This window comes from Comamonas sp. (assembly GCF_036666375.1).
Taxonomy (GTDB): Bacteria; Pseudomonadota; Gammaproteobacteria; order Burkholderiales; family Burkholderiaceae_C; genus Comamonas.
The window spans coordinates 39,285-92,410 of the sequence record NZ_JAVWWA010000003.1 but is presented as its reverse complement, the minus strand read 5'-3'; the positions used below and the strand labels follow the sequence as shown (position 1 = coordinate 92,410).

Annotated in this window: 51 protein-coding genes and 2 tRNA genes; 34 read left to right on the top strand and 19 right to left on the bottom strand. The window is 66.6% G+C overall.

The features are described 5' to 3' along the window. The 10 genes from RR928_RS01455 to RR928_RS01410 all read left to right on the top strand — a co-directional run. The coding region (locus tag RR928_RS01455; RefSeq protein WP_332681257.1) for an AarF/UbiB family protein at positions 1–773 on the top strand (773 nt) is incomplete at its 5' end. A gap of 162 nt (positions 774–935) precedes the next feature. Then, positions 936–2,390, top strand: a complete 1,455-nt coding sequence (locus tag RR928_RS01450; protein ID WP_332681255.1) for a sodium:solute symporter family protein — start codon at positions 936–938, stop codon at positions 2,388–2,390. A gap of 96 nt (positions 2,391–2,486) precedes the next feature. Then, the gene (locus RR928_RS01445; RefSeq protein WP_332535225.1) at positions 2,487–2,804 is read left to right on the top strand and encodes an FmdB family zinc ribbon protein; all 318 of its coding nucleotides are present in this window, start codon (positions 2,487–2,489) and stop codon (positions 2,802–2,804) included. 8 nt (positions 2,805–2,812) lie between these two features. After that, positions 2,813–3,433: a DUF502 domain-containing protein gene (locus tag RR928_RS01440; RefSeq protein WP_332535223.1), complete on the top strand. Its 621-nt coding sequence runs from the start codon at positions 2,813–2,815 to the stop codon at positions 3,431–3,433. Between the two features lie 41 nt (positions 3,434–3,474). After that, a complete protein-coding gene (gene aspS / locus RR928_RS01435; protein WP_332681254.1) occupies positions 3,475–5,274 on the top strand; it encodes an aspartate--tRNA ligase in 1,800 nt (599 codons plus the stop codon). A gap of 95 nt (positions 5,275–5,369) precedes the next feature. After that, on the top strand, positions 5,370–5,828 hold the full coding sequence (gene nudB / locus RR928_RS01430) for a dihydroneopterin triphosphate diphosphatase (RefSeq protein ID WP_332535221.1): 459 nt from the start codon (positions 5,370–5,372) through the stop codon (positions 5,826–5,828). A 10-nt stretch (positions 5,829–5,838) separates the two neighbouring features. Continuing rightward, positions 5,839–6,594: an endonuclease/exonuclease/phosphatase family protein gene (locus RR928_RS01425; protein WP_332535220.1), complete on the top strand. Its 756-nt coding sequence runs from the start codon at positions 5,839–5,841 to the stop codon at positions 6,592–6,594. A gap of 89 nt (positions 6,595–6,683) precedes the next feature. Continuing rightward, a complete protein-coding gene (gene folE / locus RR928_RS01420) occupies positions 6,684–7,412 on the top strand; it encodes a GTP cyclohydrolase I (RefSeq protein WP_249729166.1) in 729 nt (242 codons plus the stop codon). Between the two features lie 3 nt (positions 7,413–7,415). After that, positions 7,416–7,838, top strand: a complete 423-nt coding sequence (locus RR928_RS01415) for a BLUF domain-containing protein (RefSeq protein ID WP_332535218.1) — start codon at positions 7,416–7,418, stop codon at positions 7,836–7,838. A gap of 220 nt (positions 7,839–8,058) precedes the next feature. Beyond that, positions 8,059–8,703, top strand: a complete 645-nt coding sequence (locus RR928_RS01410; protein ID WP_332535217.1) for a LysE family translocator — start codon at positions 8,059–8,061, stop codon at positions 8,701–8,703. Positions 8,704–8,709: 6 nt separating this feature from the next. On the opposite strand, the gene RR928_RS01405 is transcribed toward RR928_RS01410, so the two are convergent. The 5 genes from RR928_RS01405 to RR928_RS01385 form a co-directional block, all read right to left on the bottom strand. Then, positions 8,710–10,200: an ABC transporter substrate-binding protein gene (locus RR928_RS01405; protein ID WP_332548136.1), complete on the bottom strand. Its 1,491-nt coding sequence runs from the start codon at positions 10,198–10,200 to the stop codon at positions 8,710–8,712. A 67-nt stretch (positions 10,201–10,267) separates the two neighbouring features. After that, a complete protein-coding gene (locus RR928_RS01400) occupies positions 10,268–11,134 on the bottom strand; it encodes an ATP-binding cassette domain-containing protein (protein ID WP_442881442.1) in 867 nt (288 codons plus the stop codon). Beyond that, positions 11,134–12,132, bottom strand: a complete 999-nt coding sequence (locus tag RR928_RS01395) for an ABC transporter ATP-binding protein (protein WP_332535212.1) — start codon at positions 12,130–12,132, stop codon at positions 11,134–11,136. Before RR928_RS01395 ends, RR928_RS01400 begins: the two co-directional genes overlap by 1 nt. 21 nt (positions 12,133–12,153) lie before the next feature. After that, positions 12,154–13,002: an ABC transporter permease gene (locus RR928_RS01390; protein ID WP_332535210.1), complete on the bottom strand. Its 849-nt coding sequence runs from the start codon at positions 13,000–13,002 to the stop codon at positions 12,154–12,156. Further along, entirely contained in the window at positions 12,999–13,961 is a 963-nt protein-coding gene (locus tag RR928_RS01385; protein WP_332535209.1) for an ABC transporter permease, read from the bottom strand. The genes RR928_RS01390 and RR928_RS01385 overlap by 4 nt, the downstream gene beginning before the upstream one ends. A gap of 190 nt (positions 13,962–14,151) precedes the next feature. Here RR928_RS01385 and RR928_RS01380 point away from each other — a divergent pair, with 190 nt between their 5' ends. Continuing rightward, positions 14,152–14,415 (top strand): YfhL family 4Fe-4S dicluster ferredoxin, encoded by a 264-nt coding sequence (locus RR928_RS01380; RefSeq protein WP_332535207.1) that lies wholly within the window; start codon positions 14,152–14,154, stop codon positions 14,413–14,415. A 124-nt stretch (positions 14,416–14,539) separates the two neighbouring features. Here RR928_RS01380 and pth read toward each other — a convergent pair whose 3' ends face one another. The 7 genes from pth to RR928_RS01345 form a co-directional block, all read right to left on the bottom strand. Next, the gene (pth, locus tag RR928_RS01375; RefSeq protein ID WP_332535206.1) at positions 14,540–15,148 is read right to left on the bottom strand and encodes an aminoacyl-tRNA hydrolase; all 609 of its coding nucleotides are present in this window, start codon (positions 15,146–15,148) and stop codon (positions 14,540–14,542) included. Between the two features lie 125 nt (positions 15,149–15,273). Further along, positions 15,274–15,900, bottom strand: a complete 627-nt coding sequence (locus tag RR928_RS01370) for a 50S ribosomal protein L25/general stress protein Ctc (protein WP_332535205.1) — start codon at positions 15,898–15,900, stop codon at positions 15,274–15,276. 159 nt (positions 15,901–16,059) lie between these two features. Then, the gene (locus RR928_RS01365) at positions 16,060–17,019 is read right to left on the bottom strand and encodes a ribose-phosphate pyrophosphokinase (RefSeq protein ID WP_332535204.1); all 960 of its coding nucleotides are present in this window, start codon (positions 17,017–17,019) and stop codon (positions 16,060–16,062) included. A gap of 45 nt (positions 17,020–17,064) precedes the next feature. After that, a tRNA-Gln gene (locus tag RR928_RS01360) sits at positions 17,065–17,141 on the bottom strand. Positions 17,142–17,178: 37 nt separating this feature from the next. After that, positions 17,179–18,027, bottom strand: coding sequence for a 4-(cytidine 5'-diphospho)-2-C-methyl-D-erythritol kinase (ispE, locus tag RR928_RS01355; protein WP_332535202.1), 849 nt, complete (start codon positions 18,025–18,027; stop codon positions 17,179–17,181). Between the two features lie 41 nt (positions 18,028–18,068). Further along, a complete protein-coding gene (locus tag RR928_RS01350) occupies positions 18,069–18,587 on the bottom strand; it encodes a lipoprotein insertase outer membrane protein LolB (RefSeq protein WP_332535201.1) in 519 nt (172 codons plus the stop codon). Then, complete coding sequence (locus tag RR928_RS01345; protein WP_332535199.1) at positions 18,584–20,356, bottom strand: tetratricopeptide repeat protein; 1,773 nt, start codon at positions 20,354–20,356, stop codon at positions 18,584–18,586. Before RR928_RS01345 ends, RR928_RS01350 begins: the two co-directional genes overlap by 4 nt. Before the next feature lie 143 nt (positions 20,357–20,499). Between RR928_RS01345 and mutM the strand changes: the two genes are divergently transcribed. The 3 genes from mutM (at position 20,500) to mutY (ending at position 24,499) form a co-directional block, all read left to right on the top strand. Beyond that, complete coding sequence (gene mutM, locus RR928_RS01340; RefSeq protein ID WP_332535198.1) at positions 20,500–21,321, top strand: bifunctional DNA-formamidopyrimidine glycosylase/DNA-(apurinic or apyrimidinic site) lyase; 822 nt, start codon at positions 20,500–20,502, stop codon at positions 21,319–21,321. A gap of 146 nt (positions 21,322–21,467) precedes the next feature. Then, on the top strand, positions 21,468–23,444 hold the full coding sequence (locus tag RR928_RS01335) for a dynamin family protein (RefSeq protein WP_332535196.1): 1,977 nt from the start codon (positions 21,468–21,470) through the stop codon (positions 23,442–23,444). A gap of 2 nt (positions 23,445–23,446) precedes the next feature. Beyond that, entirely contained in the window at positions 23,447–24,499 is a 1,053-nt protein-coding gene (gene mutY / locus RR928_RS01330; RefSeq protein WP_332548525.1) for an A/G-specific adenine glycosylase, read from the top strand. Here the strand turns inward: mutY and rapZ are convergent. From rapZ to RR928_RS01315, 3 genes are read right to left on the bottom strand one after another with little or no spacing between them, the layout of a single operon-like run. Beyond that, entirely contained in the window at positions 24,496–25,377 is an 882-nt protein-coding gene (rapZ, locus tag RR928_RS01325; protein WP_332535192.1) for an RNase adapter RapZ, read from the bottom strand. The two genes, mutY and rapZ, sit on opposite strands and share 4 nt — an antisense overlap. Before the next feature lie 3 nt (positions 25,378–25,380). Then, on the bottom strand, positions 25,381–27,048 hold the full coding sequence (recN, locus tag RR928_RS01320; RefSeq protein ID WP_332535191.1) for a DNA repair protein RecN: 1,668 nt from the start codon (positions 27,046–27,048) through the stop codon (positions 25,381–25,383). A 1-nt stretch (position 27,049) separates the two neighbouring features. Further along, positions 27,050–27,949, bottom strand: a complete 900-nt coding sequence (locus RR928_RS01315) for an NAD kinase (protein WP_332535190.1) — start codon at positions 27,947–27,949, stop codon at positions 27,050–27,052. A gap of 28 nt (positions 27,950–27,977) precedes the next feature. On the opposite strand from RR928_RS01315, the gene hrcA reads away from it, so the two are divergent. The 6 genes from hrcA (at position 27,978) to RR928_RS01285 (ending at position 35,634) form a co-directional block, all read left to right on the top strand. Further along, positions 27,978–28,979 carry a heat-inducible transcriptional repressor HrcA gene (gene hrcA / locus RR928_RS01310; RefSeq protein ID WP_332535189.1) on the top strand — a complete coding sequence of 334 codons (1,002 nt, stop codon included), beginning with the start codon at positions 27,978–27,980 and terminating at the stop codon, positions 28,977–28,979. A gap of 56 nt (positions 28,980–29,035) precedes the next feature. After that, positions 29,036–29,114 (top strand) — tRNA-Ile (locus RR928_RS01305). A gap of 324 nt (positions 29,115–29,438) precedes the next feature. Continuing rightward, positions 29,439–29,960: a sigma-70 family RNA polymerase sigma factor gene (locus tag RR928_RS01300; protein ID WP_332681252.1), complete on the top strand. Its 522-nt coding sequence runs from the start codon at positions 29,439–29,441 to the stop codon at positions 29,958–29,960. Next, entirely contained in the window at positions 29,957–30,952 is a 996-nt protein-coding gene (locus RR928_RS01295) for a FecR domain-containing protein (RefSeq protein WP_332681251.1), read from the top strand. Before RR928_RS01300 ends, RR928_RS01295 begins: the two co-directional genes overlap by 4 nt. 110 nt (positions 30,953–31,062) lie before the next feature. Further along, positions 31,063–33,474 carry a TonB-dependent siderophore receptor gene (locus RR928_RS01290; RefSeq protein ID WP_332535184.1) on the top strand — a complete coding sequence of 804 codons (2,412 nt, stop codon included), beginning with the start codon at positions 31,063–31,065 and terminating at the stop codon, positions 33,472–33,474. 285 nt (positions 33,475–33,759) lie between these two features. After that, positions 33,760–35,634: a sensor domain-containing diguanylate cyclase gene (locus RR928_RS01285; RefSeq protein WP_332681250.1), complete on the top strand. Its 1,875-nt coding sequence runs from the start codon at positions 33,760–33,762 to the stop codon at positions 35,632–35,634. Positions 35,635–35,645: 11 nt separating this feature from the next. Here RR928_RS01285 and RR928_RS01280 read toward each other — a convergent pair whose 3' ends face one another. Further along, positions 35,646–36,410 carry an SDR family oxidoreductase gene (locus RR928_RS01280; protein WP_332681249.1) on the bottom strand — a complete coding sequence of 255 codons (765 nt, stop codon included), beginning with the start codon at positions 36,408–36,410 and terminating at the stop codon, positions 35,646–35,648. Positions 36,411–36,532: 122 nt separating this feature from the next. Here RR928_RS01280 and RR928_RS01275 point away from each other — a divergent pair, with 122 nt between their 5' ends. Further along, positions 36,533–37,096: a peroxiredoxin gene (locus tag RR928_RS01275; protein WP_332535180.1), complete on the top strand. Its 564-nt coding sequence runs from the start codon at positions 36,533–36,535 to the stop codon at positions 37,094–37,096. Between the two features lie 132 nt (positions 37,097–37,228). Next, positions 37,229–38,533, top strand: a complete 1,305-nt coding sequence (locus RR928_RS01270) for an HD-GYP domain-containing protein (RefSeq protein WP_332681248.1) — start codon at positions 37,229–37,231, stop codon at positions 38,531–38,533. Positions 38,534–38,623: 90 nt separating this feature from the next. Here the strand turns inward: RR928_RS01270 and RR928_RS01265 are convergent, their stop codons facing one another. The 3 genes from RR928_RS01265 to RR928_RS01255 all read right to left on the bottom strand — a co-directional run bounded on the left by RR928_RS01265 (position 38,624) and on the right by RR928_RS01255 (position 43,202). After that, positions 38,624–40,780: an outer membrane protein assembly factor BamB family protein gene (locus tag RR928_RS01265; RefSeq protein WP_332535176.1), complete on the bottom strand. Its 2,157-nt coding sequence runs from the start codon at positions 40,778–40,780 to the stop codon at positions 38,624–38,626. Between the two features lie 27 nt (positions 40,781–40,807). Next, complete coding sequence (locus tag RR928_RS01260; RefSeq protein WP_332535174.1) at positions 40,808–41,806, bottom strand: ThuA domain-containing protein; 999 nt, start codon at positions 41,804–41,806, stop codon at positions 40,808–40,810. Positions 41,807–41,987: 181 nt separating this feature from the next. Next, entirely contained in the window at positions 41,988–43,202 is a 1,215-nt protein-coding gene (locus RR928_RS01255; RefSeq protein ID WP_332535173.1) for an MFS transporter, read from the bottom strand. A gap of 97 nt (positions 43,203–43,299) precedes the next feature. On the opposite strand from RR928_RS01255, the gene RR928_RS01250 reads away from it, so the two are divergent. The 12 genes from RR928_RS01250 to RR928_RS01195 all read left to right on the top strand — a co-directional run bounded on the left by RR928_RS01250 (position 43,300) and on the right by RR928_RS01195 (position 53,049). Beyond that, on the top strand, positions 43,300–43,746 hold the full coding sequence (locus RR928_RS01250; protein ID WP_332535171.1) for a winged helix-turn-helix transcriptional regulator: 447 nt from the start codon (positions 43,300–43,302) through the stop codon (positions 43,744–43,746). Between the two features lie 206 nt (positions 43,747–43,952). Continuing rightward, positions 43,953–44,588: an RNA polymerase sigma factor gene (locus RR928_RS01245; protein WP_332681247.1), complete on the top strand. Its 636-nt coding sequence runs from the start codon at positions 43,953–43,955 to the stop codon at positions 44,586–44,588. Beyond that, the gene (locus RR928_RS01240; protein WP_332535168.1) at positions 44,585–45,619 is read left to right on the top strand and encodes a FecR family protein; all 1,035 of its coding nucleotides are present in this window, start codon (positions 44,585–44,587) and stop codon (positions 45,617–45,619) included. The genes RR928_RS01245 and RR928_RS01240 overlap by 4 nt, the downstream gene beginning before the upstream one ends. 600 nt (positions 45,620–46,219) lie before the next feature. After that, the gene (locus RR928_RS01235; protein WP_332535167.1) at positions 46,220–46,606 is read left to right on the top strand and encodes an STN domain-containing protein; all 387 of its coding nucleotides are present in this window, start codon (positions 46,220–46,222) and stop codon (positions 46,604–46,606) included. Positions 46,607–46,620: 14 nt separating this feature from the next. After that, the gene (locus tag RR928_RS01230; RefSeq protein WP_332681246.1) at positions 46,621–48,270 is read left to right on the top strand and encodes a PepSY-associated TM helix domain-containing protein; all 1,650 of its coding nucleotides are present in this window, start codon (positions 46,621–46,623) and stop codon (positions 48,268–48,270) included. Then, complete coding sequence (locus tag RR928_RS01225) at positions 48,267–48,569, top strand: DUF3649 domain-containing protein (RefSeq protein WP_332535163.1); 303 nt, start codon at positions 48,267–48,269, stop codon at positions 48,567–48,569. The genes RR928_RS01230 and RR928_RS01225 overlap by 4 nt, the downstream gene beginning before the upstream one ends. Then, a complete protein-coding gene (locus tag RR928_RS01220) occupies positions 48,566–49,420 on the top strand; it encodes a DUF3325 domain-containing protein (protein ID WP_332535161.1) in 855 nt (284 codons plus the stop codon). The genes RR928_RS01225 and RR928_RS01220 overlap by 4 nt, the downstream gene beginning before the upstream one ends. Positions 49,421–49,433: 13 nt before the next feature. Then, the gene (locus RR928_RS01215) at positions 49,434–49,778 is read left to right on the top strand and encodes a hypothetical protein (RefSeq protein ID WP_332549272.1); all 345 of its coding nucleotides are present in this window, start codon (positions 49,434–49,436) and stop codon (positions 49,776–49,778) included. Beyond that, on the top strand, positions 49,775–50,380 hold the full coding sequence (locus tag RR928_RS01210; protein WP_332681245.1) for a DUF6162 family protein: 606 nt from the start codon (positions 49,775–49,777) through the stop codon (positions 50,378–50,380). The genes RR928_RS01215 and RR928_RS01210 overlap by 4 nt, the downstream gene beginning before the upstream one ends. A gap of 88 nt (positions 50,381–50,468) precedes the next feature. After that, entirely contained in the window at positions 50,469–51,413 is a 945-nt protein-coding gene (locus RR928_RS01205; protein ID WP_332540115.1) for a metal ABC transporter solute-binding protein, Zn/Mn family, read from the top strand. Continuing rightward, positions 51,410–52,150 (top strand): metal ABC transporter ATP-binding protein, encoded by a 741-nt coding sequence (locus RR928_RS01200; RefSeq protein WP_332540116.1) that lies wholly within the window; start codon positions 51,410–51,412, stop codon positions 52,148–52,150. Before RR928_RS01205 ends, RR928_RS01200 begins: the two co-directional genes overlap by 4 nt. Further along, complete coding sequence (locus RR928_RS01195) at positions 52,147–53,049, top strand: metal ABC transporter permease (protein ID WP_332540117.1); 903 nt, start codon at positions 52,147–52,149, stop codon at positions 53,047–53,049. Before RR928_RS01200 ends, RR928_RS01195 begins: the two co-directional genes overlap by 4 nt. The last annotated feature ends 77 nt before the right edge of the window (positions 53,050–53,126 follow it).

Here is a 53,126-nt window from a genome sequence, read left to right as displayed (position 1 = left end):
TGGCGCGCGACGGCGTGACGCTGTTCTTCACCCAGGTGTTCCGCGACGGCTTCTTCCACGGCGACATGCACCCGGGCAATATCCAGGTCAGCCTCGATCCCCAGACCTTCGGGCGCTACATCTCGATCGACTTCGGCATCGTCGGCACGCTCACCGAGTTCGACAAGGAATACCTCGCGCAAAACTTCACGGCGTTCTTCCGCCGCGACTACAAGCGCGTGGCACAGCTGCACATAGAAAGCGGCTGGGTGCCGGCGACGACGCGCGTCGAGGAGCTGGAGTCGGCGATACGCTCGGTCTGCGAGCCGTATTTCGACCGTCCGCTCAAGGAAATCTCGCTGGGCATGGTGCTGATGCGGCTGTTCCAGACCTCGCGCCGCTTCCAGGTCGAGATCCAGCCGCAGCTGGTGCTGCTGCAGAAGACGCTGCTCAACATCGAAGGCCTGGGCCGCCAGCTCGATCCCAACCTCGATCTGTGGAGCACGGCCAAGCCTTTCCTCGAGAAGTGGATGCTCGAGCAGATGGGGCCGCAGCGCCTGTGGCGTGAACTGCGCAACGAGGCGCCGACCTATGCCAAGCTGCTGCCCGAGCTGCCGCGCCTGCTGTACCGCGCGCTGCAGAACAACAACGACGACCAGAGCAAGGCGCTGCAGGAACTGGTCAAGGCCCAGCACCGCACCAACAGCCTGCTGCAGGCGCTGGTCTATGGCGGCGTGGGCTTTTTGCTGGGGCTGCTGGTGATGCAGGTGCTGGCGCGCGTGCGATTCTACTGATCGCTGCCTGGCGGCCCGGCCGTCAGGCGCGCCCGCGCGGCAACACGCCCGCATGGTTTTTCAGTCGGCGCATCATTTGCACCACAGCACTGGATGGAGGACGCCTATTGCCTCGATAATCCGCAGCGGTTTTGACAATACCCGGGGTTGGGGAGAGGTGCCATGCTGATCACGTTCATCGTTCTGTACTTGCTTGCGTCCATAGGCATAGGCCTGTATGCGGCCACGCGCGTCAAGAACACGGCCGACTATGCGGTGGCCGGCCGCAGTCTGCCGCTGGCGGTGGTGATCGCCACCACGTTCGCCACCTGGTTCGGCTCGGAAACGGTGCTCGGCGTGTCGGCGCAGTTCGTCAAGCAAGGGCTGGGCGGTGTCGTCGAGGATCCGTTCGGCGCGGGCATGTGCCTGGTGCTGGTGGGCCTGTTCTTTGCCTACAAGCTCTACCAGAAGAACCTGATCACCATCGGCGACTACTATCGCCTGCGCTTCGGTCGCACCATAGAGATGCTGTGCTCGGCCATCATCATCTTCAGCTACCTCGGCTGGGTGGGCGCGCAGATCACCGCCCTGGGCCTGGTGTTCAATCTGCTGACGCAAGGCGCGATGTCCATCACGGCAGGCATGATCGTGGGCACGCTGATCGTGCTGATCTACACGCTTTACGGCGGCATGTGGTCGGTGGCGATGACGGATTTCGTGCAGATGATCGTGATTTCGATAGGCTTGCTGCTGATAGGCTGGTATGCGGCCGATCTCGCCGGCGGCGCGGGCCGCGTGATCGACTTCGCGGCGCGTGAAGGCAAGTTCCGCTTCTTTCCCGAAAACGCCGGCACGCGCGAATGGCTGTTCTTCGTCGCTTCGGCCATCACCATGATGCTGGGCTCGATTCCGCAGCAGGACGTGTTCCAGCGCGTGATGTCGTCGAAGAACGCTTCGGTGGCGCAGCGCGGCCCCATCATCGGCGGCATCCTGTACATCCTGTTCGCATTCGTGCCCATGTTCGTGGTCACGGCCGCAGTGCTGGTGATGCCCGAGACCGCCAAGGCACTGCTTGCCGACGATCCGCAGAAGCTGCTGCCCACGCTGGTGATGGAACGCATGCCGCTGGCGCTGCAGATCGCGTTCTTCGGCGCGCTGCTGTCGGCCATCATGTCGACGGCATCGGCGACGCTGCTCGCGCCCTCGACGGCCTTTGTGGAGAACATCCTGCGCAACCTGCGGCCCGACATGACGGATGCTGCGACGCTCAAGGCCATGCGCCTGTCGGTGCTGGGCTTCACGCTGTGCGTGCTGGCCTATTCGATCACCATGCAGGGCAGCTCGATCTATGAAATGGTTTCGGGCGCCTACCAGGTGCCGCTGGTCGGCGCACTGGTGCCGCTGGCCGCAGGCCTGTACTGGAAACGCGCCACGACCCAGGGTGCGCTCGCTGCGGTGGTCATGGGCCTGGGCGGCTGGCTGCTCGTCATCTGCGTGCCCGGATGGGCCGAAGTGTTTCCGCAGCAGCTCGCGGGCCTGCTGTGCGCGGCCAGTGGGATGTGGGCCGGATCGCTGCTGCCGCAGTGGCTGGGCAACCACCGTGAAGCCGGTCATCACTTCGCGCAGACTGCGGTCTGAACATTCCGCCAGCGTCTCGCACACCCCTGCAAGCCCGGGGTTCGAGGCGCACGCCTATAATTGAGGGTTTTGCACTTTCCCTCGATTCAAAGCGCTATGCCCATTTACGCCTACAAGTGTGGTTCCTGTGGTCACGCCAAGGATGTGCTGCAGAAAATGTCCGATGCTCCGCTGACGGAGTGTCCGGCCTGCAATGCCCAGGCGTTCTCTAAGCAGCTGACGGCCCCGGGCTTTCAGCTCAAGGGCACGGGCTGGTATGCCACCGATTTCAAGAACGGCGGCAGCAAGCCTGCGGCCGCTGCAGCAGCTGCGCCTGCGGCAGATGCCGCCCCCGCGGCGCCGAGCGCAGCCCCGGCGCCAGCGCCTGCCGCAGCCCCGGCCGCCGCAGCTGCGACCGCCGGCGCAGCCCACTGAGCCCGCCCATGTCTGCACTGCGCAAATGGCTGTTCACCGGCTTGCTGGTCATTGTTCCCGGCGTCATCACCGTTTGGGTGCTGAACTGGATCGTGGGCATGCTCGACCAGACGCTGACCATACTGCCCGAAGCCTGGCAGCCTGACCGCCTGCTGGGCCTGCATATTCCCGGCTTCGGCGTGCTGCTGACGCTGGCCATTCTCCTGGTGGTGGGCGCGGCGGCCAGCAATTTCGCCGGCCGCACGCTGGTATCCTGGGGCGACGCCGTGGTCAGCCGCATCCCTGTGGTGCGCTCGATCTATTCCAGCGTCAAACAGGTGTCCGACACGCTGTTCTCCGAAAGCGGCAATGCATTTCGCACCGCCGTGCTGGTGCAATGGCCGCGTGAAGGCGTCTGGACCGTGGCGTTTGTCACGGGCTCGCCCAGCGGCGAAATCGCCGCCTATCTGCGCGACGAATACCTCAGCGTGTTCGTTCCCACGACTCCGAACCCCACCGGGGGCTATTTCGTGATCGTGCGCAAGAGCGACTGCATCGAGCTCGACATGAGTGTCGATGCGGCGCTCAAGTACATTGTTTCGATGGGCGTGGTGACGCCACCCGACACCACGCTCGCGGATCCCAAATAACAAACCTTGTCGCGTCCCAAGAGGGCGCAGGAAGACTAGCCATGGCCATGCGCTCCCATTATTGCGGTCTTGTGACCGAAGCCCTGTTGGGCCAAACCGTCACCCTGTCGGGTTGGGTCAACCGTCGCCGCGACCACGGTGGCGTGATTTTCATCGACCTGCGCGACCGCGAAGGCCATGTGCAGGTGGTCTGCGATCCGGACCGCGCCGAGATGTTCCAGACCGCCGAAGGCGTGCGCAATGAATTCTGCGTGCAGGTCAAGGGCCTGGTGCGCGCGCGTCCCGCGGGCACGACCAACGACAAGCTCAAGAGCGGCCAGATCGAAGTGCTGTGCCACGAGCTGAACGTGCTCAACGCTTCCGTGACGCCGCCGTTCCAGATCGACGACGAGAACCTGTCGGAAACCGTGCGCCTGACGCACCGCGTTCTCGACCTGCGCCGCCCCTACATGCAGAAGAACCTGATGCTGCGCTACAAGGTCAGCATGGAAGTGCGCAAGTTCCTCGACGCCAACGGCTTCGTCGACATCGAGACGCCCATGCTCACCAAGAGCACGCCCGAAGGCGCGCGCGATTACCTCGTGCCCAGCCGCGTGCACGACGGCCAGTTCTTCGCGCTGCCGCAGTCGCCCCAGCTGTTCAAGCAACTGCTGATGGTTGCCGGCTTCGACCGCTACTACCAGATCACCAAGTGCTTCCGCGACGAAGACCTGCGCGCCGACCGCCAGCCCGAATTCACCCAGATCGATATCGAAACATCGTTCATGGATGAGCAGGAAATCCGCGACATGTTCCAGGGCATGATCAAGACCGTGTTCCAGACCGCGCTGGGCGTGGATCTGGGCGAATTCCCGGTCATGAGCTACCAGGAAGCGGCCCGCCTCTACGGTTCGGACAAGCCCGACCTGCGCGTCAAGCTCGAGTTCACCGAGCTGACCGATGTCATGGCCGATGTCGACTTCAAGGTGTTCTCCACTCCTGCGACCACGCCCGGCGGCCGCGTCGTGGCGCTGCGCGTGCCCGGTGGCGCGGCCATCAGCCGCGGCGAAATCGACGGCTACACCGACTTCGTCAAGATCTACGGCGCCAAGGGCCTGGCCTGGATCAAGGTCAATGAAGCCGCCAAGGGCCGCGAAGGCCTGCAGTCGCCCGTGGTCAAGAACCTGCACGACGCCGCGCTGGCTGAAATCATCAAGCGCACGGGCGCCCAGGACGGCGATCTGATCTTCTTCGGTGCCGACAAGGAAAAGATCGTCAACGACGCCATCGGCGCGCTGCGCATCAAGGTCGGTCACAGCGAGTTCGGCAAGAGCCACGGCCTGTTCGAGGACCGTTGGGCGCCGCTGTGGGTGGTCGACTTCCCGATGTTCGAGCACGACGAGGAAAACGACCGCTGGGTTGCCGTGCACCACCCCTTCACGGCGCCCAAGGACGGCCATGAAGACCTGATGGTCACGGATCCCGGCAAGTGCATTGCCAAGGCCTACGACATGGTGCTCAACGGCTGGGAAATGGGTGGCGGTTCGGTCCGTATCCACCGCGCCGAAGTGCAGAAGAAGGTGTTCGACGCGCTCAAGATCACGCCCGAAGACGCACAGCTCAAGTTCGGCTTCCTGCTCGACGCGCTGCAATACGGCGCGCCGCCGCACGGCGGCCTGGCCTTCGGCCTGGACCGCATCGTCACGCTGATGACCGGCGCCGAGTCGATCCGCGACGTGATCGCCTTCCCCAAGACCCAGCGCGCCCAGTGTCTGCTGACGCAGGCGCCCAGCCCGGTCGATGAAAAGCAGCTGCGCGAACTGCATATCCGCCTGCGCAACCTGGACGCAGCCAAGGCGTAATCGCTGCCTGCGTTGCCGAACAGCGGCACCCGCTTGACCCTAGGGCCAGGCGGGTGCCGTTTTTTCTTGTGCGCCGGCCTGGTCCACAATGGCCCATGGCGAAAATTCCGCAATCGGTGCTGGTCGTGATCCACACGCCGCAACTGCAGGTGCTGCTGCTGCAGCGCACCGGCCAGCCGGAGTTCTGGCAGTCGGTCACCGGCAGCAAGGACTTCGAGGACGAAGACTGGGCGGCCGTGGCCGCGCGCGAAGTGCGCGAGGAGACCGGCATCGATGCCCATGGCCCGGGCTGCCATCTGGTCGACTGGCAGCTCGAGAACATCTACACCATCTACCCCGAGTGGCAGCACCGCTATGCCCCGGGCGTATGGCACAACACCGAGCGGGTGTTCGGCCTGGAGGTTCCGTCCTACACCTGTGTGGGCTTGAATCCTCGCGAACACACCGCATTTGCTTGGCATGCTTGGCACGAAGCGGCGGACCGCTGTGCGGCTGCATCGAATGCAGAAGCCATCTTGCTTTTGCCGCGCTTCGCTTCCTCTCTTATTGTTTGAACCGCTGTACATGACTGTTGCCCATCCTTCCGACTCCGGCATCCTGCGTGTCGCGACCTACAACATCCACAAGGGCGTCCAGGGCCTGGGCCCGGCGCGCCGGCTCGAGATCCACAATCTGGGCCTGGCCGTGGAGCAGCTCGACGCCGACATCGTGTGTCTGCAGGAAGTGCGCAAGATGAACCGGCGCGAGGCGCAGTACTTCGACCGCTGGCCCGAAGTGTCGCAGGCCGAGTATCTTGCGCCCGAAGGCTATGAATCGATCTACCGCACCAATGCCTACACGCGCGACGGCGAGCACGGCAATGCGCTGCTCACGCGCTGGCCGGTGCTGGGCCACAAGCATGAAGACATCTCCGACCACCGTTTCGAGCAGCGCGGCCTGCTGCATGTCGAGATCGACATCCAGGGGCGCAGCGTGCACGCCATCGTCGTTCACCTGGGTTTGATACGCGGCAGCCGCATGCGCCAGATCGCGCAGTTGCAGCGCTTCATAGAGCGCGAAGTGCCGCCGGGCGCGCCGCTGGTCGTGGCCGGCGACTTCAACGACTGGGGCGGCCAGATCAAGCGCATGCTGGGCGGTTTCGGCCTCTACGAGTTCGAGGACGCGGCGGGCATGATGACCTATCCCTCGCGCCTGCCGCTGGCCCAGCTCGACCATGTCTATGTGCGCGGACTCACGCCCTGCGGCCTGCATGTGCCCAAGGGCAAGATCTGGTGGCGCATGTCCGACCACCTGCCGCTGATTGCCGAGTTCAAGCTGTAAGCGGCCGGTGCGCAATGCCCGGCTTTGCGGCGAAAATCGGGGAAGTCCTTTGCAACTGCAAACAGCGCAATCGCTGGTAGGATGCCCGCATGCTCAGAGAACTCGCTGCCGCCGACATGAATACAGCCAGCCCCGACGAAGGGACGCCGGTTTCCGTGAAAATCCGTGAGCGGCTCGCTGCAGCCCGCAAGCGCTACAACGCGAACGACAACATCGCGGAATTCATAGAACCCGGCGAACTCGAGAAACTGCTCGATGAAGTCGAGTCCAAGATGCAGGGCGTGCTCGACAGCCTGGTGATCGACACCGCCAAGGACCACAACACCCGCACCACGGCGCGGCGCGTGGCCAAGATGTATGTCAACGAAGTGTTCAAGGGCCGCTACACGCAGGCCCCGGCAATCACCGAGTTCCCCAATGCCGAGCACCTCAACGAACTGATGATCGTCGGCCCGATCACGGTGCGCAGCGCCTGCAGCCACCATTTCTGCCCGGTCATCGGCAAGATCTGGATAGGCGTGCTGCCCAACGAGCACACCAATGTGATCGGCCTGTCCAAGTACGCGCGCCTCGTCGACTGGGTCATGGGACGCCCCCAGATCCAGGAAGAGGCCGTGGTGCAGCTGGCCGACCTGATCATGGAAAAGACCCAGCCCGACGGCCTGGCCATCGTCATGGAAGCCTCGCACTTCTGCATGTCCTGGCGCGGTGTGCGCGAGATGGACTCGAAGATGCTCAACTCGGTCATGCGCGGCGTGTTTCTCAAGGACTCGAACCTGCGCCGCGAATTTCTGTCGCTGATTCCCGGAAGGAACTGATACATGCTGGTGCGCCTGATCTATGCAAGCCGAGCCGCAGATGCGTCTGCCGCGGCGATCGAAGCCATCCTGACCCAGGCGCGCGAGCACAACCCGGCCACGGGCATCACGGGCGTGCTGTGCTACGGCGGCGGCGTGTTCCTGCAGGCGATCGAAGGCGGACGCTCGCAGGTCAGCGCGCTGTTCGGCCATATCCAGCGGGATGTGCGCCACCAGGATGTGGAACTGCTGCACTACGAGGAAATCGACGAGCGCCGCTTTGGCGGCTGGACCATGGGCCAGGTCAATCTGTCGCGCATCAACCATGCGATCGTGCTCAAGTACTCCGAGACCATCGAGCTCGACCCCTATGCGGTGTCGGGCAAGATGTCGCTGGCGCTGCTGGAAGAGTTGATGGCGACGGCGTCGATCATGGGACGAGCGTAAGTAGCCCCCACGCTTGCTCGCTTCGCGGGGCGCGCCTAGCGTAGCTGCGCGCTGGGGGGCGCAGCCCCCCAGATGCGTGTTTTGCCTGGGCCGCGCCCTTCCCGAACTCTCTGCTCAATCGTACCGGCCCTCCGCTGGCCCCTTGCCGCGCACCATAGAGGGTCTGGTGACCCTGGCTGGTGACGAGCGCCGCGGTTCAAGAGCGTCTGAAAGCCTTTCCATGCCCACCCCCGAAACCCTCATTGCGTTCTTTGGCGTTGCCGTGCTGCTGGCTTTCAGTCCCGGCCCGGACAATGTGTTCGTGCTGCTGCAGTCGATCCGCCATGGCGCGCGCGCGGGTCTGGCGGTGGTGCTGGGGCTTTGCGCCGGCCTGGTCGTGCATACGGCCGCCGTGGCGCTGGGGCTGGCCGCGGTGTTTGCCTCGTCGCCCCTGGCGTTCACCGTGCTCAAGTACTGCGGCGCGGCCTATCTCACCTATCTGGCCTGGCAGGCCTGGCGCGCTCCGGTCACCCAGGCCGATGCCGCAAGCCGCCCGGCCGCCGTGCCGCACGATGGCCGCGCGCTGCGCCGCCTGGGTGCGCGCGGCATGCTCATGAGCCTGACCAACCCCAAGGTGCTGATGTTCTTCCTGGCGTTCCTGCCGCAGTTCGCCGACCCGGCGCGCGGCAGCCTGGCGCCGCAGATCATGGTGCTGGGCGCGGTGTTCATGCTGGCCGCGTTTCTGGTGTTCGGCGCCATGGCCTGTTTTTCGGGCGCGTTCGGTCGCCTGCTGCAGAAATCGGCGCACGGCCAGCGCTGGCTCAATCGCCTGACCGCGCTGGTCTTTGTCGGCCTGGCGGTGCGCCTGGCCTCGTTGCAGCGCTGAGCGCTCTCAGGCCCAGGACAGGGCAGACAGGTCGTTGACGAACACCGGCATGTCCTTCCACAGGCCGCGCAAGCCTTTCTTGGCCACCGTGACCCATTGGGGCTGGTAGAGGAAGGCGTGCACGGAGTCTTGCGCAATCAGGCGCTGCGCTTCGCCCAGCAGGCGCGCGCGGTCGGCGGGACGCGGCGCGCGCTTGATCTGGTCGAACAGCGCGTTGAACTGCGGCGACTGGTAGCCCCAGTAGTAGTCGGGCTTGGCGAAGTTGCCCAGGTCGAAGGGCTCGACATGGGAAATGATCGTCAGGTCGTAGTTCTTGTTGCCATAGGTGCCGCTGAGCCATTGCGCCCACTCGACGTTCTGCAGCTTGACTTCGATGCCGATCTTGGCGAGCTGGGCCGCGATCACTTCACCGCCCTGGCGCGCATAGGGTGCGGGCGGCAGCGTCATGGTCAGCGTCATAGGCAGTTTCACGCCGGCCTCGGCCAGCAGCGCCTTGGCCTTGTCGAGATCGTAGGGATTGATGCCCGTGGTGTCGACATAGCCGAAGGCCGAAGGCACGTAATAGCTGCCGATGGGAACGCCGTAGCCTTCGGCCGCGCCGTCGATCACGGCCTTGCGGTCGATCGCGGCGGCGATCGCGCGGCGCACGCGCACATCGTTCAAGGGCTTGCGCGCGTTGTTGATCGCCATGATGGTCTTGGCGCGCGAACCGCTGACCAGCACCTGGAAGCGCGCGTTGGCCTTGAATTGCGCGACGCTGCGCGGTGACACGCGCGGAAAGCAGTCGACGTCACCGGCCATCAGCGCTGCCACCTGGGCACCGGGGTCGGGAATGAAGCGGAACGTTGCGCGCTGGATGTGGATGTCCTTGGCCGTGCGGTAGTCCTTCCAGGCGGTGAGGGTGACGGACGCACCCTTGCTCCAGCGGCCTATCTGATAGGGGCCGGTGCCCACGGGCTGGGTGGCATTGGTCCCCGCGCTTTTGGGCTCGACGATGATGGAGGTGGCCTGGCCCAGCACGAACAGGAAATCGGGGTCTATGTCCTCGTTGGTGATCACCACCGTGTGGGCATCGACGATCTGCGTGCGCATGCTGGCGAAAGTGCGCTTGTCCTTGTTGGTGCTGCGTTCGCTCGCGGCGCGCTCGAACGAGAACTTCACGGCATCGGCATTGAACGGCACGCCGTTGTGGAACTTGACGTCCTTGCGCAGCTTGAACGTGAAGGTCTTGAGATCGGTGCCGACTTCCCAGCTCTCGGCGAGCAGCGGCGAGACGCTGCCGTCGGAATTGATCTTGGTCAGCGTCTCGAAGATGTTGTATTGCACGATCTCGGCAATCGACGAGGCCGCGCCTGCCGTCGGGTCCAGCCCTGGCGGCTCCAGCGTGAGCGCGAACACCACGCTGTTCTTCTTTTCCTGGGCCAGGGCGCTCCAGGGCGCGAGCAAGGTCGTGCTGGCCAACGTGCTGGCGGCCAATACACTGCGGCGATTCAACATGGGGATTTCTCCGGGCGAAATGTTCGGGGGCGCGCAGCCCTTGCGGGCCGGCGGTCCATCCCCCTTTTTACACTATTGCGGCGCTGGCCGCGGCGCGCTCGCGGCGGCGCGCGCGCGCGCGTCCCGGCGCGATGCGCGGCACGGCCGCCACCAGCGCGCGGGTATAGGGATGCTGGGCGTCGCTGAACAGCTGCGCGGGCGCGCCGCGCTCGACGATGCGCCCCTGGTACAGCACCACCACTTCGTCGCACAGCTGCTGCACCACGGCAAGGTCGTGGCTGATCAGTAGATAGCCCAGGCCGTGCTGCTGCTGCAGATCCTGCATCAGATTGAGCACCTGGGCCTGTACCGACACGTCGAGCGCGCTCACGGGCTCGTCGGCGACGATCAGCCGCGGGCGCGTGATCAGTGCGCGCGCGATCGCAATGCGCTGGCGCTGCCCACCCGAAAATTCGTGCGGGTACTTGTCGAGATCGCTGGCACGCAGGCCGACTTCGGCCAGCGCCTGCGCCACCTGTTCGCGCTGCTCGGCGCGGCTTCCCAGGCGCAGCGCCTGCAGCGGCTCGGCGACAATGCGCGCCACGCGCTGGCGCGGGTCCAGCGAGCCGTAGGGGTCCTGGAACACCATCTGGAAATCACGCCGCGCAGCGCGCAGCGCAGGGGGCGCGAGCCGGTGCAGATCCCGGCCCAGGACTTTCACCTGGCCCGCGTCGGGCTGGTCCAGCGCCATCACCAGCCGGGCCAATGTGGACTTGCCCGAGCCCGACTCGCCGACCACGCCCAGGCTGCGGCCGTTCTCCATGCGCAGGCTCACGCCGCGCAGCGCCTCGATGCGCGGCGGCGCGCTGAACAGCTTCTCGCGCGGCAAGCGGTAGCTGCGCGCAAGATCCGTGACTTCGAGCAGCGGCGGTACGGGGGGCGTGACGGGAGACATCATGGCAAGGCGGCAGCCGGGAAGGGTGCATGCACGACTTCGGGCAGCAGGCAGCGCGCCCAGTGGTCGGCGGCGGCGTCGACGCGGATGGCGGGCGGGCGCTGGCGCGCGCACGCGGCAACGGTATGCGGGCAGCGGCCCGCGAACGGGCAGCCGGCCGGCATGTCGGCGAGTTCGGGCACGCTGCCCGCAATCGTCGGCAGCCGGTGCCGGGCCGCGCTCATCTGCGGGCGCGCGCCCAGCAGCCCGCGCGTATAGGGGTGGCCCATGTGGCGGAAGATGGCTTCGGTCGCGCCGCTTTCGACCACGCTGCCGCCATACATCACCAGCAAATGATCGACGTTCTGCGAGACCACGCCCAGATCGTGGGAGATCAGGATCAGCGCCATCTGGCGCTCGTCGACCAGGTCGCTGATCAGATCGAGGATCTGCTGCTGTATGGTCACGTCCAGCGCGGTCGTGGGCTCGTCGGCAATCAGCAGATCGGGCTCGCAGGCCAGCGCCATGGCGATGGTGATGCGCTGGCGCTGGCCGCCCGAGAACGCGTGCGGATAGGCGTCGAAACGCCGCGCGGCGTCGGCTATGCCCACGCGGTCGAGCAGGGCCACGGCGCGGCGCCGGGCTTCGCTGGCTGACAGGCCGCGGTGGCGGCGCAGCGGCTCGGCCACCTGGCGGCCTATGCTGTGCAGCGGATTGAGCGCGGTCATGGGCTCCTGGAACACCATGGCGATGCGGTTGCCGCGCAGCGCAGCGCGTTCGGACTCTGGCATGCCCATCAGTTCCCGGCCTTCGAAACGCATGCTGCCCGCGAGCTGCGCGCGCTCGGGCAGCAGGCCCATCAGCGCCATGGCCGTGAGCGACTTGCCGCTGCCGGACTCGCCGATGATTCCCAGCGTGGCGCCGCGTTCCAGCGTGAAGTCCATGTCGCGCACGGCCGTGACCGGGCCGCGCGGCGTGGCCAGCGTCAGCTGCAGGTTGGAAACTTCAAGCAATGCCATCGTGGTGCCAAGGTACAGGGTTCAGCGCGAACGCGCCAGCCGCGGGTCAAGAAGGTCGCGCAGGCCGTCGCCCAGCAGGTTCAGCCCCAGCACCGCCAGCGCGATCGCCAGGCCGGGCCAGATCGCGAGCAGCGGCGCTTCGAACATCAAGGTCTGGGCTTCGCTGAGCATGCGCCCCCATGAAGGCTGGGGCGGCTGCGTGCCCAGGCCCAGGTACGACAGCGCGGCCTCGGCCAGGATGGCTAGCGCGAACTGTATGGTCGCCTGCACGATCAGCATCGGCAGGATGTTGGGCAGCACATGTTCGCGCGTGATCGCCCAGCGGCTCCTGCCGCAGGCGCGCGCCGCGAGCACGTATTCGCGCGCCCAGACCGCGTTGGCCGAAGCGCGCGTGACGCGCGCGAAGGTCGGGATATTGAAGATGCCGATGGCAATGATGGAGTTGACGATGCCCGCGCCGAACACCGCCGTGAGCATGATCGCCGAGAGAATCGCGGGGAACGCGAACGTGAAGTCGGCCAGGCGCATGATGGCTTCCTCGACCCAGCCGCGGCGCGCCGCGGCCAGCAGGCCCAGCGCCGTGCCCAGGCCCAGGCCTATGCCCACGGCGATCACGCCCACCAGAATCGAATTGCGCGCGCCCACCAGCAGCAGCGAGGCGACATCGCGGCCGTAGGCATCGGTGCCCAGCCAATGCGCGGCGCCGGGCGGCTGCAGCTTGGAAGGCAAATCCATTTCGTAGGGCGACCAGGGGGTCCAGACAAACGACAGTCCCGCGGCGAACAGCAGCAGCAGCGTCAGCACGGCGCCGAGCATGAAGCTGCGCTGGCGCAGCGCACGCTGCCAGACGGTAGGGGCGCGGGGCGTCATAGGTCGCTGGCTTTCAGGCGCGGATCGATGACCGCGTACAGCAGGTCGACAATGAAGTTCACCAGCACCACCATCGCGGCCAGCAGCATCACGCAGTTGCGCACCACGATCAGGTCGCGGTTGGCGATCGACTGGAAGATCAGCCGGCCCAGACCGGGCAGGAAAAAGACGTTCTCGACGACGATGGTGCCGGCGAGCAGATTGGCGAACTGCAGGCCCATCACCGTGACCACGGGCACCATGGCATTGCGCAGCACATGGCCCCAGAGCACGGCGCGCTGCGAAAGTCCCTTGGCGCGCGCGCTGCGCACGAAGTCCTCGCGCAGCACTTCGAGCACGGCCGAGCGCGTGATGCGCGCCAGGATTGCGGCCTGCACCACGGCCAGCGAGATCGCGGGCAGCAGCAAGGCCTTGAGCGCGGCCCAGAAGCCGCCACCGGCTTCTTCGGTCCAGCCCGGAAAGCCGCCGGCCGAGAACCATTGCAGCTTCACCGAAAACAGCAGGATCAACAGGATGGCAAACCAGAAGTTGGGAATCGCTATGCCCAGCTGCGCCAGGCCCATGACGCCGACATCGCCCCAGCGGTTGTGGCGCGCGGCCGCATAGACGCCCGCGGCCAGGGCCAGCGCCGTGGTGATCAGCATCGCCAGCACGGCCAGCGGCACGGTGAGCGCCAGGCGTTCGAGCACCAGATCGCGCACCGGACTGCCGTAGGCATAGCTGTCGCCCAGGTCCAGCACCAGCAGGCCCTGGACCCATTGCAGGTAGCGCTGCCAGGCGGGCTGGTTCAGCCCCAGCTGTTCGGCCAGGGCCTGCACGGCTTCGGGCGCGGCGTCGGGGCCCATGAGCACCTGCGCGGCGTTGCCGGGCAGAATTTCCAGCACCACGAACACCACGGCCGACGTCGCCACCAGGGTGGCGATCAGCGTGAGCAGGCGTTTGAGGAGAAAGACACTCATGGGCGGGACGGTTCAGCGGGCAGGGCAGAGCATAGCGGCAAAAAGCGGCCGGAACAGACCGCGCGGCATGGGCATGTCCGCTGCTGCTGCGGGACTATTGATCTGGGCCGGATAATTGCGGCTATATGAAACCTGTGCCGTCTTCTCCATTGTGTTGCCAGGCGCGGCTTTGCGCGCGCGGGGTGCCGACATGGCCTTGATGATCACCGACGAGTGCATCAACTGCGACGTGTGCGAGCCCGAATGCCCGAACGACGCGATCTACATGGGCGAGCTGATCTACGAGATCACGCCGTCCAAGTGCACCGAATGCGTAGGCCATTTCGACGAACCGCAATGCGTGCAGATCTGCCCCGTGGCCTGCATTCCCGTGCACCCCGACCATGTGGAGAGCCGGGAGACGCTGTTCGAGAAGTTCACACGGCTCGAAGCAGCGAAGGCTGCGGGCGTTTAGAGTTGGCGTCATTTTCCCTGTGCTCCTGAAACTGGCGCGATCCAGCTTGGGGGCAACGAGCAAGGGCCGCCCCGCAGCGAGGTTGCCGTCCCCCTCCACCGTAGGTTGAGAGGGGGAAGCGGCGTCAGCCGCTCAGGGGGTTGGGGATTTTCGGCCTGGGCGGCTTGGTGGTGTGGATCTGCAGCGTGGCCTTGTCCATGTCGCCGGCCTGCAGCAGGCGCCAGGACTTGAGCGAGTGGTTGATGCTGTCTTCGATCAGCGTGCGCTGGTCGGGCGCGGGCTTCTTCAGCACCCAGTTCGCGACTTCCGCGCGGTCGCCGGGGTGGCCGATACCGATGCGCAGCCGCCAGTAGTCCCCCGTGCCCAGCTGGGCGTGGATATCGCGCAGACCGTTGTGGCCGGCATGGCTGCCGCCGCGCTTGAGCTTGGCCTGGCCTGGAACAATGTCGAGCTCGTCGTGCACCACCAGGATTTCCTCGGGCAGGATCTTGAAGAAGCGCGCCAGCGCACCCACCGACTTGCCCGAGAGGTTCATGAAGGTCTGGGGCTTGAGCAGCCAGACATTGTTGCCGTCCACGCTGGTGCGCGCGACCAGGCCGAAATAGCTGCGCTCGGGCTGCAGCGACACCTTGAGCTCGCGCGCCAGTTCGTCAATCCACCAGAAACCGGCGTTGTGGCGCGTATCTTCGTACTCGGGGCCGGGATTGCCCAGGCCGACAAACAGTTTGATCATGTGTGAATTATCTCCATGGACCGCGGTCTCCCCAAAGCGAACGGCCCACGCGCATGAAGCGGTGGGCCGTTGGCTTTGGGGCAGCGCCCCGGCCTTGCGGCCCGGGCACTGCACTCAAGAAGTGATTACTTCTTGCCCTTCTTGGCGGGAGCAGCGGGTGCGGCGCCTTCGACGGGAGCGACGAGTTCATCGGCGGGAGGCACGATGGAAACCAGTGCAGGGTTGCTTTGCGTGCCGCGCACGTGAGCAACCACGCCCTTTGGCAGCTTGACTTGCTTGAGCGTGAACGAGCCGCCCTTTTGCAGGTCGCTCAGGTCCACCGTGATGAACTCGGGCAGGTCCGAAGGAACGCAGACCACGGGCAGGGCGGTGACCAGAGGCGTCACGATGCACTTGTCCTGGGCCACTGCGGGCGACTTGTCGGCGCCTTCGAAGTGCAGGGGCACGTTCAGGTGCAGCTTGGTGTTTTCGTCCACGCGTTGGAAGTCAACGTGCAGCACCAGTTGCTTGAAGGGGTGGAATTGCACGTCACGCAGCACAACCTTGCTGACTTGACCGGCGATGTCCATTTCCAGAACGCTCGAGTGGAACACTTCCTTCTTCAGGGAGTGCCACAGATCGTTGTGGTCCAGTTCGATGGCCAAAGGCTCGGCGGAACCGCCAAACACGATGCCAGGGGTCTTGCCCGAATTACGCAGACGGCGGCTCGCACCCGTACCTTGCTTAGCGCGCTCTGTAGCGACAATGTTCATAATTAACTCCTGTGTGAGTCGACCGCGACCAGTCAGACTCGTTTGATAAAAAGACAGACCGGCACATGCCCGACTGTCCTTGAGATGCTCTGAAACACACAAAACCTCCCGAAGGAGGTTTACGCCAGCCCGGAGGCTGGAGATCTCGCAAGCGAGGTCTTATTCCGAGAACAAGCTGAGTACCGAATCACCCGTGGAAATGCGCTTGATCGTTTCGGCGATCAGCGGAGCCACGGAGAGTTGGCGAATCTTGTTGCATGCCTGGGCTTGTGCGCTCAGGGGAATGGTATTGGTCACCACGACTTCGTCGAGTGCCTCGCCACCGGCGATGCGCTCGATGGCCGGGCCCGAGAAGATCGGGTGGGTGCAGTAGGCATAGACCTTCTTGGCGCCGCGCTGCTTGAGCACTTCGGCAGCCTTGACCAGCGTGCCGGCGGTGTCGATCATGTCATCCATGATCACGCAGTTGCGGCCGTCGATGTCGCCGATCACGTGCATGACTTCGGAGACATTCGCCTTCGGGCGGCGCTTGTCGATGATCGCCAGGTCGCAGCCCAGCTGCTTGGCCAGGGCGCGTGCGCGCACCACGCCACCGACGTCGGGCGAGACCACGATCAGGTCTTCGTAGTTCTTCTGGCGCAGATCGCCCAGCAGCACCGGCGAAGCGTAGATGTTGTCGACGGGAATATCGAAGAAGCCCTGGATCTGGTCAGCGTGCAAGTCCATCGTCAACACGCGTTCCACGCCTACGGCCTGGAGCATGTTGGCGACGACCTTGGCCGTGATCGGCACGCGCGACGAACGCGGGCGACGGTCCTGGCGGGCGTAACCGAAATAGGGGATCACTGCGCAGATGCGTTCGGCCGAGGCGCGCTTGAGCGCGTCGACCATCACCAGCAGTTCCATCAGGTTGTCATTGGTCGGCGCGCAGGTCGGCTGAACGACGAAAACGTCGCGGGTGCGAACGTTCTGCTTGATCTCGACGGTGACTTCACCATCGGAGAAACGGCCAACTTCCGCAGCGCCAAGCTTGGTGCCGAGATTGCTGGCAATCTCTTCGGCCATGCCACGGTTGGCATTGCCGGTAAAAATCATGAAGTCTGAATGATTGGTCTGCATGAGCGTCCCAGTGTTTATGGGTTTGCTTGTACGCAATAAGACATTTGGCAGGGGAAGAAGGACTCGAACCTTCGCATGCTGGAATCAAAATCCAGTGCCTTAACCAACTTGGCGACTCCCCTACACGGGTCAATTGCGTATGCAACCAACCGGTAACCTTTAATCTCTTGCCCAGCCGCGAAGCGGATGAACGTCGAGATTTTCACAAACTTTGACAGTCCAGTCGCTGGGTGCGTCCTTCATATCAATCGTTTGCTTCATCGGTGCAAACACTGCACTTCCTGAGCCCGTCATTCTACCATGCAATCCGTGCGATTCAAGCAAGTTTATTGCTTTTTTCACATCGGGGCACAAGGTTTGTGCGACCGGCTGCAAGTCGTTATGACCGAAGTCAAAGTGCTTTGCAGCGAAGACCGGCATTGTAGCATGCTCGGAATCCCGTTTCAGGGAAGGGTGGGAAAAAATCAATTTTGTTTCCAGCCCCGCATCCGGCTTGACCACAACAAAGCGCTGCCGCGGCAGCGCTTTTTCGAGTGGCGTGATTATATCGCCTATGCCTTCGACCCAGGCGTTGTGCCCGCGCAGAAAGAACGGCACGTCGGCGCCCAGGGCCAGGCCTATGGTTTCCAGCGCCGACCGCGGCAGATCGAGCTGCCACAGGCGGTTGAGCGCCAGCAGCGTGGTCGCCGCGTCGGACGAGCCGCCACCCATTCCGGCCTGGGCTGGAATGCTCTTGTCTATGCCGATATGCGCGCCCGCGCTGCAGCCCGTAGCCTGCTGCAAGGCGCGCGCGGCGCGCACTATCAGGTCTTCGTCGGGCAGGCGCATGCCGCTGAGGTCTTCGCGCGTGATCGCGCCATCGGCGCGCAGCTCGAAATGCAGACGGTCCTGCCAGTCGATCAGCATGAACACTGATTCGATCAGGTGGTAGCCATCCGGGCGGCGGCCGGTGATGTGCAGGAACAGGTTGAGTTTGGCCGGGGCCGGCACATCGAGGAGCGAACGCATGGAATGGAAACCAGAAATCAAAAAAAGAGGGGCCGCGGACTTCAGCGGTCCAGCACCAGGCGCAGCGTGGCGCGCGGCAGCGGGTCCGTGCGTTCGGCGCGCAGACGGCCTTCGGGCAATTGCGTGAGGTCGGCCTGCCAGCCGGGCGCCGACGCCTGCCGGCCCGCGAGCCAGGCAAACAGCGCGCCTATGGGCAGCGGCGTGCCTACGGTGTCCTGCACCAATGCGTCGAGCGACGGCGATTCGCGCAACTGGCCGCCCTGGCGCAGCTGTGCGCCCGCGGGGCTCCACTGCAGTTCGGCCAATACCGCGCCGAACGGGCTCAGCAGCAGCAGCTGGCCCGCGCGCTCGGCGCCCTGCAGCTCGAACGAGGCGCTGAACGACTGCTCCTGGGCCTGGGGGTCGTGCAGTTGCAGCGCCAGACGGCCGCTCCAGTAGGCCGCGGCATCGGCGGGTGCGGGACGCGCGGGTGGCTGGGCGCAGCCCGCGAGCCACAGCGCCAACGGAGCGGTGGCGAGCAGTAGCGCGCGGCGCCGTGCGCGCACGGGCCCGGCCATCATGGCTTGACGCCCAGGCGCTGCAGCGTTTCGCGCAAGGTTTCGTTGTCGGCGTTCAGCGCCAGGCCCTTGTCCCAGATGGCGCGCGCCTGGCGCTGCTGGCCGCTGCTCCAGAGCACTTCACCCAGATGGGCGGCGATCTCGGCGTCGGGGCGCAGCGCAAAGGCTTTCTCGAGCAAGGCCTGCGCCTGGGCCGCGTTGCCGCTGCGAAATTCGGTCCAGGCCAGGCTGTCCATGATGAACGGGTCGTTGGGCGCGGCTTCGAGCGCCTTGGTGATCAGCGCGCGCGCTTCGTCCAGGCGCACGCCGCGTTCGGCAAACGAGAAGCCCAGCGCGTTGTAGGCGTGGTGAAAGCCCGGGTCGCGCGCGATGATGTCGCGCAGCAGGCTTTCCATTTCCTGGAAACGGCCGATTTTCTCGGCCAGGATGGCGGTGTCGTAGGCAATCTCGTTGTCCTGCGGGAACTGCTGGTGCAATGCGGATTGCAGCGTGAAGGCCAGCGCCGGTTGACCGGCTTCGCGCACCAGCTGCACTTCGGCCTGCTTCTTGAGCCGCTGCTGCTGTTCGGTGCCCGCGGGCACGGCCTGGATCACGGCGCGCGCCTGGTCCAGCTGGCCCTGCTGGGCGAGTATCGAGGCGCGGCGCACCTGGACGTTGAGCAGCTGGGCACCCCCCTCGATGCGCTCCAGCCATTCGAGCGCCTGCGGCAGGCGGCCCTGTTTCTGCGCGATCAGCGCGTGCTGCAAGGCCGACTCGGTGCGCGCGTTGCGCTGTATGCCCGCATTGGGCAGCTGGGGAATCAGGGCGTCGAAGCGCTGCAGCGAAGCTTCGGCCGCCTGCCAGCGCTGGGTCTGGACCTGCATGCGCGCCAGCGTGAACCAGGCGTCGGCGTAATCGGGGTTCTCGCGCGTGATCGCCAGGAGCTGGGCTTCGGCGGGCTCGAGCCGCTCCTGGCCCAGCAGGATGCGCGCGTAGGCCATGCGCATGTCGGCGCCGCGCTGCTTGTCGACATAGCGCGCAACGATGGGCTCGGCGTCGCGCTGGCCGTTCTCGAGCAGCTCGAGCGCCAGCAGCGCCGCCGCGCCATTGCCCGGCGACAGCGCTTCGGCGCGCTGTATGGCGTCGAGCGCGGCCCTGGGCTTGCCCGCCGCCAGTTGCATGTGGCCTATCGCGGCATAGGCCGAAGGGCCCGAGGCCGGATCGGTCAACTCGCCTTCGAGCGCCTGGGCAACGATGTCGGCCGCCAGGGCCTTGTCGCTGACGCGGCTGAAAAGCTGGGTGATCGACAGAAATGCCACGGGCTTGCTCGGCGCGGGCGTGGAGGCGATTTCCTGGCGCAGATAGGGCAGGGTGTCGCCTATGCGGTTGAGCGCCACCAGGATCTGCAGCACATAGCGGTTGGCATTGCGCGATTCGGGAAAGGCCTGGCGCCAGGCCTGGGCCGCAGTCAGCGCCTGGTTGCCGGCACGCGCCTGCAGCGCCATTTCGGTGGCGCGGCGGTACAGCTGGGGATTGTTGCTCTGGCGCGCGGCATTGAGCATCAGTGCCTGGCCGCTGCCCGGATCACCGACGCCGGCGGCCATTTCGCCGACCAGGATTTCATAGAACAGCTCGGCGTTGAGCGCCGCGGGGTCGTCCGCGTCGTTGTCCGGCTGGGGTGCCAGGGTTTCGGCGTCCGAGGGCACTGGCGCCGTTTGGCTCCAGGCGATTGCGGGGGCGACGACCAGTGCGGCGGCCAGCGCCAGGGCCCGAGGGCGTAGAGGATGAACCATCGAATGATAATAATCGAACGGGGTCCCCCTGCGCGCAACCGGGTGCAGCTTGCATTGCCGCAAAACTGCCCCAATTGCAAAGAATATTGCCGCGCGTGGCGTGTCTTGCAGCGTCCCAAGGCGGCCCATTTTCCAGGATTGCCATGCCCGAATTACCCGAAGTGGAAGTCACGCGCCGTTCGTTTGCCCCGGCCATCGCGGGCGCGCGCATAGAATCCGCGCGCCTGGGCAAGCCCTTGCGCTGGCCGCTGGGGCTGGCGCCCGAAGACCTGGTGGGGCGCGAGGTGCTGTCCGTGCGCCGCCGCGGCAAATATCTTTTGCTGGACATGAGCGAAGGCCTGCTGCTGCTGCACCTGGGCATGTCGGGCAGCCTGCGCTTTGCGTCCGCCCAGGGCCTGCCGCCCGCGGGCCCGCACGATCATTTCGATCTGGTCACCAGCCAGGGCGTGCTGCGCCTGCACGACCCGCGCCGTTTCGGCGCCGTGGTCTATGCCGCGGGCGAGGCCGATCCGGTGGCGCAAAAACTGCTCAGCCGCCTGGGCATGGAGCCGCTCGAGGATGGGTTTGCGCCCAAGGCGTTCTACGCCGGCCTGCAGGCCAGCCGCACGCCGATCAAGCAACTGCTGCTGGGCGGCAAGCTGGTGGTCGGCGTGGGCAACATCTACGCCTCCGAAGTGCTGTTCACGGCGCGCATCTCGCCGCTGGCGCCGGCCAACACCATAGGGCCGCGGCGCGCGCTGCGGCTCTACGAAGCCATACGCCGCGTGCTCGCGGCCGCGGTGGAGCAGGGCGGCACCACGCTCAAGGACTTCTCCAATGCCCACGGCATGCCTGGGCATTTCCAGCTGCAGGCCCAGGTCTACGACCGCGAAGGCCTGCCCTGCACGCAATGCGCGGCGCCGCTGCGCATGCTGCGCCAGGGGCAGCGCAGCACCTTCTACTGCACTTATTGCCAGAAGCTTTGAGCAGCCCCGGACGGCCGCAGGCTTGCCGTCCCGGGCCAGGGTCACGCCGGTATCATGGGCAGGTGCCGCGTATCGTTGGTTGGCACTTGCTATATATTTTGTGAAGTCGGGCGCCCTGTCCGCAGTACATCCGCGGGAGAGCCAAGTTGTCCACACCATTCAATGCGCAGTTCGATCAGCACGGCAGCTGGCGCCGTGATTTCGCACGGCAGCTGCATCAGTTGCGCGAATGGCTTTCGGGCCACGAACTGCTGGACGCGGCGGTCGACGAGCGCCTGCAGCGCCTGCAGGCCCAGGTGCGCGGCGACAAGGTCACGGTGGCTTTCGTCGCCGAGTTCTCGCGCGGCAAGTCCGAGCTGATCAATGCAGTGTTCTTCGCGGGCTACGGCCGGCGCCTGATGCCCGCGGGCGCGGGCCGCACCACCATGTGTCCGGCGGAGCTGGGCTGGGACGAAGGGCTGGCGCCCTGCCTGCGCCTGCTGCCCGTGGAAACCCGCGAACATGCGCCCAGCCTGGCCGAATGGCGGCTGCGGCCCGAAGCCTGGCAGCAGTGGCCGCTCGATGTCGACGACAGCGCGCAGCTTGCGCAAATGCTCGCCAAGGTGGCCGAAACGCGCCGCGTGCCGCTGTCCCAGGCCCGCGCCTGGGGCTTCTGGCAGGATGAAGCCCATCCCAACGAGCAGCCGGTGCTCGATGAACAGGGCCTGGTCGAAGTTCCGATGTGGCGCCATGCGCTGATCAACCTGCCCCACCCCTTGCTGCGCGAGGGGCTGGTGATTCTCGACACGCCCGGCCTGAACGCCGTCGGCGCCGAGCCCGAACTGACCGTGAACCTGATTCCCCAGGCGCATGCGGTGGTGTTCCTGATTGCCGCCGACACCGGCGTGACGCAGTCCGACCTGGCCGTCTGGCGCGCGCATCTCGCGCCCAGCGACAGCGGCGATCTGTCGCGGCTGGTGGTGCTCAACAAGATCGATACGCTGTGGGACCGGCTCAGCACCGGCCAGCAGGTGCATGCGCAGATTCAGCGCCAGCGCGCGATATCGGCGCAGACGCTGGGCCTGTCGCTCGAGCGCGTGCTCGCGGTGTCGGCGCAAAAAGGCCTGGTCGCGAAGATCGCCGCCGACGACGCGCTGCTGCGCGCCAGCGGGCTGATGGCGTTCGAGCAGGCGCTGTCCGAAGGCATCATGGGCCAGCGCCAGCATGTTCTGCGCGCGGCCGTCGCCACCGGCGTCGCCCATCTGCAGACCGAAGTGGTGCGCCGGCTCACCATACGCCGGCGCGATCTCGACGACCAGATGGCCGAGCTGCGCAGCCTGCGCGGCAAGAATTCCAGCGTGATCGTCTCCATGCGCGCGCGCATAGAGCAGGAGCAGGCGGAGTTCGACGCCAGCGCGGCGCGCATCCAGGCGCTGCGCAGCGTGCAGGCGCGCACGCTGCAGAGCGTGCTGCAGTCGCTGGGCGCGGCCGCGATCGAGGCCAGGCTCGCGCCGCTGCGCGAGTCGCTGGCGCGCGGCGGCCTCAAGCTCGGCGCGCGCAAGGCCTATGTCGCGACGTTCGAACAGCTGCGCGCCGCGGTCGACCAGGTGCTGGTCGATGCCGGCGAACTGCAGCAGATGGTGGTCGCCTCGTTTCGCGCGCTCAATGCCGAGTTCGGCTTTTCGCTGCAGGCGACCGCGTCCTGGCCCTTGCAGGATCTGGCGCGCGACCTGGCGCAGATCGAGCGCGGCTACCTGCATTACCTGGGCCTGGGCCATGCGCTGCAGCTCGCGCGCGCAGATTATTCGCAGCGCCTGATCCGCGCGCTGGCCGAGCGCCTGGCGGGCGTGTTTGGCGCCGCCGGCCAGGAGCTCTCGCTGTGGAGCCAATCGGCGATGGTGCAACTCGATGCACAATGGAAAGAGCGCAAGCGCAGTTTCACGCGCCGCATAGAAGCGGTGGACCGCATCCAGCTCGCGGCCAGCAGCCTGGTCGAGCGCATCGCCGAAATCGATGCCGCCGAGCAGGAGATCGCGGCGCTGACCGAGCAGTTGGCCCAGCTGTGCCGGGAGCTGTTAGAGCCGCCCGTGCCGCCGGCGCCGCATTCAACGCCTGCAGAACAAGACCCCACATCGGTAATCTGATTTTGACGACTTCCTCGATCGCCGCTGCCGTCGTGCAGTGGCAGGCCTCGCATGGCCGCAATCATCTGCCGTGGCAGCAAACGCGCGACCCCTACCGGGTCTGGCTTTCCGAGATCATGCTGCAGCAGACCCAGGTCGCGACCGTGCTCGGCTACTACCCGCGCTTTCTCGCCCAGTTTCCCGATGTCGCCAGCCTTGCGGCCGCGCCCGAGGACGCGGTGCTGGCGCTGTGGAGCGGCCTGGGTTACTACAGCCGCGCGCGCAATCTGCACAAGTGCGCAAAGGCCGTGATGGCGCTGCACGGCGGGCGCTTTCCCGAGACCGCCGAGCAGCTCGCGACGCTGCCCGGAATAGGCCGCTCGACCGCGGGCGCGATTGCCGCGTTCTGCTTTTCCGAGCGTGTGCCGATTCTCGACGCCAATGTGCGGCGCGTGCTCACGCGCGTGCTGGCGTTCGATGCCGATCTGGCCGTGGCGCGCAACGAGCGCACGCTGTGGGATCTGGCCACCGAGCTGTGCCCCGATCCGCGCGAACTCGATCTGCAGGACGCGATGCCGCGCTACACGCAGGGCATGATGGACCTGGGCGCGAGCCTGTGCCTGCCGCGCAAGCCGGCCTGCCTGCTGTGCCCGCTGCAAAGCCAGTGCCGCGCGGCGCGCGCCGGCAATCCCGAGGACTATCCGGTGCGCACGCGCAAGCTCAAGCGCAGTTCCCAGTCGTGGTGGCTGCTCGTGGCCCAGGACAGCGCCGGGCGCATAGGCCTGGCCAAGCGGCCGTCCACGGGCATCTGGGCCGGGCTCTACAGCCCGCCGGTGTTCGAGGATGCGGCGGCGCTCGAAGCCGCCGTGCAGGCGCGCTGGCCGCAGGGCGGCGTGCAGCTGGAGCACCAGCCCGCTTTCCTGCATGTGCTCACGCACCGCGATCTGCACCTGCATGCGGTGGTGGCACGCATAGGCACGGCCGAGCCCGAAGCCGATGACTGGTATACGCGCGCCCAGTGGACCGACATGGGCCTGCCCGCGCCAGTCCGCAAGCTGCTCGAGCGCGAAGGCTAGATTTCCGCGGCGGGAGTGCGCGCGTCGAGTTCGCGGTGCCGGGTCAGCGTGGGCCAGTCCTTGCCGAAATGCGCGGCGAGCTGTTCGACCAGGTAGACCGAGCGGTGCTGGCCGCCGGTGCAACCAATGGCCACGGTGACATAGCTGCGGTGGTTCTGCTCGAGCAAGGGCAGCCAGTGCTCGAAGAACTGCGCGATCTGCTGCTGCATCTGCTGCACTTCGGGCTGCTGGCGCAGGAAGGCCTGCACTGCCGCATCCTTGCCCGAAAAAGGCCGCAGCTCGGTGTCGTAGTACGGATTGGGCAGCATGCGCACATCGAAAAGGTAGTCGCAGTCGGCCGGCAGGCCGTACTTGAAACCGAACGACTGGAACACCAGCGTCATCTGTCCCTGGGGCAGGGTCACCAGGCTCTTCACATAGCTTTGCAGCTGCGACGGCCGTATGGTGCTGGTGTCTATCACCTGCGACTGCTCGCGCAGGTCGGCCAGCAGTTCGCGCTCCCATTCGATGGTCTGCACCAGCGCGCGGCGGCCATGCTGCAGCTCGTCGCCCGACAGCGGGTGGCGGCGCCGGGTTTCCGAAAAGCGCCGCACCAGCGTGCCGGTGGTGGCGTCGAGAAACAGCGACTGCACCACCGCGCCCTGGCTGCGCAGCAGCGCCAGCTGCGCCGGCAGCTGCGGCAGTCCGGTGGCGCTGCGCGCGTCGATGGCGATGGCCACGCGGTTGCCATGGTGTGCATGCTCGAGCGCGACGAACGAGGCCAGCAGCTCGGGCGGCAGGTTGTCGACGCAGTAGTAGCCTGCGTCCTCGAGCGCATGCAGCGCCACGGATTTTCCGGAACCGGACATGCCGGTGACCAACACGATTTCAAGTGACATGCATCAACCTTTGCGCGCCGGCACGGTCGCTTGCTGCAGCATTTCGCGCGCGTGTGCCATGGTGGTTTCGGACAGGCGCTCGCCGCCGAGCATGCGCGCGACTTCGGCCACGCGCGTCTCGGGCACGAGCGCGGTGACGGTGCTCGTGGTGGCCTGCTTGTCGCGCTTCTTGGCAACGACCAGATGGTGATCGGCGCAGGCCGCGACCTGGGGCAGATGGGTCACGGCCAGCACCTGGCGGTCGCGGCCGAGCTTGTGCATCAGCTTGCCCACGGTTTCTGCCACGGCCCCGCCCACGCCCGAGTCCACTTCGTCGAAGATCAGCGTCGAGGCTTCACCCAGTTCGCTGGTCGTGACCGCGATCGCCAGCGAGATGCGCGAGAGCTCGCCGCCCGATGCCACCTTGCCTATGGGCTTGGGGCTGGCGCCGGGATGGCCGGCAACCAGAAACGCGAGCGTATCCATGCCGTGCGGGCCGGGTTCGTCGGCCGCGGTCTGCGCAACCTCGAAGCGCCCGCCCTGCATTCCCAGGCCCTGCATGGCCTGGGTGATGGCGCGCGACAGCTTGGGCGCGGCCTTGGCGCGCTGCTGCGACAGCGCCTTGGCGGCCTGTTCGTAGGCGGCATAGCCCGCATCGACCTGGGCGCGCAGGCCCGCGATGTCGACCACGGCGTCGAGCTGGCGCAATTCTTCCTTCCAGCCTGCGTACAGCTGCGGCAGTTCGGCCGGCAGGCGCTTGTAGCGGCGCGCGAGCTGCATCCACAGCGACAGCCGGCTGTCGAGTTCGGCCAGCCGTTCGGGGTCGAGTTCGGTGCGCCGCAGATAGGTCTGCAGCGAGTGGCGTGCATCGCTGATCTGCGCCAGGCCCGAGGCCAGCACTTCGGCGATTTCCTTGAATTCGGGGTCCAGGTGCTCCTGGTCCTGCAGGTCGCTGTGCGCGCGGCCCAGCGCCGCGAGGCCGCCGGTTTCATCGTCCTCGATCGCGAACAGCGCGCCCTGCGCGGTGTCGAGCAGCGCCTGGGCATGCGACAGCCGCGTGTGCTGGGCGTTGAGCTCTTCCCATTCGTCTTCACCCGGGTCGAGCTTTTCGACTTCGCTGATCTGCCACTGCAGGCGTTCGCGTTCGCGCTGCAAGGTGTCCTGCGCGGCAATCGCGTGCTCCAGCGCCTGGCGCGCATTGCGCCACACGGTCCAGAGATTGCGCAGCGGCTGGGTCTGCAGGCCGGCGTAGGCGTCGAGCAGTTCGCGCGCCGCGTCGGGGCGCGTGAGGCTTTGCCAGGCGTGCTGGCCATGGATGTCGAGCAGCTGCTCGCCCACGGTGCGCAGCTGCGTGGCCGTGGCCGGCGCGCCATTGATCCAGGCGCGGCTGCGGCCCTGGGCGTCGATCACGCGGCGCAGCAGCAGGCTGTCCTCGAGCGCGAAGCCGCCTTGTTCCAGCCAGGGCTTGAGCCGCGCCGGGCATTCGAACTCGGCGCAGATATCGGCCTGGGGCGCGCCTTCGCGCACCACGCCGGCGTCGGCGCGCGCGCCCAGCGCAAGCTGCACGGCGTCGATCAGAATGGATTTGCCCGCGCCGGTCTCGCCGGTCAGCGCCGTGAAGCCGCCATGCAGGTCGAGGTCCAGCGCCTGGACGATGACGAAGTCGCGCAGCGCAATGCGTTTGAGACCCATCTCAGTTGACTCCCTCGTTCCAGCCGAGCTTCTTGCGCAGCGTGGCGAAGTAGTTCCAGCCCTTGGGATGCAGGAAGCGCACCGAATGCTCGGCCTTGGTCACCAGAATGCGGTCGCCGTGCAGCAGCGAGGCCAGCGACTGCATGTCGAAATTGGCGCTGACATCGCGCCCGCCGACGACTTCGATCACGACTTCGGTCGCATCCGACAGCACGATGGGGCGGTTGGAGAAGGTGTGCGGCGCGATCGGCGCCATGACCCAGCCGGGAATCGACGGGTGCATCATCGGCCCGCCGACCGACAGCGCATAGGCGGTCGAGCCCGTGGGCGTGGCGATGATCAGGCCGTCGGCGCGCTGGTTGGCGACGAAGTGGCCGCCGACTTCGACGCGCAGCTCGACCATGCCCGATGTGGCACCGCGATTGACCACGACGTCGTTCATTGCCAGCGCCTCGAACACCAACTGATCGCCGCGCATCACGCGCGCCAGGATCATGGGCCGCAGGTCTTCCTCGTATTCCCCTTGGAGCATGGGCGTGAGGGTGGTCTGGTAATCTTCGAGCGGGATGTCCGTGACGAAGCCCAGGCGCCCCTGGTTGATGCCTATCAGCGGCGTGCCGTAGCGCGCCATGTGGCGGCCTATGCCCAGCATGGTGCCGTCGCCGCCGACGACCAGGCCCAGGTCGCAGTGCGCTCCCAGGCCGTCGACATCCATCGAACGGTAATTCTGTATGCCCGCGTTTCTGGCGGTTTCGGCGTCGACAATGACTTCGCATCCCTGGCTGCTGACAAAGCTGGCAATATCCTGCAGCGCGTGGCGTGCGCTGTCGGGGCTGGCGCTGCTGGATGCGGGCGACTGGTATTTCCCGATCAGTGCGACTCGGCGGAACTTAGACGTCATTTTGAAATTACATCATTAAAATCACTACATGCTCGATGACCGTGCCAAGTTGTTACTCAAAGCGCTGGTCGAGCGCTACATCGCCGACGGCCAGCCCATAGGTTCACGCACGCTTTCGCGTGCCTCGGGCCTTGAATTGTCGCCTGCGACGATACGCAATGTGATGTCCGACCTTGAGGAACTGGGGCTGATCGTCAGCCCGCACACCTCGGCGGGCCGCATTCCCACGGCCAAAGGTTACCGCTTGTTCGTCGACACCATGTTGACAGTGCAGCGCGACGACTTCCACGCGCCCGCGCTGCCGGCTGAACAACCGCAGAAAGTCATCGCCAACGCGGCGCATCTGCTGTCGAGCCTGTCGCAGTTTGTCGGTGTGGTGATGGTGCCCAAGCGCACTTCGGTGTTCCGCCAGATCGAGTTCGTGCGGCTGTCCGAAAAACGTTTCCTGGTGATCATCGTCTCGCCCGAGGGCGACGTGCAGAACCGCGTGATCTTCACCGAAGTCGACTACACCTCGTCGCAGCTGGTCGAGGCCGCGAACTTCCTCAATGCCAATTATGCGGGCCTGGCCATGGAGCAGGTGCGCGAGCGCCTCAAGGGCGAAGTCGAACTGCTGCGCGGCGAAGTCGCGGCGCTGATGCAGGCGGCCGTCAATGTGGGCAGCGAAGACCAGAGCAACGAGGCCGATGTGGTGATCTCGGGCGAGCGCAACCTGCTGGCCGTGAGCGACTTCTCCAGCGACATGGACCACCTGCGGCGCGCGTTCGACCTGTTCGAGCAGAAAACCCAGATCCTGCGCCTGCTCGACATCTCCAGCCAGGCCGAGGGCGTGCGCATCTACATCGGCGGCGAAAGCCATGTCGTGCCGTTCGAGGAACTGTCCATCGTGAGCGCGCCCTACGAAGTCGACGGCAAGATCGTCGGCACCCTGGGCGTGATCGGCCCGACGCGCATGCACTACGACAAGATGATCCAGATCGTCGATATCACATCGAAGCTGGTCACCAATGCCTTGAGTCATCGCAGATAGGCTCTACAATAGTCGAGTTTTGCTGAAATGCCTTGTGCATTCAGGCGCCCAGTCAAGGGCCTCTAGCTCATGCTTGGTTAGAGCAGCGGACTCATAATCCGTTGGTGCCGTGTTCGACTCACGGGAGGCCCACCAAAAATCCAGCCCTTGCGGGTTGGGCAAAAGCCAACCTTCGCGGTTGGCTTTTTTTTGCCTGTCGCCAGCGCGGATTTGCCGATTCCGCCCGCAGCAATGGCGCAGTTGTCGAACGGACTGCCTGCCTTTGCCTCTTGCCCGCGTTTCGCGCCGCAGATGGCCGGTGCAGTCCGGGCCTCGTTCGCAGCCAGGGGGCGTTTGTGCGGCAGTTCCTTGAACTGCTTTGCGCATCGTTGAAATGCGGCGCTAAAATGCAAATAAGAATTATTACTGATGGCGCTCGCAGCGTTCGTCAGGCTTTGCAATCCGCCCAATCCTTCCCTTATGCCCGCTCTCGACAGCGTAGTCAGCCGCGAGATCACCACGCTGTACTCGGATCATCACCGCTGGCTGCAGGCGTGGCTGCGCAGAAAGCTGGGCAATGCCTTCGACGCGGCCGATCTGGCCCAGGACGCCTATCTGCGGCTCATGGGGCGCGACGTACAGGAGATCCGTGCGCTGCGTGAGCCGCGCGCCATGCTGGTCACCATTGCGCAGGGACTCGCGGCCAATCTTTACCGCCGCCGCGCGATCGAGCAGGCCTACCTGGAGACGCTGGCGCTGCAGCCGCAACCCACTGCGATCTCGCCCGAACGGCGCGCCATCGTGCTGGAAGCCCTGGTAGAGATCGACCGGCTGCTGGGCGAACTGCCCTTGCCCGTGCGCCAGGCATTCCTGCTGTCGCAGATCGAGGGCATGAGGCAGGCCGATATCGCCGTCGAGCTGGGCGTTTCGCTGCCGACCGCACGGCGCTACATCGCCCGGGCCGTGGTGCAGGTCTGCTTCCTGAACGATGCCGCGGCATGAGCGCCGCCATTGCGCCCGCGGTGCAGCAACAGGCCGCTCTTTGGCTGGTGGAGTTGCAGTCGGACGAACTCACTGCGCACGCGCGCCGACAATTGAACCAGCGCCTGCAGGCCTGGCGCCAGGCGCATGCCGACCACGAGCGCGCCTGGCAGCGCATAGAGGCCATGGGACTGCAACTGCAGCCGCTGGCCGGAACTGCGGCCAGCGCGGCCCTGGCGCATGCGGCGCGCAGCGCCGGGCGCGGCCGGCGCGTGGCGCTGCGCAATCTGGCGCTGCTGCTGTTCAGCGGCGCCGCGGCGGGCACGCTGGCGTGGCAGGCGCAGGGCGAAACTTCGGGCGTCTGGCTGGCCGGCGCCGATGAAAGCACGGGCACGGCTGAACGCCGCGCCATCACTTTGCCCGACGGCACGCAGCTGGAACTCAACGCCCGCAGTGCGCTGGACGTGCAATACGACGAGCGCTGGCGCCTGCTGCGCTTGCGCGCCGGCGAGATCCTCGTGACCACGGCGCCCGGCTCGACCGCGCTTGCCCAGCCGCTGGTGGTCGAAACCCGCCATGGCCGCATCCGTGCTTTGGGAACGCGCTTTGCCGTGCGCGAGCGCGGCCTGGGCAGCACCCAGGTCATGCTGTTCGAAGGACAGACGGAAATCACGCCGCAGCGCAGCCCGGCGCGCCGCTTCATTCTTTCCAAAGGGGAGCAGGTGCGCTTTGATGCGCAGCACGCCGAGACTGCTGAAAGGGCCGACGCCAGCGCCATCGCCTGGACGCGCGGCATGCTGGTGGCGCAGGACATGCCGCTGGCCGAGTTCCTCGCGGAGCTTGCGCGCCATCGCCCCGGCTATCTGGGGTGCGATCCCGTGGTCGCGCGCCTGCCGATCAGCGGCACCTACCCGCTCGCGGACACCGACCGCGTGCTCGACATGCTGCTGGCAACCCAGCCCCTGGCCCTGCGCACGGCCACGCGTTACTGGGTCAGCGTGCAGCCGCGGTAATTTCTGGGACCTTTGCTGATCACTTTTCCCGTCTCGCGGGGCAATGGAGGTGAAGCGCCATGCATGGCGCTGCATTTCGTCGACCACCCCTTACAGACAGAGAGAACATCATGGGTCACCACCCGATTTTGCGCGCCACGCGCCTGGCCTTCGCCCTGCGCCCGATGGTGCTGACATTGCCCGCGGCAGCCTGCCTGATCGCTGCGCCATGCGCCCATGCCCAGGCCGCGGCAACGCAGCGCTATGACATTCCCGCCGGACCACTGACGGCCACGCTCAACCGCTTCGGCGTCGAGGCCGGGATCATGCTGTCGCTGTTCACTGCGGATACGGCGGGCAGGCAAAGCCCGGGCGTGCAAGGCGAGATGACCGTGGCCCAGGCCCTGGCCGCGCTGCTGGCGGGAACCGGGCTGGATGCGGTGCCGCGCGCGGGTGGGGGTTATCTGGTGCGGGTCACGCCCGCCGTGGGCGCGGCCAGCGCGCTCGCGGAAGTGCGTGTGAGCGCGCAGGCCGAGCCCGGCGGCGCCACCGAAGGCACGGGCAGCTACCGCGCCCTGGGCCGCAGCGCGACCGGAACGCCGCTGGCGCTGGGTGCGAAGGAGACGCCGCAATCGGTCTCGGTGATCACGCGCCAGCGGCTCGACGACCAGCACCTCGACACCGTGAACGAGGTACTGGAGTTCACCACCGGCGTCACCGCGTTCCGCCAGGGAATGGGAACGGATCTGGAAGGCATCTGGTCACGCGGTTTTTCCGTCTCCAACTACCTGCTCGATGGCATGCCCAGCGCGGTGGCGGGCTCGATGCAGAACACCGTCATGTACGACCGCATTGAAGTCGTGCGCGGCGCGAACGGGCTGATGAGCGGCATGGGCAATCCGTCGGCCAGCATCAACATGGTCCGCAAGCGCCCCATGGCCGAGCGCCAGATCAGCGTCAGCGCCGAGGCCGGCAGCTGGGATCGCTATGGCGTCGGGGCCGACATCTCCTCGCCGCTCAATGACAGCGCGAGCCTGCGCGGCCGGCTGGTGGTCGACGCCAAGCAGCAGCATTCTTGGATAGACCGTTACCAGAAGAAGAGCGATGTGGTCTACGGCATCGTGGAATTGGACCTGGCGCCCTCGACCCTGCTGACCGCAGGTTTCAGCGCGCAGTCGGACAGGCATGATGCGTCGATGCGCACCGGTTTCCCGTTGACCTACAGCAATGGCGTGGCGACGAACTTCGCGCGCTCGATCAACATCGGACCCAACTGGGCCTACCACGCGCCGCAAGTGAACAGCGTGTTCGCCTCGCTGGCACATGACTTCGGCACCGGCTGGCATGCCAAGATCGACTATGCGCATCTGCGCTCGGCATACGACAGCGCGCTGTACTTTCTGACCGGCAGCATAGACCAGGCCACGGGTCTGGGCGGCGCGCTGTGGCCTGTGCGCTGGCAAAGCACGGACCGCCAGAACAGTGTCGATGCGCAGCTGAACGGGCCGTTCTCGCTGTTTGGGCGCGCGCACGAAGCAGTGGCCGGCGTCTCGCTGTCCCAGCTGCACAGGGACACCGGCGACTACGGCGGCTGGATGGGACCATGGACTGGCTACGACGGCAGCATAGGCAACCTGCATGACTGGGACGGCAATGCCAACGTGCCGGTTTTCGTCAAGGCCAGCGATACCGCGACCAGGGAAAACCAGCTCAGCGCCTATGTCACTGCACGCTGGAGCCTGGGCGAATCGACCACGCTGATCACGGGCGCGCGCGCGATCGACTGGAAACGCGTGGCCGACACCACCACCGTGGCCGGTGCGCAAAGCCGCACCGAGCTGCGCGAGCGCGGCGTGGTCGTGCCCTATGCGGGGCTGGTGCATGCACTGGACGAGCGCTGGTCGCTTTACGGCAACTACACCCAGGTGTTTCAGCCCCAGGCCGCATCGGTGCGCGACGGGAGCAACCGGCCACTGGCCCCCGAGCAGGGCACAAGCTACGAAGCCGGCGTCAAGGCCGGCTGGCTGGACGGTCGGCTCATCACCAGCCTCGCGGTCTTCCGTTCCAGGCAGGACAACCTGGCGGTCTACAACGCGGGCACGGACGCCTATGATGCGCTGCAGGGCATCACCACCCAGGGCCTGGAACTCGAGGCTGCGGGTGAAGTCGCCAAGGGCTGGAACATGAGTGCCGGTTATGCCTATACCTCGAGCAAGGATGCCGATGGTACGCGCGCCAACACCCCGATTCCGCGCCACGGGCTCAAGCTGTTCACCACTTACCGGTTGCGCGGCGAACTCCATCCGCTGACCATAGGCGGCGGTGTCAACTGGCAAAGCGAATACGGCTATGTGGGCGAGCCGGCGCAAAAGAGCCATGCCGTCGTCAACCTGATGGCGCGCTACGCCGTGAGCCGGCAGCTGTCGGTGGCGCTGCATCTGAACAACGTTTTCGACAAGCGTTACTACAGCGGCCTGAGCAACTACGGTGCAATGTATGGTGCGCCGCGCAATGTGATGGCGGCGGTCAAGTACGCCTTCTGACGCCGGGCGCGGGTCGGCGCTGCGGGCCGGCAGCGGCGCCTGCCCTGGGTCCTGCGGCGAACCGCGCCTGCCATGTTTCCCATGGCAGGCATTTTTTTTGGGAGGAAGAGCGGCCCGCAAATTGCGGAGCCTGGCACCGGCGCAAGCGCCCGCCCGGTTGCTGCAGACTGTTCAATTTCCGCGTAAACCGGCAAACTGCCGGTTGAAGAGTCGCCGTGCCTGGGCGCGCGTGTCGCCAGGCGAATTGCAACCCGATGCGCTGCATCGCATTCACGACAAAGCGGTATGAGTCTGAGGATTTCCAAAACAGTGCTGCGGCGCATCGTTCTCGGCAATCTGCTGGTGGCATGCCTGCTGTGCCTTGCGACCGGATTGAACCTGCATGCCAACTACCAGGCCGACATGGACCTGGGCGTCGCCGTGACGCGCAATCAGGCCCGCAGTCTGGGGCTGGAGCTCACGGCGGAGCTGCGGCTCGTGGACAACGCGCTGTCGTCCATTACGAACCGGTTTCGCATGCGTTCCATCGACGGCCTGCCCGCGGCGCAATCCGCACTCGAGGAAGCGCTGCAGGAACAGCGCGCGCTGATTCCGTTCGTGACGGCGCTCAGGACCACGGGTCCCGACGGCCAGGTGCTGCTGGTGCCCAGCGAAGTCACCGTGCCGTTCTCGATCGAGAGCCGGCCGTATTTCGAGCAGGCCCGGGATACGGACCAGATGGTCGTGTCCTCGCCGCTGGTGAGCCTGTCCTTCGACAAATGGGCCATCGTGCTGGCCCGGCGGCTGCAGGACGCGGATGGCGGCTTTCAGGGCGTGGTCTATGCCGTCGTCGCGGCCGAGCATTTCCAGCGGCTGTTCAGCCAGCAATCGCTGGGACCGGACAGCGCCATGGCGCTGCGCACCGACGATGCGCGCCTGGTCGCGCGCTTCAATGCGAACCAGCCCGACTCCGAGCAAGGCCTGGGCGACGACCTGGTGTCCGCGCAATACCACGCGGCGCTGCGCAGCAATCCCGAACATGGCTGGTACATCACGCCCACGCTGCTCGATGGCGTGGAGCGCATCACCGCCTACCAGCGGCTGACCAACTATCCGCTGACGGTCGCCGCCGGTCTGGGCACCGAGACCTATCTGGCGATGTGGCGCGCGTCCGCCTGGCGCGCCTGGGGGCTCACGGGACTGTGCATTCTGCTGATCGCGCTGGGCTCGGTGAGCCTGTACCGGCTGCAGGCGCGCGAGCGGCTGGCGAAGATCAGGATGACGGAACTGCTCAAGGAGCAGGAGCTGTTCATCGACAACGACCTGATCGGCATGGCGCGGCTGCGCGACCGCAAGGTGCTGTGGACCAACCAGGCGATGCAGCGGCTGGTCAAACGCTCGGCCGGCGACCTGCAGGGCGCACCGATCCGTATCATCTATGCCGATGAAGCCATTTACCAGCAGGTGGGCGAGCAGGCCTATGCCGCGCTGCGCGCCGCGGGCAAGTTCCACACCCAGATACAGCTGCTGAGCAGCGATGGCCAGACGCTGTGGGCGGACGTGAGCGGCGCGCGGCTCAACGACGTGGAGTCGCTGTGGATCTTCGTCGACATCGACGGCCTCAAGCGAGACGAGCAGACCGCGCGGCATCTGGCCACGCATGATGCGCTCACGGGCCTGGCCAATCGCCGCGCGCTGGAGCAGACGCTGGAGCAGGCTTTGTCCGCCGCTACCCATTCCGCACAGGCGCTGGTGGCCTTGTGTTTCATGGATCTCGACGGCTTCAAGCTGGTCAACGACACGCATGGTCACGATGCCGGCGACGAAGTGCTGCAGGTCGTCGCCGCGCGGCTCAAGGCCCAGGCGCGGGCTTCCGATTGCGTGGCCCGGCTGGGCGGCGACGAGTTCGTCGTGCTGCTTGCCGGCCTGGGCTCGACCCAGGAAGCCGTGGAGATCATGGAGCGCTGCCTGGCGGCCATCAGCCAGCCCATACGGCTGCAGCATGGCGCCGTGGTGCATGTCGGCGCAAGCATGGGCCTGGCGCTCAATCTCGCGGCCGACGACTCATCGGCGCAGCTGCTGCAGCTGGCCGACGAGGCGATGTACGCCGCCAAGCGGGCCGGCAAGGGGCGCATCGTGGTGGCGCGCAGCCCGCAGGCACTGGCCGAGAACCCGGCCTAGGCGAAGCGCTGTCAGCCGCGGCCGACGAAAGGCATCTTGGTCGCCATGACGGTGTGGAACAGCACGTTGGCTTCGAGCGGCAGGCTGGCCATGTAGAGCACCGACTGGCCGACGACCGCGACATCGATCATGGGCTCGACCGCGATGTCGCCATTGGCCTGGGGCACGCCCTTGGCCATGCGCGACGCCAGGTCGGTCATCGCATTGCCGATGTCGATCTGCCCGACGGCGATGTTGTACGGGCGCCCGTCGAGCGCAGCCGTCTTGGTCAGCCCCATCACCGCATGCTTGGTCGCAGTGTAGGCAATGGAGTTGGGGCGCGGCGCATGCGCGGAGATCGAGCCGTTGTTGATGATGCGTCCGCCCTGGGGGCTCTGGCCCTGCATCACCTTGAAGGCCTGCTGCAGGCAATAGAACATGCCGTTGAGATTCACATCGACCACTTCGCGCCATTGATCCGGCGTCCAGTCGACGAAGGACCCCGGAGGGTTGCCGCGGCCCGCGTTGTTGAACAGCAGGTCGACGCGGCCGAACTTCGCGACCGCGCTCGCGAACAGCGCGGCGACGGCTTCGGGGTCGCTCACATCGGTGGGCACGCAGTGCACGCGCTCGCCCAGGCCGTGCTGCGTCTGCGCTTCTGTCTTGACCTGCTCGAGCAGCTCGGCGCGGCGCCCGGCAAGCACCACATGAAAGCCTGCCGCAAGCAATGCCTGGGCCACGGCCTTGCCTACGCCGGAGCCTGCGCCCGTGATGACCGCTACCTTCTTGTCTGTCATTGTCAAATTCTCCAGGTGATGTAGAACCCCATTGTGAGTTCATTGCGGCCGCGCAGGAACTATGACCGTGCCTGGGCAAAAGCCTGGACAATGGCCGCATCCACCATTGGAAGAAAGCTCCCATGCGCACTACCGGCTCTGGCCTCTCCACCGCATTTTCCGCGGCCGCGCTGCTCGCGGCCCTGTTCTCTCCGGCCGCGCATGCGGTGCTCAAGGTGGGCGATGCGGCCCCGGCGTTCACCACCCAGGCGGCCGTTGCCGGCAAGCCTTTCGCGTTCGACATGAAAGCCGCGCTGGCCAAGGGGCCGGTGGTGCTGTATTTCTTCCCCAAGGCCTTCACCCAGGGCTGCACGCTCGAGGCGCATGCGTTTGCCGAAGCCTCGCCGCAGTTCAATGCGCTGGGCGCGCAGGTCGTGGGCATGTCGCATGACGACATCGCCACCTTGCAGCGCTTTTCCACCGAAGCCTGCCGCGACCAGTTTGCGGTCGCCTCCGATCCCCAGGCGCGCACCATTCGCGCCTACGATGCCTCGGCCGCGGCCAATCCCCAGCGCGCCGACCGCATCTCGTATGTCATCGGCCAGGACAGCCGGATCAAGTTTGCCCATGTGGGTTCCGATCCGGCAGAGCATGTGGAGCAGACCAAGGCAGCAGTGCAGCGCTTGCAGAACAGCTTGAAGAAGTGAGGGCATGCTTAGGGCACGGTCTTTCGATATGGAGCAGACTTCGGTGTGACACGATGTAAAAAGTACATCGGTTCGGAAACCTTTGCCATTTGACCCATGCCCGGATTGCGCCTCTCAGAATTGATTTCTGCCTTGAGCCATGCGCTCGACATCACCGAAGGACAACCCGAGGGACACTGCACCCGCTGCTGCTGGATTGGCATGCATGTGGGGCGGCGCCTGGGGATGTCGGACGATGAACTCTGGGGCCTGTACTACACCTTGCTGCTCAAGGACCTGGGCTGCAGCAGCAATGCGGCGCGCATCTGCGAGCTCTACCTGACCAACGATCTGGCGTTCAAGCACGACTTCAAGACCGTGGGCGACAGCCTGCCCCAGGTGCTCAATTTCGTGCTCTCGCACACGGGCCTGCGCGCGCCGCTGGCCGAGCGCTTTCGCGCGGTGATGAACATCCTGCGCAACGGCAAGGAGCTGGCCGACGAGCTGATCCAGACGCGCTGCCAGCGCGGCGCAGAGATCGCGCGCCTGCTGCGCTTTCCCGAGACGGTGGCCCAGGGCATCTACCACCTTGACGAGCATTTCAACGGCAAGGGCCGGCCCGACGGGCTCGCCGGCCAGGCGATACCCTTGTATTCGCGCATTGCGCTGCTCGCCCAGGTGGCCGATGTGTTTCACACCGGCGGCGGGCCGCAGGCCGCGCTGGCCGAATTGCAGCGCCGCCGCGGCCAGTGGCTGGACCCTGAATTGATCGATGCGTTCAGCGCGGTCGCCGACGACGCGTTCTGGGCACAGCTCGCGGGGGCGGACATCGACGCCGCGGTGCTGGCGCTCGAGCCCGCTTCCCATCTGGTGCCGCTGGACGAGGATTACCTCGACGACATCGCCACGGCGTTCGGCCAGGTCGTCGATTCCAAGAGCCCCTACACCAGCGGCCACAGCGCGCGCGTGGCGCTGTATGTCGATCTGATGGCCGAGACCATGGGCCTGGATGCCGACCGGCGCCGCTGGCTCAAGCGCGCGGCGCTGCTGCACGACATCGGCAAGCTGGGCGTGAGCAACAGCATTCTCGACAAGCCGGGCAAGCTCGATGCCGAGGAGTGGGCCGTGGTGCGCACCCATGCGATGTACACCGAAGCCATCCTGTCGCGCATCGATGCGTTTGGCGAGCTGGCGCGCATCGCGGGCGCCCATCATGAACGTCTCGACGGCCAGGGCTATCCCCGGGGACTTTCGGCGCAGGATATCGATCTCGAAACGCGCATCATCACCTGCGCCGACATCTTCGACGCGATCACCGCGGCGCGCCCCTATCGCGGTGCGATTCCTGTCGACAAGACGCTGGAAATCATGGGCGAGTCCGTGGGCACGGCGATAGACGCCGAGTGCTTTGCGGCGCTCAAGGCAACGCTGCACCGCCTGCCTGCAATGACGCAGTGAGCCGTGGCGCGCGCGCCGCGCGAATGAAAAAGCCTGCGATGGCATGCCTCGCAGGCTTCTTCGTTGCGGGGGCGCGCGCGCCCCGAGGGCTCACTTGTCGGCGACGACGATCTTGCCCGTGGGCCGCGGGCTGTGGCAGTCGTTGTAGAAGTACTCGCCGGGCTGCGTGAACTTGTAGTTGGCCGACTCGCCGGGCTTGAGGCGGAAGTTGAACACGCCTTCGAAGAACTGCGTGGCGCAATGCTCGTTGGCATTGCCCTCGGGGTTCTTGAACGTCACGGTGGTGTTCAGCGGCACTGTCATGAAGGTCGGCGTCATGGCGTTGACGGCCGTCGATTCCTGCGCTCCGGGGGCATTGGTCGCGGTCTGCACCCGGCCCAGATAGACGGTGTTGGGCGTGGGCAGGCTCGCACCGCTGACGGCCGAGCCGGACACCGGCCGGCGCACCAGCGGCGGCGTGGGCGTGGCCGCGGGCGCGACCTTGCCGCCGACCTTGAACGCCCACAGGAAGTCGCCGCGCGGCGCATCGCTGTAGGGGATGGACGAGCCGCCCGCAAACACCGCGATGTACTGCTCGCCGTCGATCTCGTAGCTGACCGGGCTGGCATTGATCGAGGCGCCGGTCTGGAAGCGCCAGACTTCGTTGCCGTTGTCGCCGTCCATGGCAATCAGGTTGCCGTCGGGCTGGCCTATGAACAGCAGGTTGCTGGCCGTGGACAGGATGCCGTTGCCATGGGCCAGCGAGTAGGGCATGGCCTTCTTCCAGCGCACGCGGTTGGTGCTCGGGTCGACGGCGACCACGCCGCCGGTCTGGTAGGTGCCCGGCGGGCGCAGGCCGTTGCTGGCCTCGGTCAGCGAGTGCGCTGCGCCCACATAGCCATAGCCGGTGTAGACCAGTCCGGTCTTGGGGCTGAACGACTGGTGGTTCCAGTTGGCGCCGCCGCCGTGGCCGGGCACCGACAGGATAGGGATGTCCCAGTGCGGGTCGAACAGGCAGCCCTTCTGGTAGTTCGGGATGGCGCGGTTCGGGTCGCCGGGCACGGCCGTGCCGAGCTGCTGATCGACCACGCAGGTCTCGGTCCATGCGCCCTGGCGCGGAATCGGCTGCGTGGGCCAGGTGGCCTGGCGCGCGTCCTGCTTGACCGGCACCTCATCGATGCCCAGCGGCGCCGAGCCGTCCTTGCGGTCGAGGATGTAGTACATGCCGGTCTTGCTGCCGTAGATCACGATCTTGCGCAGCACGCCGTCGATCTTCACGTCGGCGAGCACCGGCGACATCACGTTGTCCATGTCCCAGATGTCGTGGTGCACCGACTGGAAGTGCCATCTGTACTCGCCCGTGACCGTGTCGAGGGCGACGATGGAGTTGGCGAACAGGTTCAGGCCGGGGCGCTTGGAGCCGTCCTGCGACGAGCCGCCGCGCACATTGCCGAAAGTCCAGTAGACCAGCTTGAGTTCGGGGTCCACGGCCGGGTGTATCCAGGGCGTGGCACCCGTGCGGTCGGCCTCGGCCGCGCCGCCCCAGGTGTCGTAGCCCTTGGTGCCGGGCTTGGGCACGCCCCAGAACACATTGAGCACCTTGCCGTCGGTGGCGTCGGCGGTGAAGGCCGCGCCGCGGTTGCCGTCGTTGGTGCCTATGTACAGGCGCTTGTCGTGGTAGACCAGCGCCACTTTCTGCACCGAGCCCAGGTAGTTGGCGTCGGCCGTGTCGTTGGGATATTCCTTGGTCCAGGCGACTTCGCCGGTGGCGATCTTCAGCGCCACCAGGCGGTTGCCCTTGGCCACCGTGTAGACCAGGCCCAGGTCCTTGGCCACGGCCACGCCGCGGCGGGTGATGGTGCCATGCGGGGTTTCCCATTTCCACTTGGTGACGCCGGTCTTGCCGTCGACCGCGACCACATTGCCCAGCGCGGTCTCGAGATAAATGACACCGTCGACGACCACCGTCGTGCTCTGGTTGGTGCCGGTGTTCAGCCCGCCTTCGACGCGGTTGACCCAGGCGCCGCCGAGCTGGGCGATGTTCTTCTTCTCCAGCGCGGACAGCGCGCTGTAGTTCTGGTTGCCGAGGTTTCCGCCGACCTTGGGGAAATCCTTGCCGCCGGGCGTGCAGCAGTCGTTGAGATCCGCCGTCGGCGGCGGCGTGACGGCCGGCTTGTCATCCCCATTGCCGCCGCAGCCTATGAGCACCACGGGCAGGCAGATGATGGCCGCTGCAATCGCAGAAAGCGTGTAAGAGCGAGATTTCACGGATTTCCTCCAAAGTGGGCGCTGGGCTTACTTGGCCGGCGTGGCGGGGGAGCTGGTGCAGAAGTCGGTCAGGCCCATGGTGGACTTGACGGCCTGCACCACCATCTTCTGGAAGTCCTGCGCGCCCGGCGCCGCGGAGTTCGCGGTGAAGTGGTCGGCGGCATGGCCCAGCGTGCTGAGCCAGGCGCGGCCGCCGTCGTAGTACTGGCACCAGGCGACGGGGTGGAAGTCCTTGTGGCCGGGATGGGGCGCGGCCGTGAGCGGGTTCAGCGTGGAGGTGTCGACCTGGGCCAGGAACTTCACGTTGGTCGGGAACGGCGCGAGGTTGTACCACTCGTCCTTGAACGCGAAGCTCAGCGCCACGCCTTGCGTGGACGGGTCCTGGCCCATGATCTTCACCACGCCGTCGCGGTTCGGGCCGTGGTTGTAGAAGTTGGCATTGCCCAGCAGGCCTTCGTAGTAGGGCCAGTTGTACTCGGCGCCGAACGCGTTGTGCAGGCCGACGAAGCCGCCGCCGCGGCGCATGTAGTTGCGCAGCGCGGTGCGCGCCGCGTCATTGCCCGTGGCCACGGCTTCGTTCCACAGCGTGTCGCGGTTGGAGCTCGCGAAGATCACGGTCTTGTAGTTGTTGATGCGCCCGGCGAGCACCGTCACGTCTTCGGTCCAGTCGGCCTGTATGCCGGCTTCTTCCATCATGCGCTTGAGGCCCGCCTGCATGACGTTGTCGGCGTTCATCTCGGGGTTCAGCCCCGCGGCCATGGGCGTGCCCAGGTTGGCGTGGCGCGGTCCCGCGGTGCGCGAATAGATCAGCACGCGGTTGGGCGTGGAGGCAAACGCGCCCCAGTCGTTGTAGCACTTGGAGTCGGTGCCGCGGCAGACGTTGTAGTAGGGGTCGAAGCTGCTGTCGACCGCCGCCTCCTCGTCCTTGGGCGGCTCGTTGTTGTCGTCGCCGCCGCAGGCGCTCAGGCCGGCAAGCAGGGCCGCCGCCATGGCGGTGTAGGCAAATTTCCGCTGGAAAGATCTCATTCGCTGTCTCCGTTGAAGTTGTGTCGAACAGGTGCTTTGGAAAGACTCAGGCGCGCATTGCTGCCTTGTGTTGCAGCATGGACAAAATGTAATAAATCCGGAAAACATTTCCATAATGGAAATCCCTTCCTGTTTATTTTTGTGAGTTTCGCCTGCAGCAGCCCTGTCTGCCGACAGCGCTTCACGGCCGCGCGGGCCCGGGCATGCAGCGCAAAGTGGCCCCCCAGAAGATCAGCGCCAGCAGGCTCACGCCCGCGCCCAGCGCGCACACGCCTTGCCAGCCCGCATGCGCATAGGTGACCGTGGAGGCGATCGCGCCCAGCCCGCTGCCGACCGCGTAGAACAGCATGTAGAGCCCGACGAGCCGGCCATGGGCGTCGGGCCGGGTGCGCAAGATCAGGCTCTGGTTGGTCACATGCAAGGCCTGGCCGCCCAGGTCGAGCAGCACGATGCCCAGCACCAGCGCCCACAGCGACCAGCCCATCAGCGCCAGCGGCCACCAGGCGAGCAGCAGCGCCAGCAGGGCCGCGGCGCTGGTGCGCTGGCCCCGGCCGCGGTCCGCCCATTGCCCGGCGCGCGCTGCCGCGAGCGCGCCGACCACGCCCACCAGCCCGAAAGCGCCTATGGCCGTGTGCGAGAGCGCGAATGGCGGCGCGCTCAGCGGCAGCACCAGCGCGCTCCAGAAGATGTTGAACGCGGCAAACATCAGCAAGGCCAGCATGCCGCGGATCTGCAGCACGCGCTCCTGGCGCAGCAGCGTGAGCATCGACGCGATCAAGCGGAAGTAGCTGCTGCGCATCGCCGGGGCGGGCAGGGCCGGCAGGCGGCGCCACAGCGGCAGCGCGACCATGAGCATCAGCGCCGCCGCGCCGACATACACGCCGCGCCAGCCGGCCAGGTCGTTGACGCCGCCCGCGAACACGCGCGCCAGCAGCAGGCCGATGAACACCCCGCCTTGTGCGCCGCCCACGACCCGGCCCTGTTCATGCGGCGCGGCGGCGCTGGCGGCATAGGCGATCAGCCCCTGCGTCATGGCCGTGCCCAGCAGGCCCACGCCCAGCATTCCCAGCAGCAGCACGCGCGCCGAGGGCGCGTTCGCGACCAGCAACAGCGCCGCGACCAGAGCCAGCAGCTGCGCGCCCATCAGACGGCGCCGGTCCAGGCGATCGCCCAGCGGCACCAGCAGCAGCAGCGCCAGCGCCGAGCCGAGCTGGGTCGCGCTGACCACGCCGCCGACGGCTGCATGACTGATGCCGAAGTCGGCGGCCAGCGCGTCGAGCAGCGGCTGGGCGTAATAGACGTTGGCGACGCTCAGGCCGCTGGCGGCGGCAAACAGCAGCACCAGCGAGCGCGGCATGGCCACAGGATTCGGGGAAGCGGGGGCAGGGGTTTGCATCACGGGCCGTTTCTTCAATCTGGTTTCAAAACAAAACCAGTTGAATTCTAGGCATGATGGTTTTAAAATGCAACCAACTCATTTGATGGAACGCCGCATGCCGAGTCGCAATCTCTCCGCAGACGAACCCTGTCCGGTCGCGCGCAGCGTCGATCTCGTCGGCGATCGCTGGTCCATGCTGATCGTGCGCGATGCATTCGATGGCATAAGCCGGTTCAGCGACTTCCAGCGCAGCCTGGGCATGGCGCGCAATATTCTTTCGGACCGGCTGCGCAAGCTGGTGGACGCGGGCATTCTCGAAACCCGGGCCGCATCCGATGGCAGCGCCTACCAGGAATACGTGCTGACGGCCAGGGGCGAAAGCCTGTTTCCTGTCGTCGTGGCCTTGCGCCAATGGGGGGAACGCCACCTGTTCGCCAAGGGCGAAGCGCATTCGCAGCTCGTCGACAAACGCGCGGGCCGGCCGCTGGCGCGCATGGCGCCGCAGGCCGGCGATGGCCGGGTGCTGCGTGCCGCGGATACCGAAGTGCGCAAGCTGCGCTGACTGCGCCATGACGACAGGCTGGCAGGGCGATGCACGTTTCCATATGCGAACGGTTCTCAGTAGAATGTCGCCACCTGTGCCGCACCCGGCGTTCATCTGTGTCGGATCTTCTTGCCCGCTTCAACCATTTCTTCTGCCGCGCGACTGCATGCCATGACGGGTTCAAGGCGCGCATCGGCGTGGCCGCTGAAGCCTGGGGGCAGGGCATGAAACGCGACTTCATGCCGGGCGAAGGCACGCCGCCGCCGACCGCGAGCGATCAGCTGGGGCATCTCTATGCCCGCTGGCGCGCTCCGCTGGCGCGCATGATGCGCCGCTATTTCGGCTCGGCCGCCGAAGTCGAGGACGCGACGCAGGAAGTGTTTGCGCGCCTGGCCGCGACCGGCAAGTCGATTGCGCCGGGCGACGAGCAGCCTTATCTGCGCCGCGCCGCGCGCAATGTCGCCATCGATGGCTGGCGCAAGAGCGCGCAGCGCGAAGGCCTGCAGCGCGTCGCGCTCGAAGAGGATTCCGACACGCCCGACCTGTCTACCGACGCCGGCCACACCGCTGCCCACGCGGCCCATTCCCAACTGCTGGCCCGGCTCGATCAGGCCATACAGGAGCTGCCCGCGCGCCAGCGCGAAGCGTTCACGCTGCACCGCATAGAAGGCCATACGGTCGAGGAGACCGCGCTGCGCATGGGCATTTCCACGCGCATGGTGGTCAAGCATCTGAGCCGCGGCCTGGCCTACTGCCAGGTGCGCGTGAGCTATGCCAGCAGTGCGCAGATGCGCCAGATGCATGTGGTGCTCAGCGGTGCCGAAGAAGCGGCCGACGCCGCCGACGGGGACGCTCCATGAAGCCCATTCCCGCGGGCACGACCCACAGCGCGCTGCTGCAGCTGCACCGCGAGGTGGCCGACTGGTGCGTGCGCCGCGCCCAGGCCGGCTGGACGGCCGCCGACGAACGCGCGCTGCAGGTCTGGCTGGCCGCCGATCCCGCGCGCCGCGACATCATGGATTCGATGGGCCATACCGTGCAGCTCGCCGGCCAGCTGAAGCAATACCGCAGCGCGACTTGCGCCACGCCAGCACGGTCGACGGCAGGCGCGGTGCCCGCGGCCGGCCTGCGCTGGCTGCCCTGGCTCACACCCGCGCGCCGGCGCAGTTTTGCGCCGGTGCTTGCCGCGACCTGCGTGGCGCTGGTCGCGGCGGGCTGGTTCCGCTGGGATGCAACTCCCAGCTACCGCCTCGATGTCGCCACCGGCCCGGGCGAGACGCGCGCGGTCGATCTGCCCGACGGCTCGCAGATTGCGCTCAACGTGGGCACGGCGGTGCAGGTGCGCTACTTCCCGCGCCGGCGCGAAGTGCTGATGGGCGAAGGCGAGGCCTTCTTTCGCGTCGCACCCAATGCCAATCAGCCGTTCACGATCGACCGCGGCGACAGCCGCGTGCGCGTGGTCGGCACGGCGTTCAACGTGCGCGCCACGGCGCAGCAATTGACCGTCAAGGTGCTTGAAGGCAAGGTCGAAGTGCAGCCGCGACGCAGCGTGACGACCGACCCCGCGCTGCTGCTGGGCCCGGGCGTCGGTGTCGCGATCGACACCGCCACCGGCAATCACCAGAGCCTGCGCGCCGCGCCCGAGGAAGTGGGCCGCTGGCGCACGGGGCAGATCCATTTCAGCCGCACCACGCTGGGCGAAGTCGCGCAGGAACTGGGGCGCTACCTGGGCAAGTCGGTGGTGGTCGATGACGAAGGCTTGAAGGCCATGACGATCTCGGGCTTCCTCATGATCCACTCGGCCGATGACTTCATCCAGGCGCTGCCCGACGTGGTGCCGGTGCGCGTCGAGCGCGATCCTGTGGGCAACTGGCGCATTTCCAGGCGTTGAGGCTGCGCCGTGCCAGTTCGGCGCGGGCCTCAAACACCGCGTTCGTGGTGAGCTTGTCTGGCCGGTCGCGTCGGCCTGTCCTCATGCCTGGAGCGCAGGCCGTTCATCCTTCGACAGGTTCAGGACGAACGGGGTGAGCCAACGCCTTGTGAGGCCTCGCCTCGCCTACCTCGCTCAGGACGAACGGTTGGCGACGAAAGGCTTGTGGCCGTAAGCCTTGCACCTCGCAATCGCCAGTTGCGGACCCCTACCTCACGCTGCAAAAAATAAATAGCAATTATTTGCATTCCACGGGTTCCATGTTTGCGCCGATTTCCGTTCTACCTATTGAGGGCGCGGAAATTCTTCCATGCTCCGGCTGCCAGCCACGGACCAGAAGGGTGACCTTCGTTCTTCCGCCAACAGCCACGAACACAGCGCGCGCCTGGCGCGAAGTGCTTGCAGTGGGCTGATGCTTCCCGGAAACGGGGCGACTTCCTGCCAAGCCGCTTCGACCAGACGCCGTACGAAGATGGAAACAGTGCAATGCGGCAAGGTCAAGGCAGCGAGAGCGCCCACTCCAGCAGGGGGCGGGCAGGGCGGGGATATCCGGCATCCACGGTGATGGCCTGGCTGGCCTGTGGCGTGCTGCTGCCGGCTGCGGCGCAGGACCTCCAGCCCGCGCCGCAGCCGCCGCGCCACGCGGGCGTGCAGGAATCGCGCGTTGCCGTGAGCATTCCTGCCCAGCCCCTGGTGAGCGCGCTGCGCGCCTTCGGTCTGCAGACCCAGTCCCAGGTGCTGTTCCACGAAGCCCTGCTTTCCGGGCGCGAAGCCGTCGCCGTCTATGGCGCCTATACGCCGCAGGAAGCGCTGGAGCTGCTGCTGGCGCGCACCGGCCTGACCATTGCCACGGTGCGTGCGCGCTCGTTCACGCTCAAGGCCGCGCAGACGGGCCCGCAGGCGCGCGGCGCGCTGCGCTGGGCCGTGCCGGCAATCACCATTTCCTGAGCCGGAGCACGCCCATGTTTTCTTCGCTTCGCCAGTGCACTTCCTGGCTGCACACCTGGACCGGTCTGATCGTCGGCTGGGTGCTGTTCTTTGTCTTCGTCACCGGCACGCCCGGCTATTTCCAGACGGAAATCACGCGCTGGATGCAACCCGAGCGGCCCATGGTCGAGGAGATTGCGCTGACTGACCGCGCCGGCGCGTTCGATCGCGCGCTCGATCGCCTGCAGCAGATCGCTCCGGGCGCCGCGAACTGGCGCATCAACCTGCCGCATGACTCGGTGCCGTCGCGCAACTGGCAGGAGTTCGGCATCGCCTGGCAGGAGATGCCGCCCGAGGGCCATGACTTCGGCCCCGCGGGCAGCGAGCGGCTCGACGTGAACACCGGCGCGGTCCTGCCTTCGGGCGTGGAGCCGCGCGCCACGGCCGGCGGCAACACGCTGTACCGCATGCACTATCTGCTGCACTACGTGGATTTCGACCTAGGCATTCGCATCGTCGGCATCTGCACCATGCTGATGCTGATGGCCATCGTCACCGGCGTGATCACGCACAAGAAGATCTTCAAGGACTTCTTCACTTTCCGTCCCGGCAAGGGCCAGCGCAGCTGGCTGGACGCGCACAACGCGGTGAGCGTGATGGCGCTGCCGTTCTTTCTGATGATCACCTACAGCGGCCTGGTGTTCTTCATGTATTCGTACATGCCCGCGGGCATCAACGCGCTCTACGGCAGCGACCAGCAAAGCCGCAAGCCGTATTTCTCGGAGCTGTTTCCCGAGTTCAACCGCAAGTCCGTGGCCGTGACGCGTCCCGAGACCGCGCTGACTCCGCTGGTGGAAAAGGCCGAGGCCGTCTGGGGCCCGGGCAAGGTGCGCAGCATCACCTTGATGCACCACCAGGGAGAGGGCGAGCGGCTGGCCCTCACGCTCAACCGCGTCAACGAAGGCTCGCTCGATATCCACCGCTCCGACACGCTGCGTTTCGATGCGCGCAGCGGCGAGTCGCTGGACCCCGAGCCGCTTGCGGGCGGCGCGGCGCGCACCACGCAGAGCGTGATGCTCAACCTGCATGAAGGCCTGTTTGTCGGCGCCTGGGGCCGCTGGGTGTACTTCCTCGCGGGCCTGCTGGGCTGCGCGATGATAGGCACCGGCATGGTGCTGTGGACCGTCAAGCGCCGCAAGCACCATCTGGGCAGCGGCTTCGAAGGCCAGGAGCACTTCGGCGTGCGCCTGGTCGAGAACCTCAATGTCGCCACCATTGCCGGCCTGCCGCTGGCCGTGGCCGCGTATTTCCTCGCCAACCGCCTGCTGCCGCTGGACATCACCGACCGCCCGGCCTGGGAAGTGCACAGCATGTTCGCGGTCTGGCTCGCAACGCTGTTCTACGCGCTGGCGCGGCCGCTGCACCGCGCCTGGATAGAACTGTTCTGGGCGGGCTGCGCGGCCTATGCGCTGGTGCCCGTGGTCAATGCATTGACCACCGACAGGCATCTGCTCAACAGCCTGCGCGCCGGCGACTGGGTGTTCGCGGGCTTCGACCTGACGATGTGGGGGCTGGCCGCGCTGCTGGCGCTGATGGCCGTGAAGGTCAAACGCCGGCTCGACCCTGCACGCGCTGCAGCCAAGGCCGCGGCCGCAATGCCAGTGCACGAAGGGAGTGCCGCATGAGCAACGCTGTTCCATTGACTCGCGCCTACCGCCTGGCGGTGGCCTCGCGCGTGATTGCCGCGGCTTTCGGCGGCTATGCGCTGGCTTCGGCCGCGACCGTGCTGCTGGCCCTGGTCTGGCCCGGACCCCAGCCCCAGGCGCTGCTGTGGGCCAGCATGCTGAGCTTCGCGATCTACAGCGTGGCCGTGATCTGGGTGTTCGTGGCGCGCAGCGCCACGCGCGCCTGGGTCGGCATCGTGCTGATCACCGCCGTGGTCGCGGCGCTGGCCTGGCTGCTCAAGAACGGAGGCGCGGCATGACACCGGTGCATCTTGCAATCCTGCTGATCAGCCTCGCGGGCTTTGCCGCGCTGGCGCTGGCCACCGAACGCCATGCCGAGCATCTGCTGGGCCGCCTGCCCGCGCCGCAGTGGCGGCTGCTGGCGCGCGCCATCGGCTGGGCGCTGCTGGCGATCGCGCTGGCGCTGGGCATTGGCGCCATGGGCACGGGCGTGGGCATCACGCTGTGGCTGGGCTGGCTCAGCATCGCCGCGCTGGCGCTGGTGTTCGCGTTTCCCAAGTGGCCCTGGCAGCCGCAGCAGCGTGCGGCGGCGCGCCGGGCGCGCACCGCGCAGGCCGCCGCCCTGCCGCCCGCGCCGCCGCGCCTGCGCCGCTGGCTGGCCGCCGCGCTGCTGGCCGCCGTGCCCGTGGTCTTCCTGCTGGCCCTCAAGGCGACGCCGATCGCGCCGCTGCTGCGCGCCGATGCGTTTGCCGGCCAGGTCGGGCCGTGGAGCTTCCGCCTGGCCGAAAGCAACCACAACGTGCCCGATCTGGTGGCCATGGACATTCCCATGAAGTCCTACCAGGTGCGTTTTTGCGAGGACTGCGACGCGCAGATCCGCGCCGCCTATCTCAAGGTCAACAAGCCGCGCTCGCTGCGCGCCGCCGGCATCGTGCTCAACGGCGCGCGCTGGAACCGCACTGTCGACATCCAGCTGCCGGCCAACACCACGGCCGACAGCATGCTGTGGCTCACCGTGGTCGGCAAGGACGGCGAAATGCACCAGGCACCGGTGCGCCTGGCCGATGTGTCGCCGGCGACGGTGGCCTGGTTCAAGCAACGCGAAGACAAGCCGCAAGCCGGGCGCCAGGCCCCGCAGCCAGCCCAATAGAAAGGCCATTGAAATGACATCTCTCCACTTTGTTTGCCGCGCGCGCCAGGCGCTGGCTGCCGGCGCGCTGCTGCTGTCGGCCTCGGCCTTCGCGCACAACCCGGTGGTCGAATGCCGCCAGATCTCGGCCGACACCATCCAGTGCCGCGGCGCGTTTTCCGACGGCTCGCTCGCGCCCGGCGTGCGGCTTGACGTGATGAGCTACGAGGACAAGGTGCTGGTGTCGGGCAAGCTCGACAAGAGCTCGATGCTGAGCTTCAAGAAGCCCAAGGGCGATTTCTTCGTGCTGTTCGATGCCGGTCCCGGCCATGTGGTCGAAGTCGATCACGCCGAGATCGTTGCCGGCGCGGCGCGATGAGCATGAGCACCCAGATCGTGCGGCCGGCCGGCGCCGGCAACGAGACGCTGGCCGTGCTGGCCGGCTGCGCGCTGATACTGGCCGTGGCCGGCACGGTGGTGACGCTGCGCGCCGCGCCCGCGCAAAGCCATGCGGTGGCGGCCCACCAGCTCGATGCACGCCGTGACCTGACAGCCGCCGAGCAGGGCATCTACGCCGACCTGCGCATCGCGCTCGAAGAGATCGATGCCGAGCGCGCGGGCGCGCCGCGCCTGCCCGCGGTCGCCGCATTGGCCGACATGGGCCTGCCGCCGTTCGCGCAGGACGCGAGCAGCGCGCAGCGCGGCGCCCATGTCTGGACGCTGCTTGCCGACGGCCAGACCCAGGGCTATCTGGGCCTGAGCGCCGACAGCGCCGTCGCGGCTTCGGTGCTGCTGCGCGTGGCCGCGCCCGCGCATGGGCATGACCACGCCGAGCATGCGGCCGAAGACCAGCCCGACATCTGGATGCATCGCAGCGCCCAGGCCGCACCCGCGGCGCTGGACGCCGCGCAGCTCACGCGCGCCGGCTGGCGCCAGGTCGTTGCGCGCTTCGATGCGGGCGTGACCCGCCAGCAGCGCTAGCGCCACTCATCGCCGCGTCGCCGCTTTTTCCCCTGATGCTTTTTCGCTGCCTGCGCGCAGCGTGCCCTTTCGTTGGAGTCGTACGCCCATGTCCCCCATTTTCAGCCGCCGCCGTTTGCTGCAGACCGGCCTGGCCGCCACCACCGCGCTGACGCTTCTGCCCCTGTCCGCCCAGGCGCGCCGTCTGCGCATTGGCATCACGCTGCACCCGTACTACAGCTATGTGAGCAACATCGTCGGTGACCTGGCCGAAGTCGTGCCGCTGATTCCGGCCGGCTTCAACCCGCATGCCTACGAGCCGCGCGCCGAGGACATCAAGCGCATCGGCGGACTCGATGTGGTGGTGCTCAACGGCATTGGCCATGACGACTTCGCCGAACGCATGATTGCCGCCAGCAGCAAGCCCAAGCTGCCGGTGATCGAGGCCAATGCCCAGGTGCCGCTGCTGGCCGCCGTAGGCGCGTCGGCCAATGCCGGCCGCAGCGGCAAGGACAGCTCGGGCCAGGTCGTGAACCCGCACACTTTCCTGTCGGTGGCGGCGTCGATTGCCCAGGTCAACACCATTGCGCGCGAGCTCGGCAAGCTCGATCCCGCCAACGCCGAGGCCTACCGCACGAATGCGCGTGTCTATGGCCAGAAGCTGCGCAAGCTGCGCGCCGATGCGCTCGCGGGACTGGCGCAGGCGCCGGGCCGCAGCCTGCGCGTGGCGACCATCCACGGCGCCTACGACTATCTGCTGCGCGAGTTCGGCCTGGAAGTCACGGCCGTGGTCGAGCCGGCGCATGGCATAGAACCCAGCCCGGCCCAGCTCAAGGCCACCATAGACCAGATGCGCAATCTGGATGTGAAGGTGATCTTCTCGGAGATGGACTTTCCATCGGCCTATGTCGACACCATTCGCCGCGAGACCGGCGTGCGCCTGTATGCGCTGACGCACATCTCTTACGGCGACTACACCGCGCAGAAGTTCGAGCAGGACACGGCGAAGAATCTCGCCACCGTGGTGCGCGCCATCCGCGAGGCCGGCCAATGACGCCGTCGCAGGGACCGGCAATCGCGTTCGATGGCGTGGGGCTCAGGCTGGGCCAGACCACGGTGCTGCGCGATGTCTCGCTGCGCGTCGTGCCGGGCAGCGTGCATGCGCTGGTCGGGCCCAACGGCGCGGGCAAGAGCTCGCTGATCAAGACCTTGCTGGGGCAGACGCCGCACCAGGGCCGCGTGGCGCTGGAGTGGCAGGGCGCGCCCGCAGTGATGGGCTATGTGCCCCAGGCGCTGGCGTTCGACGCCGGACTGCCGATGACCGTCGACGACTTCATGGCCGCGATGACCCAGCGCAAGCCCGCGTTCCTGGGCTTTGCGCGTGCGCGCGTCGACGAGATCACCGCGGCGCTGGAGCGCGTGGGCATGGCCGACAAGCGCCGCCGGCGCATGGGCGCGCTGTCGGGCGGCGAGCGCCAGCGCGTGCTGCTGGCCCAGGGCCTGGTGCCGGCGCCGTCGCTGCTGGTGCTCGATGAGCCCATGGCCGCGCTGGACGAGGCCGGCGCGCGCGTGTTCGAGCAGCTGCTGGTCGACTGGAAGAAGGCCGGCGTGACGGTGTTCTGGGTCGAACACGACCTCGAAGCCGTGGGCCGGCTGGCCGACCATGTGACCGGGCTGAACCGCGGCGTGCTGTTCGACGGCCCGCCGCGCGAAGTGCTGACGCCGCAGACCCTGCTCGATCTGTTTTCCACCCGGCCGCGCGCCGCCAAGGGCCAGGAGGCCGCAGCATGACGTTCTTCGATACCCTGCGCCTGGCCATTCAAGGCTGGGCCGAAGCCGGCGCGCTGCCCGGTGCGCTGACCTACGGCTTTGTCGTCAATGCCGTGCTGGCCGGCCTGATCATAGGCCCGGTGCTGGGCGGCCTGGGCACGCTGGTCGTGGTCAAGCGCTTCGCGTTCTTCTCCGAAGCCGTGGGCCATTCGGCGCTGACCGGCGTGGCGATAGGCATCCTGCTGGGCGAGCCCTATACCGGGCCCTACGGCAGCCTGTTCGGCTACTGCCTGCTGTTCGGCATCAGCCTCAACTACCTGCGCAACCGCACCGGACTCACGCCCGACACGCTGATCGGCGTGTTCCTGTCGGTGTCGCTGGCGCTGGGCGCGAGCCTGCTGCTGCTGCTGTCGGGACGCATCAACATCCACATCCTGGAGAACGTGCTGTTCGGCTCGGTGCTGACCGTCAACAGCCAGGATCTCGCGGTGCTGGCCGTGGTCGCGGCGCTCACCGTGGCGCTGAGCCTGCCCAACTACAACCGGCTGATGCTGGCCAGCTTCAACCCGCAGCTGGCGGCGGTGCGCGGCGTTCCGGTCAAGGCCATGGACTATCTGTTCGTGGTGCTGGTGACGGTGGTGACCGTGGCTTCGGTCAAGGTCATAGGCGCGATCCTGGTCGGCGCGCTGCTGGTGATTCCGGCCGCGGCCGCCAGGCTGCTGAGCCAGTCGCTGCGCGGCTTCTTCTGGCTCAGCGTGCTGATCGCCACGTTCAGCACGCTTGCGGGCATTCTGCTGCCCATCGAATTCGCTCTGCCCCTGCCTTCGGGCGCGGCCATCATCCTGGTGGCCGGGGCGGTATTCATGCTGGCCGCGATCCTGCGCGGCCTGGTTCCCGGATTGAAAGGACAGCCGTCGTGAAACCCTTGTTGACTCTGCTTCTCGCCACCGCGGCGACCCTGTTCACGGCCGTGACGGCGCAGGCGCAGGCGCCGGCC

What these genes read in the sequence shown, in the direction of transcription:
- RR928_RS01450 (WP_332681255.1), top strand. Translation starts at nt 936, where the DNA reads ATGCTGATCACGTTCATCGTTCTGTACTTGCTTGCGTCCATAGGCATA.
- RR928_RS01445 (WP_332535225.1), top strand. Translation starts at nt 2,487, where the DNA reads ATGCCCATTTACGCCTACAAGTGTGGTTCCTGTGGTCACGCCAAGGAT.
- RR928_RS01440 (WP_332535223.1), top strand. Translation starts at nt 2,813, where the DNA reads ATGTCTGCACTGCGCAAATGGCTGTTCACCGGCTTGCTGGTCATTGTT.
- aspS (WP_332681254.1), top strand. Translation starts at nt 3,475, where the DNA reads ATGGCCATGCGCTCCCATTATTGCGGTCTTGTGACCGAAGCCCTGTTG.
- nudB (WP_332535221.1), top strand. Translation starts at nt 5,370, where the DNA reads ATGGCGAAAATTCCGCAATCGGTGCTGGTCGTGATCCACACGCCGCAA.
- RR928_RS01425 (WP_332535220.1), top strand. Translation starts at nt 5,839, where the DNA reads ATGACTGTTGCCCATCCTTCCGACTCCGGCATCCTGCGTGTCGCGACC.
- folE (WP_249729166.1), top strand. Translation starts at nt 6,684, where the DNA reads ATGCTCAGAGAACTCGCTGCCGCCGACATGAATACAGCCAGCCCCGAC.
- RR928_RS01415 (WP_332535218.1), top strand. Translation starts at nt 7,416, where the DNA reads ATGCTGGTGCGCCTGATCTATGCAAGCCGAGCCGCAGATGCGTCTGCC.
- RR928_RS01410 (WP_332535217.1), top strand. Translation starts at nt 8,059, where the DNA reads ATGCCCACCCCCGAAACCCTCATTGCGTTCTTTGGCGTTGCCGTGCTG.
- RR928_RS01405 (WP_332548136.1), bottom strand. Translation starts at nt 10,200, where the DNA reads ATGTTGAATCGCCGCAGTGTATTGGCCGCCAGCACGTTGGCCAGCACG.
- RR928_RS01400 (WP_442881442.1), bottom strand. Translation starts at nt 11,134, where the DNA reads ATGTCTCCCGTCACGCCCCCCGTACCGCCGCTGCTCGAAGTCACGGAT.
- RR928_RS01395 (WP_332535212.1), bottom strand. Translation starts at nt 12,132, where the DNA reads ATGGCATTGCTTGAAGTTTCCAACCTGCAGCTGACGCTGGCCACGCCG.
- RR928_RS01390 (WP_332535210.1), bottom strand. Translation starts at nt 13,002, where the DNA reads ATGACGCCCCGCGCCCCTACCGTCTGGCAGCGTGCGCTGCGCCAGCGC.
- RR928_RS01385 (WP_332535209.1), bottom strand. Translation starts at nt 13,961, where the DNA reads ATGAGTGTCTTTCTCCTCAAACGCCTGCTCACGCTGATCGCCACCCTG.
- RR928_RS01380 (WP_332535207.1), top strand. Translation starts at nt 14,152, where the DNA reads ATGGCCTTGATGATCACCGACGAGTGCATCAACTGCGACGTGTGCGAG.
- pth (WP_332535206.1), bottom strand. Translation starts at nt 15,148, where the DNA reads ATGATCAAACTGTTTGTCGGCCTGGGCAATCCCGGCCCCGAGTACGAA.
- RR928_RS01370 (WP_332535205.1), bottom strand. Translation starts at nt 15,900, where the DNA reads ATGAACATTGTCGCTACAGAGCGCGCTAAGCAAGGTACGGGTGCGAGC.
- RR928_RS01365 (WP_332535204.1), bottom strand. Translation starts at nt 17,019, where the DNA reads ATGCAGACCAATCATTCAGACTTCATGATTTTTACCGGCAATGCCAAC.
- ispE (WP_332535202.1), bottom strand. Translation starts at nt 18,027, where the DNA reads ATGCGTTCGCTCCTCGATGTGCCGGCCCCGGCCAAACTCAACCTGTTC.
- RR928_RS01350 (WP_332535201.1), bottom strand. Translation starts at nt 18,587, where the DNA reads ATGATGGCCGGGCCCGTGCGCGCACGGCGCCGCGCGCTACTGCTCGCC.
- RR928_RS01345 (WP_332535199.1), bottom strand. Translation starts at nt 20,356, where the DNA reads ATGGTTCATCCTCTACGCCCTCGGGCCCTGGCGCTGGCCGCCGCACTG.
- mutM (WP_332535198.1), top strand. Translation starts at nt 20,500, where the DNA reads ATGCCCGAATTACCCGAAGTGGAAGTCACGCGCCGTTCGTTTGCCCCG.
- rapZ (WP_332535192.1), bottom strand. Translation starts at nt 25,377, where the DNA reads ATGTCACTTGAAATCGTGTTGGTCACCGGCATGTCCGGTTCCGGAAAA.
- recN (WP_332535191.1), bottom strand. Translation starts at nt 27,048, where the DNA reads ATGGGTCTCAAACGCATTGCGCTGCGCGACTTCGTCATCGTCCAGGCG.
- RR928_RS01315 (WP_332535190.1), bottom strand. Translation starts at nt 27,949, where the DNA reads ATGACGTCTAAGTTCCGCCGAGTCGCACTGATCGGGAAATACCAGTCG.
- hrcA (WP_332535189.1), top strand. Translation starts at nt 27,978, where the DNA reads ATGCTCGATGACCGTGCCAAGTTGTTACTCAAAGCGCTGGTCGAGCGC.
- RR928_RS01300 (WP_332681252.1), top strand. Translation starts at nt 29,439, where the DNA reads ATGCCCGCTCTCGACAGCGTAGTCAGCCGCGAGATCACCACGCTGTAC.
- RR928_RS01295 (WP_332681251.1), top strand. Translation starts at nt 29,957, where the DNA reads ATGAGCGCCGCCATTGCGCCCGCGGTGCAGCAACAGGCCGCTCTTTGG.
- RR928_RS01290 (WP_332535184.1), top strand. Translation starts at nt 31,063, where the DNA reads ATGGGTCACCACCCGATTTTGCGCGCCACGCGCCTGGCCTTCGCCCTG.
- RR928_RS01285 (WP_332681250.1), top strand. Translation starts at nt 33,760, where the DNA reads ATGAGTCTGAGGATTTCCAAAACAGTGCTGCGGCGCATCGTTCTCGGC.
- RR928_RS01280 (WP_332681249.1), bottom strand. Translation starts at nt 36,410, where the DNA reads ATGACAGACAAGAAGGTAGCGGTCATCACGGGCGCAGGCTCCGGCGTA.
- RR928_RS01275 (WP_332535180.1), top strand. Translation starts at nt 36,533, where the DNA reads ATGCGCACTACCGGCTCTGGCCTCTCCACCGCATTTTCCGCGGCCGCG.
- RR928_RS01260 (WP_332535174.1), bottom strand. Translation starts at nt 41,806, where the DNA reads ATGAGATCTTTCCAGCGGAAATTTGCCTACACCGCCATGGCGGCGGCC.
- RR928_RS01255 (WP_332535173.1), bottom strand. Translation starts at nt 43,202, where the DNA reads ATGCAAACCCCTGCCCCCGCTTCCCCGAATCCTGTGGCCATGCCGCGC.
- RR928_RS01250 (WP_332535171.1), top strand. Translation starts at nt 43,300, where the DNA reads ATGCCGAGTCGCAATCTCTCCGCAGACGAACCCTGTCCGGTCGCGCGC.
- RR928_RS01245 (WP_332681247.1), top strand. Translation starts at nt 43,953, where the DNA reads ATGAAACGCGACTTCATGCCGGGCGAAGGCACGCCGCCGCCGACCGCG.
- RR928_RS01240 (WP_332535168.1), top strand. Translation starts at nt 44,585, where the DNA reads ATGAAGCCCATTCCCGCGGGCACGACCCACAGCGCGCTGCTGCAGCTG.
- RR928_RS01230 (WP_332681246.1), top strand. Translation starts at nt 46,621, where the DNA reads ATGTTTTCTTCGCTTCGCCAGTGCACTTCCTGGCTGCACACCTGGACC.
- RR928_RS01225 (WP_332535163.1), top strand. Translation starts at nt 48,267, where the DNA reads ATGAGCAACGCTGTTCCATTGACTCGCGCCTACCGCCTGGCGGTGGCC.
- RR928_RS01220 (WP_332535161.1), top strand. Translation starts at nt 48,566, where the DNA reads ATGACACCGGTGCATCTTGCAATCCTGCTGATCAGCCTCGCGGGCTTT.
- RR928_RS01215 (WP_332549272.1), top strand. Translation starts at nt 49,434, where the DNA reads ATGACATCTCTCCACTTTGTTTGCCGCGCGCGCCAGGCGCTGGCTGCC.
- RR928_RS01210 (WP_332681245.1), top strand. Translation starts at nt 49,775, where the DNA reads ATGAGCATGAGCACCCAGATCGTGCGGCCGGCCGGCGCCGGCAACGAG.
- RR928_RS01205 (WP_332540115.1), top strand. Translation starts at nt 50,469, where the DNA reads ATGTCCCCCATTTTCAGCCGCCGCCGTTTGCTGCAGACCGGCCTGGCC.
- RR928_RS01200 (WP_332540116.1), top strand. Translation starts at nt 51,410, where the DNA reads ATGACGCCGTCGCAGGGACCGGCAATCGCGTTCGATGGCGTGGGGCTC.
- RR928_RS01195 (WP_332540117.1), top strand. Translation starts at nt 52,147, where the DNA reads ATGACGTTCTTCGATACCCTGCGCCTGGCCATTCAAGGCTGGGCCGAA.